At 32.6% G+C, this 57,671-nt stretch carries 61 protein-coding genes and 1 pseudogene (2 of these 62 cut by a window edge); 53 read left to right on the plus strand and 9 right to left on the minus strand.

The features are described from left to right. Window positions 1–131, plus strand: the end of a protein-coding gene (pyc, locus tag RAH41_RS16200; RefSeq protein ID WP_331223922.1) for a pyruvate carboxylase. The gene continues 3,319 nt to the left of window position 1, outside the view; only the last 131 of its 3,450 coding nucleotides appear in the window; its start codon lies beyond the left edge, outside the window; it ends in the stop codon at window positions 129–131. Between the two features lie 120 nt (window positions 132–251). Here pyc and RAH41_RS16205 read toward each other — a convergent pair whose 3' ends face one another. Continuing rightward, on the minus strand, window positions 252–1,187 hold the full coding sequence (locus RAH41_RS16205) for a heme A synthase (RefSeq protein WP_331223924.1): 936 nt from the start codon (window positions 1,185–1,187) through the stop codon (window positions 252–254). A gap of 378 nt (window positions 1,188–1,565) precedes the next feature. Between RAH41_RS16205 and cyoE the strand changes: the two genes are divergently transcribed. From cyoE to ctaF, 5 genes are all read left to right on the plus strand, one after another. Next, on the plus strand, window positions 1,566–2,486 hold the full coding sequence (cyoE, locus tag RAH41_RS16210) for a heme o synthase (RefSeq protein WP_331223926.1): 921 nt from the start codon (window positions 1,566–1,568) through the stop codon (window positions 2,484–2,486). A 95-nt stretch (window positions 2,487–2,581) separates the two neighbouring features. Then, complete coding sequence (coxB, locus tag RAH41_RS16215; protein WP_331223928.1) at window positions 2,582–3,622, plus strand: cytochrome c oxidase subunit II; 1,041 nt, start codon at window positions 2,582–2,584, stop codon at window positions 3,620–3,622. A gap of 31 nt (window positions 3,623–3,653) precedes the next feature. Next, window positions 3,654–5,510, plus strand: a complete 1,857-nt coding sequence (gene ctaD, locus RAH41_RS16220) for a cytochrome c oxidase subunit I (RefSeq protein ID WP_331223930.1) — start codon at window positions 3,654–3,656, stop codon at window positions 5,508–5,510. After that, the gene (locus tag RAH41_RS16225) at window positions 5,510–6,133 is read left to right on the plus strand and encodes a cytochrome (ubi)quinol oxidase subunit III (RefSeq protein ID WP_069035564.1); all 624 of its coding nucleotides are present in this window, start codon (window positions 5,510–5,512) and stop codon (window positions 6,131–6,133) included. The genes ctaD and RAH41_RS16225 overlap by 1 nt, the downstream gene beginning before the upstream one ends. A gap of 4 nt (window positions 6,134–6,137) precedes the next feature. Beyond that, window positions 6,138–6,476, plus strand: a complete 339-nt coding sequence (ctaF, locus tag RAH41_RS16230; RefSeq protein ID WP_331223932.1) for a cytochrome c oxidase subunit IVB — start codon at window positions 6,138–6,140, stop codon at window positions 6,474–6,476. Window positions 6,477–6,669: 193 nt separating this feature from the next. Here ctaF and RAH41_RS16235 read toward each other — a convergent pair whose 3' ends face one another. After that, window positions 6,670–7,191, minus strand: coding sequence for a hypothetical protein (locus RAH41_RS16235; protein WP_331223933.1), 522 nt, complete (start codon window positions 7,189–7,191; stop codon window positions 6,670–6,672). A gap of 245 nt (window positions 7,192–7,436) precedes the next feature. Between RAH41_RS16235 and RAH41_RS16240 the strand changes: the two genes are divergently transcribed. The 7 genes and pseudogenes from RAH41_RS16240 to RAH41_RS16270 all read left to right on the plus strand — a co-directional run bounded on the left by RAH41_RS16240 (window position 7,437) and on the right by RAH41_RS16270 (window position 15,192). After that, window positions 7,437–7,577 carry a hypothetical protein gene (locus RAH41_RS16240; RefSeq protein WP_331223934.1) on the plus strand — a complete coding sequence of 47 codons (141 nt, stop codon included), beginning with the start codon at window positions 7,437–7,439 and terminating at the stop codon, window positions 7,575–7,577. Between the two features lie 530 nt (window positions 7,578–8,107). Then, the gene (locus RAH41_RS16245; protein ID WP_331223936.1) at window positions 8,108–9,802 is read left to right on the plus strand and encodes a sigma-54 interaction domain-containing protein; all 1,695 of its coding nucleotides are present in this window, start codon (window positions 8,108–8,110) and stop codon (window positions 9,800–9,802) included. Window positions 9,803–10,176: 374 nt separating this feature from the next. Then, window positions 10,177–11,280: a Xaa-Pro peptidase family protein gene (locus RAH41_RS16250; protein ID WP_331223938.1), complete on the plus strand. Its 1,104-nt coding sequence runs from the start codon at window positions 10,177–10,179 to the stop codon at window positions 11,278–11,280. Beyond that, window positions 11,277–12,324: pseudogene (locus RAH41_RS16255) on the plus strand (M24 family metallopeptidase). The gene RAH41_RS16250 and the pseudogene RAH41_RS16255 overlap by 4 nt, the downstream one beginning before the upstream one ends. Window positions 12,325–12,394: 70 nt before the next feature. Further along, window positions 12,395–13,477, plus strand: a complete 1,083-nt coding sequence (eutH, locus tag RAH41_RS16260) for an ethanolamine utilization protein EutH (protein WP_331223939.1) — start codon at window positions 12,395–12,397, stop codon at window positions 13,475–13,477. Window positions 13,478–13,816: 339 nt separating this feature from the next. Continuing rightward, on the plus strand, window positions 13,817–14,716 hold the full coding sequence (gene ctaG, locus RAH41_RS16265; protein ID WP_331223941.1) for a cytochrome c oxidase assembly factor CtaG: 900 nt from the start codon (window positions 13,817–13,819) through the stop codon (window positions 14,714–14,716). Between the two features lie 11 nt (window positions 14,717–14,727). Next, window positions 14,728–15,192, plus strand: a complete 465-nt coding sequence (locus tag RAH41_RS16270; protein WP_331223942.1) for a DUF420 domain-containing protein — start codon at window positions 14,728–14,730, stop codon at window positions 15,190–15,192. A gap of 57 nt (window positions 15,193–15,249) precedes the next feature. Here the strand turns inward: RAH41_RS16270 and RAH41_RS16275 are convergent, their stop codons facing one another. Beyond that, window positions 15,250–15,621 carry a YugN family protein gene (locus RAH41_RS16275; RefSeq protein WP_129689234.1) on the minus strand — a complete coding sequence of 124 codons (372 nt, stop codon included), beginning with the start codon at window positions 15,619–15,621 and terminating at the stop codon, window positions 15,250–15,252. 176 nt (window positions 15,622–15,797) lie between these two features. On the opposite strand from RAH41_RS16275, the gene RAH41_RS16280 reads away from it, so the two are divergent. The 5 genes from RAH41_RS16280 (at window position 15,798) to RAH41_RS16300 (ending at window position 18,826) form a co-directional block, all read left to right on the plus strand. Beyond that, on the plus strand, window positions 15,798–16,841 hold the full coding sequence (locus tag RAH41_RS16280; protein ID WP_331223943.1) for a CAP domain-containing protein: 1,044 nt from the start codon (window positions 15,798–15,800) through the stop codon (window positions 16,839–16,841). A 116-nt stretch (window positions 16,842–16,957) separates the two neighbouring features. Beyond that, a complete protein-coding gene (ylbD, locus tag RAH41_RS16285) occupies window positions 16,958–17,368 on the plus strand; it encodes a YlbD family protein (RefSeq protein ID WP_331223945.1) in 411 nt (136 codons plus the stop codon). Between the two features lie 11 nt (window positions 17,369–17,379). After that, window positions 17,380–17,661 carry a YlbE-like family protein gene (locus tag RAH41_RS16290; RefSeq protein WP_331223947.1) on the plus strand — a complete coding sequence of 94 codons (282 nt, stop codon included), beginning with the start codon at window positions 17,380–17,382 and terminating at the stop codon, window positions 17,659–17,661. A gap of 75 nt (window positions 17,662–17,736) precedes the next feature. After that, window positions 17,737–18,309, plus strand: coding sequence for a histidine phosphatase family protein (locus RAH41_RS16295; RefSeq protein WP_331223949.1), 573 nt, complete (start codon window positions 17,737–17,739; stop codon window positions 18,307–18,309). A gap of 61 nt (window positions 18,310–18,370) precedes the next feature. Beyond that, window positions 18,371–18,826, plus strand: a complete 456-nt coding sequence (locus RAH41_RS16300) for a YlbF family regulator (protein WP_331223951.1) — start codon at window positions 18,371–18,373, stop codon at window positions 18,824–18,826. A gap of 53 nt (window positions 18,827–18,879) precedes the next feature. Here the strand turns inward: RAH41_RS16300 and RAH41_RS16305 are convergent, their stop codons facing one another. After that, window positions 18,880–19,197: a hypothetical protein gene (locus tag RAH41_RS16305; protein WP_331223952.1), complete on the minus strand. Its 318-nt coding sequence runs from the start codon at window positions 19,195–19,197 to the stop codon at window positions 18,880–18,882. Between the two features lie 100 nt (window positions 19,198–19,297). On the opposite strand from RAH41_RS16305, the gene RAH41_RS16310 reads away from it, so the two are divergent. Further along, window positions 19,298–19,570: a YlbG family protein gene (locus RAH41_RS16310; RefSeq protein ID WP_056468449.1), complete on the plus strand. Its 273-nt coding sequence runs from the start codon at window positions 19,298–19,300 to the stop codon at window positions 19,568–19,570. Window positions 19,571–19,743: 173 nt separating this feature from the next. On the opposite strand, the gene RAH41_RS16315 is transcribed toward RAH41_RS16310, so the two are convergent. Next, window positions 19,744–20,133, minus strand: a complete 390-nt coding sequence (locus RAH41_RS16315; RefSeq protein WP_056468446.1) for a DUF7147 family protein — start codon at window positions 20,131–20,133, stop codon at window positions 19,744–19,746. Window positions 20,134–20,485: 352 nt separating this feature from the next. On the opposite strand from RAH41_RS16315, the gene rsmD reads away from it, so the two are divergent. Both rsmD and coaD read left to right on the plus strand, forming a co-directional pair. After that, window positions 20,486–21,043, plus strand: a complete 558-nt coding sequence (gene rsmD / locus RAH41_RS16320) for a 16S rRNA (guanine(966)-N(2))-methyltransferase RsmD (RefSeq protein ID WP_091022079.1) — start codon at window positions 20,486–20,488, stop codon at window positions 21,041–21,043. A gap of 17 nt (window positions 21,044–21,060) precedes the next feature. Beyond that, a complete protein-coding gene (gene coaD, locus RAH41_RS16325) occupies window positions 21,061–21,552 on the plus strand; it encodes a pantetheine-phosphate adenylyltransferase (RefSeq protein WP_331223954.1) in 492 nt (163 codons plus the stop codon). 33 nt (window positions 21,553–21,585) lie between these two features. Here the strand turns inward: coaD and ylbJ are convergent, their stop codons facing one another. Then, the gene (ylbJ, locus tag RAH41_RS16330; RefSeq protein ID WP_331223956.1) at window positions 21,586–22,809 is read right to left on the minus strand and encodes a sporulation integral membrane protein YlbJ; all 1,224 of its coding nucleotides are present in this window, start codon (window positions 22,807–22,809) and stop codon (window positions 21,586–21,588) included. Between the two features lie 172 nt (window positions 22,810–22,981). Here ylbJ and RAH41_RS16335 point away from each other — a divergent pair, with 172 nt between their 5' ends. Together RAH41_RS16335 and RAH41_RS16340 are read left to right on the plus strand one after the other, a co-directional pair. Then, entirely contained in the window at window positions 22,982–23,788 is an 807-nt protein-coding gene (locus RAH41_RS16335; RefSeq protein WP_331223958.1) for a patatin-like phospholipase family protein, read from the plus strand. Next, a complete protein-coding gene (locus RAH41_RS16340; protein WP_331223960.1) occupies window positions 23,763–24,788 on the plus strand; it encodes a SepM family pheromone-processing serine protease in 1,026 nt (341 codons plus the stop codon). Before RAH41_RS16335 ends, RAH41_RS16340 begins: the two co-directional genes overlap by 26 nt. Window positions 24,789–24,898: 110 nt before the next feature. Here RAH41_RS16340 and RAH41_RS16345 read toward each other — a convergent pair whose 3' ends face one another. Beyond that, entirely contained in the window at window positions 24,899–26,170 is a 1,272-nt protein-coding gene (locus RAH41_RS16345) for a nucleotidyltransferase (protein ID WP_331224052.1), read from the minus strand. A 750-nt stretch (window positions 26,171–26,920) separates the two neighbouring features. Between RAH41_RS16345 and RAH41_RS16350 the strand changes: the two genes are divergently transcribed. From RAH41_RS16350 to RAH41_RS16365, 4 genes are all read left to right on the plus strand, one after another. Then, entirely contained in the window at window positions 26,921–27,436 is a 516-nt protein-coding gene (locus tag RAH41_RS16350; RefSeq protein WP_025672196.1) for a YceD family protein, read from the plus strand. Window positions 27,437–27,491: 55 nt separating this feature from the next. Further along, window positions 27,492–27,665, plus strand: a complete 174-nt coding sequence (gene rpmF / locus RAH41_RS16355; RefSeq protein WP_025672195.1) for a 50S ribosomal protein L32 — start codon at window positions 27,492–27,494, stop codon at window positions 27,663–27,665. Between the two features lie 174 nt (window positions 27,666–27,839). Beyond that, window positions 27,840–28,607, plus strand: a complete 768-nt coding sequence (locus RAH41_RS16360) for an enoyl-CoA hydratase/isomerase family protein (protein ID WP_331223962.1) — start codon at window positions 27,840–27,842, stop codon at window positions 28,605–28,607. A gap of 76 nt (window positions 28,608–28,683) precedes the next feature. Then, a complete protein-coding gene (locus RAH41_RS16365; protein ID WP_331223963.1) occupies window positions 28,684–29,265 on the plus strand; it encodes an RsfA family transcriptional regulator in 582 nt (193 codons plus the stop codon). 45 nt (window positions 29,266–29,310) lie between these two features. Here the strand turns inward: RAH41_RS16365 and RAH41_RS16370 are convergent, their stop codons facing one another. Next, a complete protein-coding gene (locus tag RAH41_RS16370; protein WP_331223965.1) occupies window positions 29,311–29,724 on the minus strand; it encodes a GNAT family N-acetyltransferase in 414 nt (137 codons plus the stop codon). A 147-nt stretch (window positions 29,725–29,871) separates the two neighbouring features. Here RAH41_RS16370 and RAH41_RS16375 point away from each other — a divergent pair, with 147 nt between their 5' ends. The 17 genes from RAH41_RS16375 (at window position 29,872) to ftsZ (ending at window position 50,040) form a co-directional block, all read left to right on the plus strand. After that, window positions 29,872–30,759 (plus strand): 2-dehydropantoate 2-reductase, encoded by an 888-nt coding sequence (locus RAH41_RS16375; RefSeq protein ID WP_331223967.1) that lies wholly within the window; start codon window positions 29,872–29,874, stop codon window positions 30,757–30,759. Window positions 30,760–30,765: 6 nt separating this feature from the next. Next, window positions 30,766–31,158 carry a DUF3397 family protein gene (locus tag RAH41_RS16380; protein ID WP_056471117.1) on the plus strand — a complete coding sequence of 131 codons (393 nt, stop codon included), beginning with the start codon at window positions 30,766–30,768 and terminating at the stop codon, window positions 31,156–31,158. Window positions 31,159–31,184: 26 nt separating this feature from the next. Continuing rightward, window positions 31,185–32,813: a bacillithiol biosynthesis cysteine-adding enzyme BshC gene (bshC, locus tag RAH41_RS16385; protein WP_331223970.1), complete on the plus strand. Its 1,629-nt coding sequence runs from the start codon at window positions 31,185–31,187 to the stop codon at window positions 32,811–32,813. Between the two features lie 195 nt (window positions 32,814–33,008). Further along, window positions 33,009–33,440, plus strand: coding sequence for a division/cell wall cluster transcriptional repressor MraZ (gene mraZ / locus RAH41_RS16390; protein ID WP_091022092.1), 432 nt, complete (start codon window positions 33,009–33,011; stop codon window positions 33,438–33,440). A 31-nt stretch (window positions 33,441–33,471) separates the two neighbouring features. Continuing rightward, a complete protein-coding gene (gene rsmH, locus RAH41_RS16395; protein WP_331223973.1) occupies window positions 33,472–34,404 on the plus strand; it encodes a 16S rRNA (cytosine(1402)-N(4))-methyltransferase RsmH in 933 nt (310 codons plus the stop codon). Between the two features lie 12 nt (window positions 34,405–34,416). Continuing rightward, window positions 34,417–34,782, plus strand: coding sequence for a cell division protein FtsL (gene ftsL / locus RAH41_RS16400; RefSeq protein ID WP_331223974.1), 366 nt, complete (start codon window positions 34,417–34,419; stop codon window positions 34,780–34,782). 11 nt (window positions 34,783–34,793) lie between these two features. Beyond that, complete coding sequence (locus RAH41_RS16405; protein WP_331223976.1) at window positions 34,794–36,986, plus strand: penicillin-binding protein; 2,193 nt, start codon at window positions 34,794–34,796, stop codon at window positions 36,984–36,986. Window positions 36,987–37,117: 131 nt separating this feature from the next. Continuing rightward, the gene (locus tag RAH41_RS16410; RefSeq protein ID WP_331223978.1) at window positions 37,118–39,070 is read left to right on the plus strand and encodes a stage V sporulation protein D; all 1,953 of its coding nucleotides are present in this window, start codon (window positions 37,118–37,120) and stop codon (window positions 39,068–39,070) included. Window positions 39,071–39,095: 25 nt separating this feature from the next. After that, entirely contained in the window at window positions 39,096–40,562 is a 1,467-nt protein-coding gene (locus RAH41_RS16415; RefSeq protein ID WP_331223980.1) for a UDP-N-acetylmuramoyl-L-alanyl-D-glutamate--2,6-diaminopimelate ligase, read from the plus strand. A 105-nt stretch (window positions 40,563–40,667) separates the two neighbouring features. Continuing rightward, on the plus strand, window positions 40,668–41,642 hold the full coding sequence (mraY, locus tag RAH41_RS16420; protein WP_025569060.1) for a phospho-N-acetylmuramoyl-pentapeptide-transferase: 975 nt from the start codon (window positions 40,668–40,670) through the stop codon (window positions 41,640–41,642). Beyond that, on the plus strand, window positions 41,643–42,995 hold the full coding sequence (gene murD / locus RAH41_RS16425) for a UDP-N-acetylmuramoyl-L-alanine--D-glutamate ligase (RefSeq protein WP_331223983.1): 1,353 nt from the start codon (window positions 41,643–41,645) through the stop codon (window positions 42,993–42,995). It abuts the gene before it with no gap. Between the two features lie 61 nt (window positions 42,996–43,056). Further along, window positions 43,057–44,130, plus strand: a complete 1,074-nt coding sequence (gene spoVE, locus RAH41_RS16430; protein WP_331224053.1) for a stage V sporulation protein E — start codon at window positions 43,057–43,059, stop codon at window positions 44,128–44,130. A gap of 225 nt (window positions 44,131–44,355) precedes the next feature. Next, a complete protein-coding gene (gene murG / locus RAH41_RS16435; RefSeq protein WP_331223984.1) occupies window positions 44,356–45,447 on the plus strand; it encodes an undecaprenyldiphospho-muramoylpentapeptide beta-N-acetylglucosaminyltransferase in 1,092 nt (363 codons plus the stop codon). A gap of 74 nt (window positions 45,448–45,521) precedes the next feature. After that, window positions 45,522–46,430 carry a UDP-N-acetylmuramate dehydrogenase gene (gene murB, locus RAH41_RS16440; RefSeq protein ID WP_331223985.1) on the plus strand — a complete coding sequence of 303 codons (909 nt, stop codon included), beginning with the start codon at window positions 45,522–45,524 and terminating at the stop codon, window positions 46,428–46,430. Window positions 46,431–46,600: 170 nt separating this feature from the next. Continuing rightward, window positions 46,601–47,356 carry a cell division protein FtsQ/DivIB gene (locus RAH41_RS16445; protein ID WP_331223986.1) on the plus strand — a complete coding sequence of 252 codons (756 nt, stop codon included), beginning with the start codon at window positions 46,601–46,603 and terminating at the stop codon, window positions 47,354–47,356. A 225-nt stretch (window positions 47,357–47,581) separates the two neighbouring features. Then, entirely contained in the window at window positions 47,582–48,862 is a 1,281-nt protein-coding gene (gene ftsA, locus RAH41_RS16450; protein WP_331223987.1) for a cell division protein FtsA, read from the plus strand. A gap of 35 nt (window positions 48,863–48,897) precedes the next feature. Continuing rightward, window positions 48,898–50,040, plus strand: coding sequence for a cell division protein FtsZ (ftsZ, locus tag RAH41_RS16455; protein WP_331223989.1), 1,143 nt, complete (start codon window positions 48,898–48,900; stop codon window positions 50,038–50,040). Between the two features lie 48 nt (window positions 50,041–50,088). Here ftsZ and RAH41_RS16460 read toward each other — a convergent pair whose 3' ends face one another. Next, window positions 50,089–50,757, minus strand: coding sequence for a class I SAM-dependent methyltransferase (locus tag RAH41_RS16460; protein WP_331223990.1), 669 nt, complete (start codon window positions 50,755–50,757; stop codon window positions 50,089–50,091). Between the two features lie 201 nt (window positions 50,758–50,958). Here RAH41_RS16460 and spoIIGA point away from each other — a divergent pair, with 201 nt between their 5' ends. The 9 genes from spoIIGA to RAH41_RS16505 form a co-directional block, all read left to right on the plus strand. Further along, window positions 50,959–51,864: a sigma-E processing peptidase SpoIIGA gene (gene spoIIGA / locus RAH41_RS16465; RefSeq protein ID WP_331224054.1), complete on the plus strand. Its 906-nt coding sequence runs from the start codon at window positions 50,959–50,961 to the stop codon at window positions 51,862–51,864. A gap of 10 nt (window positions 51,865–51,874) precedes the next feature. Continuing rightward, window positions 51,875–52,594, plus strand: coding sequence for an RNA polymerase sporulation sigma factor SigE (sigE, locus tag RAH41_RS16470; RefSeq protein WP_069035602.1), 720 nt, complete (start codon window positions 51,875–51,877; stop codon window positions 52,592–52,594). A gap of 268 nt (window positions 52,595–52,862) precedes the next feature. Continuing rightward, on the plus strand, window positions 52,863–53,642 hold the full coding sequence (gene sigG, locus RAH41_RS16475; RefSeq protein WP_056471070.1) for an RNA polymerase sporulation sigma factor SigG: 780 nt from the start codon (window positions 52,863–52,865) through the stop codon (window positions 53,640–53,642). Between the two features lie 496 nt (window positions 53,643–54,138). Next, entirely contained in the window at window positions 54,139–54,420 is a 282-nt protein-coding gene (locus tag RAH41_RS16480; RefSeq protein ID WP_069035603.1) for a YlmC/YmxH family sporulation protein, read from the plus strand. A 242-nt stretch (window positions 54,421–54,662) separates the two neighbouring features. After that, a complete protein-coding gene (pgeF, locus tag RAH41_RS16485; RefSeq protein WP_331223992.1) occupies window positions 54,663–55,487 on the plus strand; it encodes a peptidoglycan editing factor PgeF in 825 nt (274 codons plus the stop codon). 4 nt (window positions 55,488–55,491) lie between these two features. Continuing rightward, window positions 55,492–56,166, plus strand: coding sequence for a YggS family pyridoxal phosphate-dependent enzyme (locus tag RAH41_RS16490; protein ID WP_331223994.1), 675 nt, complete (start codon window positions 55,492–55,494; stop codon window positions 56,164–56,166). 5 nt (window positions 56,167–56,171) lie between these two features. Continuing rightward, window positions 56,172–56,666 carry a cell division protein SepF gene (locus RAH41_RS16495; protein ID WP_331223996.1) on the plus strand — a complete coding sequence of 165 codons (495 nt, stop codon included), beginning with the start codon at window positions 56,172–56,174 and terminating at the stop codon, window positions 56,664–56,666. Window positions 56,667–56,670: 4 nt separating this feature from the next. After that, entirely contained in the window at window positions 56,671–56,931 is a 261-nt protein-coding gene (locus RAH41_RS16500) for a YggT family protein (RefSeq protein ID WP_331223997.1), read from the plus strand. 69 nt (window positions 56,932–57,000) lie between these two features. Next, window positions 57,001–57,671 carry the 5' portion of an RNA-binding protein gene (locus RAH41_RS16505; protein WP_331223999.1) on the plus strand. The gene runs 103 nt beyond the window's last position, so the window shows 671 of its 774 coding nt (coding positions 1–671); it begins with the start codon at window positions 57,001–57,003; its stop codon lies beyond the right edge, outside the window.

Below are 57,671 nucleotides of genomic sequence, written 5' to 3' on the forward strand. Positions count from 1 at the left end.
CAATCACTGAAGCGATGAAAATGGAAACAACTGTCCAATCTCCATTTACAGGTGTAATTAGAGATATTTTAATTTCATCTGGAGAAAGTATTTCTACAGGTGATCTACTAATAGAACTAGATCAAAGATAAAAAAGTAAACTAAAAAAGCGAAGTTAGAGAAGCTTAAGTATAAGGGTGACTCTTCTTCGCTTTTAATTTTAAATGTAAAAAAGGTATTTCTTCTACAATTAAGTGGAAGAAATACCTTTTTTAAGAGATATTTTTATTTTGCTGTAACTCAGAATTTGTGCTTTTACTTCGAGTACAAACTAAACTTTGGAAACTAAATATTGCAAACAAGCAAGAGATTAAAATAGCATGTGTTAATGCAACATAAATATTTAGGTTTGTAATTACAATAACCGCTCCACAAATTACTTGAAGAGTAACAAGAATGAAAGAAACAAACCATCCTAAATAAATGCCACGTTCATTACGATAGTATTTATAGGCATGCACAAAAGCAATAATTATCCAAACGAATAAGATAAAAGCAGCGAATCGATGCCCCATTTGAATCCATTCATGAACTTGTGTAGGAATTCCATTGTTTGCTTTACTGCATAATGGCCAGCTAGGGCAAGCTAAGCTAGCATTTTCGTGGCGAACAAGAGCGCCAGTATAAACAACTAAGTATGAATAAATCCATAAACCGTAAGTATGAAATTTCATTCTTTTTCCGACATAAAAAGAATCTTTTTGATAATTGCGATCACGCTCAAAAATTAATAATGTTAACATGACTACGGCAGCAAAACAAATTAGAGAGATACCAAAATGAATAGCTTTTACAGCTGGGACTTGACCCCAAACTACTGCGGCTGCCCCGATTAATGCTTGAGCAATTAGAAAAATACAAGAAATGATTGCTAAAAACTTTGTTTCTCTTTTATGAGGAATGATAATCCAAGCAAGCACTGCTAATAATAAAACAAATATCCCAGCAAGGCCAGATGCTGCACGATGAGATAATTCAATGACAGTTTGAATCGTTAGATGATCAGGAATGATTTGCCCTTTACAAAGAGGCCAAGATCTTCCACAACCGAGTCCAGAATTAGTCTTTGTTACAAGTGCACCACCTAATAAAACAATTAAAAGAATGAATGAGGTAATTAATGATACCCCTTTTAAAACACGTAGCAAGTATATCCACCCACTTTTATAAAATAATAATAATTTTAAAATTTAATTATTAAAAAAATTATTCTGTAAATAATACTTCTATATCATATAAGATAACGACATAAAATTCAAAGGGAACCTTCATAATTAGACATAATATTTGTTTTTTCTTAACTTTGAATGTATTCATTTTTCAAATATAGAAATAATTAATTTTATAATTAAATAGTATTTAGTATTGAAAAGCTAGACTGTTTACGATAAAATTTTTTTGAAACGTACACAATTTGTTCATATATTTATCACAAAAATTTCATTAAATTTAGTTTAATAGAAGTATGTCTAAATTAAAAACTCATTATGAAAATGAAGTTTTGCAAAAAAAAGAGGAGGATTGACTTGGAACAATTAGCTGATAATGTTTCTAATAACGAAGAAACTAATAATCCTTCTAGTTCACTAAGGAAAGATTTACTTTCTTTAATGAAAATAGGGATCGTAAACTCAAATATACTGACAACTTTTACAGGTATCTGGTTAGCAATCCAAATAAATGGATTAGATATATTAGATTCTTTACCAAAAGCAATTATTACTGTAATTGGTTCATCACTTATTATTGCTGGATCATGTGTCATTAATAACTATATTGATCGTGATATTGATCCTTATATGGAGAGAACTAAAAACAGACCAACTGTAACTGGTAATATTAAACCAAGCGTTACAATTTCGATTGGAATTCTTTTGTTAATTGTGGGCTTTACATTTATGGCTTTCACAACTTTAATGGCTGTTGTATATGCATTTATTGGTGCATTTACATATATCGTACTATACACTCTTTGGACGAAACGTAATTACACGTTAAACACAGTAGTAGGTAGTATATCTGGTGCAGCACCCCCATTAATTGGATGGGCAGCAATCGATGCGAATTTGCATCCAATTGCTTGGATGCTGTTTTTAATCATGTTTATATGGCAACCACCTCATTTCTTAGCACTTGCGATGAGACGTTCTGAAGAATACAAAAGAGCGGGAATTCCAATGCTACCAGTGGTTTACGGATTTGAAATGACGAAACGTCAAGTGATGATCTGGGTATTATGTTTATTACCACTGCCATTTTACATGCAAGCTCTAGGTTTACCATTTATTATTTTTGCAACAATATTGAATATTGGATGGGTTATTTTAGGATTATATTGTTATAAACAAAAGGATGATCAAAAGTTCTCTAAACTGATGTTTATTTACTCCATTAACTATTTAACTCTTCTATTTATGTCAATGATTGTGTTTACAATTTCGTTTTAATTAGGGGTATTACGGGGGATTTTTTTATTGTTTGTTTAATCTTATTTTTAAATAAGAATGAAACACTTTAAATTGAAAGAGGGGGAAGTATACTTATGAAACATTGGCGATTAGTCTCGCTAATTTCCTTGATAGCAGTTATTTTGAGTGCATGTGGACATGCAAATCAATCTACACTGAATCCTCAAGGTGAAGTAGCAAAAATGCAATACGATCTTATGAAGCTAAGTACGTTGATCATGGTATTCGTTGTTGCTGTAGTAACAGTTCTTTTCCTTTACGTAATCGTGAAATACCGTCACCGTAAAGGTCAAGAGAATATTATTCCGAAGCAAGTAGAAGGTAATCATTTCTTAGAGCTTCTTTGGACAATTATTCCTGTTATTTTACTTATTGTTTTAGCAGTACCTACAGTATCACAAACGTTTAAGCTGTCAGATGAGAAGCAAATAGGAAAAGATGAAAAGAAAAAAGATGCAATTGTTATTAATGTAAATGCTCATCTTTTCTGGTGGGAATTTGAGTATCCAAAACAAAAATTCATTACTTCTCAAGACATGTATATCCCAGTTGGTAAAAAAGTTATCTTAAACCTAAAAGGTCAAGATATCAAACACTCATTCTGGGTACCATCATTAGCAGGTAAAATTGATACAAACGTTGAAGGCGAAAACAAAATGTGGCTTTCAGCGGATAAAGAAGGTACATATAATGGGTTCTGTGCAGAGTTTTGTGGTCCTTCACATTCATTAATGCAATTTAAAGTTAAAGTTGTAAGTCAAGCCGACTACGACAAGTGGTTAGCTGATATGAAGAATCAGAAAGGTCAAGCTGTTACAGCAGATGCACAAGAAGGTGAAAAAATCTTCAAACAAAGCTGTATTGGTTGTCATGCTGCAGATGCAAATGATACAAGACCACCAGCTGCACGACTTGCTCCAAACTTAGCTAACTTCGGTGATCGTGATATGGTTGCTGGTATTGCTAAAAATAATGAAGCAAACATCAAAAAATGGTTAACAAATCCGGAAGCTATGAAGCCAGGAAACCTTATGACAGGTAAATATGGTGAATTATCAGCTGATCAGATTGATGCATTAACTGCATACTTAACTAGCTTAAAAATTGCAAAATAAATAATGGATATGAAGCAAAGGGGGTAATACTGTGAGTTCTGTAGCGAAAAAGAAACCACTATTGTGGGACTACTTAACGACAGTCGACCATAAGAAAATTGCCATCCTGTATTTAATTGCAGGCGGATTCTTTTTCTTAGTTGGTGGGATGGAAGCGTTATTTATTCGTATACAATTAATTAAGCCAGACAACACGTTTTTAGTTGGTGATGCTTATAACCAAGTATTAACAATGCATGGTACAACAATGATTTTCTTAGCGGCGATGCCGATGATCTTTGCATTTTTTAACGCGGTAGTACCTTTACAAATTGGTGCTCGTGACGTAGCTTTCCCGTTTTTAAATTCATTAGGATTCTGGTTATTCTTCGTTGGTGGGGTTTTCTTAAACTTAAGTTGGTTCTTAGGTGGAGCGCCTGACGCAGGTTGGACTTCATATGCGACATTAGCTCTACATAGTAAATCACATGGTGTAGACTTCTACTTATTAGGTCTACAAATTTCAGGTATTGGTACATTAGCAGGTGGTATTAACTTCCTAGCAACGATTATTAACATGCGTGCTCCTGGGTTAACATACATGCGTATGCCACTATTTACTTGGACAGTATTTGTAACATCAGCACTTATTTTATTTGCGTTCCCGGCATTAACAATCGGGTTAGCGTTATTAATGTTTGACCGCCTATTTGGAACTGCATTCTTTGATGCATCTTTAGGTGGAAACTCAATGATCTTTGAACATTTATTCTGGATTTTCGGACATCCAGAGGTATACATTCTTATATTACCAGCGTTTGGTATCTTCTCAGATATCATTCCAGCATTCTCTAAGAAACGTTTATTCGGTTACTCTTCAATGGTATTCGCAACAGTTTTAATCGGTTTCTTAGGATTCATGGTATGGGCTCACCATATGTTTACAGACGGTCTTGGTGCAGTAGCAAATGCTATTTTCGCTGTTGCAACAATGGCAATTGCCGTACCGACAGGGGTTAAAATCTTTAACTGGTTATTAACAATGTGGGGCGGACAAATTCGTTTTACAACACCAATGCTTTGGTCGGTTGCTTTTATTCCATCATTCGTTTTAGGTGGGGTAACAGGTATTATGAACGCTGCGGCTCCTGCTGACTATCAATTCCATGATAGTTATTTCGTAGTAGCTCACTTCCACTACGTAATCGTAGGTGGGGTAGTATTTGGTCTTTTTGCTGGTGCACATTACTGGTGGCCAAAAATGTTTGGTAAAATCTTAAATGAAACATTAGGAAAAATTACATTCTTCTTATTCTTTATTGGTTTCCATTTAACATTCTTTATCCAACATTTCTTAGGTTTAATGGGTATGCCTCGTCGTTACTTTACATATTTACCTGGACAAGGCTTAGATACTGGAAACATGATCAGCTCAATCGGAGCAATGTTCATGGGTCTAGCTACAATCGTTATGTTAATCAATGTAGTTTATACAGCAATTAAAGGTAAGAAAGCTGCTGGAGATGCATGGGGTGTAGGTCGTACACTTGAGTGGTCAATTTCTTCTCCAGCACCAGAATATAACTTTGCTCAAATTCCATATGTACGTGGATTAGACGCTTTATGGGTAGAAAAAATTGAAGGAGACGGCAAAATGACACCTGCTGAACCACTAGGTGATATTCATATGCCAAACTCATCTATTTTACCGTTTGTTATGTCAGTGGGCTTATTTATTGCAGCATTTGGGGCATTGTATAATGACCAACTTAAGAACCACACTGCAGTGGGTGTATTAATTCTTGGCTTATTTATTACATTCGGTTCAATGTTCTTACGTTCTTGGATTGATGATCATGGATTCCATATCCATAAAGAAGACATAGCTGATGAGGGGGTTGAGGCATAATGGAAATGAATCAAAAATTTACAGCTGAAACGTTTCCTCATAACCCTGAAAAAGCTACAGAAGAAGGTAAAAATAAGTTCTTAGCATTCTGGCTATTTCTTGGTGGAGAAACTGTATTATTCGCATCATTATTTGGTACTTTCTTAGCTTTAAGAAACTCTACTGCTGGTGGAGCAAGTGCTGCGGAAATGTTCGAACCAAAATTAGTATTCATTGCTACAATGTTACTTTTAACATCTTCTTTAACAAGTGTTTATGCAATGTACCACATGAAAAACTTTGAACACAAAAAGATGATGTTATGGTTAGGGATTACAGTTTTATTAGGTCTAGGATTTTTATTATTAGAAATTTACGAATTTAGACACTATATGCATGAATATCATTTTACAATTAAGAGTAGTGCATTTGGTTCTTCATTCTATACATTAGTAGGTACGCATGGTGCCCACGTATTTGTTGGTTTACTATGGATTACTACTTTAATGCTTAGAAATGGTGGAAGAGGTTTAAATTTATACAACGCTCCGAAGTTTTATATTGCAAGTTTATACTGGCACTTCATTGACGTAGTATGGATTTTCATCTTTACAGTAGTATACTTAATGGGAATGGTGGGATAAGAAAATGGGTACAAATACTAACTCTCATCAAAGAAATCAAGTTGAAATAAAGTATCACAGACGTAAACATGCAGAAGAAATGAAACAACAATTAATTTCTTTCGCATTAATGATTGTTTTAACACTTGCATCATTTGGAGCAGTAATATACAGAGATAAAATGGATCCATACTTTACAGTACCATTTATCTTATTACTTGCTGTAGTACAACTAGTGTTCCAACTTTATTACTTCATGCACATGAAAAATAAAGGTCACAGCACACCAGCTTTCTTCCTATATTCAGGAGTTACAGTTGCTGTAATTACACTATTAACATTCTTAACATTAATTTGGTTATGATAAAAAAAGGAAGTGAATTTTATTCACTTCCTTTTTTTGGTTTGTTATGTAGATTGATGATATTTTGTGGGACTTACCGGCAGTTTAGTTAAAAGAGATACCTTTTATTGTAACGATAAAAAAGTTTTGCAGGGGTTTATAGAAAACGCCAAATTTAGATTTTTTACTTTTTTACGTTTTTAGTAAAGAGAACTTATTTAGATTGAGAAAGCACATAATGAAAGTATTTTTGTGGTGTACCATAGAGCTTTAGTTCTTGAATCAATTTTTCATCAGCTTCAGTAATCGTTCCTTTCTCTGCTCCAGTACCATCTTGGATTGATACAGGAATTAAATCTCCATTCTGGTAATCAAAGTTAATAATCTTTCCTATCCCCTCACCTGTAATGCTTAACGTAACTCCTTCATTTACCATAGCATAACCAACAATATCATACATTTTCTTAAACAATTCCTCTATCTGAGCTAATTCAAGAAATTCTTCTTCACCATCATTAAATACGGTATCCTTATCAAATTTTACCCAAATACCAACAGCTTCTTTTTCTGGAGCTCTATTTAAATCATCATATTCAATTTTTGTTAGCGTCCCAGAATGATAAATAGGTTCTTCTTCATTTATACAATAAATGTCACTTCTTTTAATAATCTCTACACGATCGCCTTCACTTACTGTTAAGTCCCTTTTTGTACCAAATCTATTGTAATAAATCAATTAAATTTCCTCCTAGTAAAATTCTTTAGACTTATAAATTATCCCCAAAATTATGAAAGAAATACTTATCGAGAATAACTATATTTTTTGATATTCTCTTTAATGGTCAATCAAGAATCCAATTCAACTATGGCCATTTTTATTGGTATAAGAAAGTTCAAAGGAAGAAAACGATAAAGCCGACATTATAAGAATGAGTACTTAACGGTTATGGTCGAAAGTAAAATGAACGGGATGTTTCAACGATGGATATGGAAATTCCTAAAGATGAAGATATTGAAATGGAAGAAAAAGTCGAGCTTACTGGAAGGATGGATAAATTAACAGAGCATATAATTTGGGGTGCACAAGGTTTCATGGATATTCCAATGCAAGGCAAAACGTAAAGAAAAAGATAATTAAGAAACCGATATTAATAAGTTGAATCCCTGAAATAAGAATGTTTGAGGGTTCCAAAGTTTGATATGCTAAAAATAGCTTTGAATATTATGGAGATTTTTTTATGGGTATAATTGTTTTTTTCTAATATCTCTATTTTTTTCATCCCACCTTAGTTAACGTGAATCAATATTGATAAATAATAAGTCTATACGTATCAAAGGGATTAATGATTTAGTTATTATTATTTAAATTTAAGCAATTTAACTTAATGCGTAAATTGAAAAATAATAATTTGAGAGCTAATTAATAGATCAACTCCTATTTCACTGTTTAGTTCAAAAATGTCGTTCTTTATTTCGGATTTGGAAAAATGGAAGGATCTCAATTCAACTGATTAACTTAGGGTATTAGGGATGCTACCATGCAATACAAATATATGGCTTCTATTAAGAACTCACAAAATAATAATCATGACATAATCTCTATGTAATGATAGAGTAATATGAAAAAGATTCAATTGGGCGGTGGTATTTTCATGAAACATCTTCTTCCAAGAATAGAAGATTTGTTGCAAACAAATTTTTCTTTGCACTCTGAAATGGATATTAATTGTGAAAGTGCGTATATATTTAAACAGCATCATAGTGAAGTCTGGATGTTAACAAGAAATGAGTATGTTCATTTTTATGTTAATAGCAAAAATACCAATGATTTTTATTGGAAAAAAGCGGGCATTTTCAATGAAAAAGATGCTTTTCAAGATTTGATTCAAGAAATACGAACATCAGATGTTGTAGTTATTACGGATGGGGAAGGTAAAATTAAAGGGTATATCACTTCTGCTGTATTAGCTTCCAAATTGTTTGAATCATATCAATATTTAGAGGCCTATTTTAAAACGATGATTGATACAATGGATGGTTCGGTCTCGATTGTAGATGAAACTGGAAAAACGGTGGTTTGGACACATGGTGCTGAAAGGATTTTTTCAATTTCTAAAGAAGAAATTATTGGGAATAAGATGGAGGAGTTTTTTCCAAAAGATATGTTATTAAATAAAGTTACAATGGAAACAGGTCAATCCTTTCGGCATAAGCAGCATAAACCACGTGAGGATCTTTTTGTCATGATTAATAGCAGTCCGATTTTTATCAATGACCGAATCGTAGGTGCAGTTGCTGCAGAAACCGACATTACAAGTCAAGTGTTAATGAATCAAGAACTTATGAATGCTTCCTCCAAAATTATTCAATTGCAGAATGAAGTTTCAAGACTACAATTGTCACATGATTCTTTTCAACAAATAAAAGGTTCGAGTCAATTGATGAAGGAAACAGTTTCATTATCAAGGAAAATGTCTGAAACAAATGCGAACATTTTATTACTTGGTGAAACTGGAGTTGGAAAAGAAGTCTTCGCAAAAGCTATACATTTTTATAAAAGATCATCTTCTCCATTTATTGCTGTAAACTGTGGTGCGATTACACCATCATTGTTTGAGAGTGAGTTTTTCGGCTATGAAAAAGGAGCATTTTCTGGTGCGGATGCAAAAGGTAAAAAAGGAAAACTAGAGTTGGCGCATGGAGGAACACTTTTTCTAGATGAAATTGGTGACTTACCGTTGGATATGCAAGTGAAATTACTCCGAGTATTGCAAGATAAAACGTATTACCGGGTTGGAGGTACAAGGCAATTAAAAGCTCAATGCCGAATCATTGCTGCTACCAATAAAGATTTAGAAGCAATGGTGGAAGCTAATACATTTCGAGAAGACCTTTATTATCGTCTTAACATTTTAACTATAACGATTCCCCCTTTGAGAGAACGAAAAGAAGACATAATGGAGCTTTTGCATCAATTTATATATGAGTTTTCATTGCTATATCATCGAACGATTCATTACGTTGATCCACAGGTAACTTCTGCCTTATTACAATACGATTGGCCTGGAAATGTGAGGGAGATGAGAAATGTTATTGAACGATTAGTATTATTGTCAGGGGAAGGAACGATCTCTGTCGAAGCCTTACCGCCAAAGCTATTACAATTTATATCGTTATCAACTGGTTACGATGACTCTTTACAAGATGATCTAAATGATTTTGAAAAAAATAAAATCATTGAAGCAATTCAAATAGAGAATGGCAATAAGCAGGCAGCAGCAAAAAAACTAGGAATATCACGAGCTACTTTATACAATAAAATGAAAAAATTAAAGATTGAGCTTTAAAAACTAAAAGCCTCAACGTTCAAAATTAGTCCAGAGGAGCGTAAGAAACTCTCCTGGACTGATTTAGAAGTTAGATATCAAAGGTTTTCTAAAGTTATACTTAGTTAGTAGTTAGGTAACTTTTCTTCCTGGATTACTCTTTCTTTTACCCGTATGCAAACTCTATACTTTTAAATAAACTCCTCTTATAGCACGTCCACTATTCTATCAATACTCTTCCGTCTAAATACTTAGACACTAAGAGCTTAGAAGTGTCTAAAAACATCTACACAATTTCCTGAACAAACCCCTAAATAAAAGATTAGAAAAATGGCACAGAACTTGCATTAATAATTCATGTTTAATTTAATCCAAACAATAAAGGGGAAATAATCATGAAAAATCGATTGCAAGAATTACAAACATTTTTACAAAAACAAAGTATACCAAGTGGATTGATCACATCGCGCCAAAATATTTTTTATTTATCAAATTTTGATTACAATCCACACGAACGATTTGTAGGTATTTTTATCTTCCCGAATGACGAACCCATTTTTATTACACCAGAAATGGAAGTTCAAATGATTAAGGAAGCAGGATGGAGCCATCCAATTTTAAGTTACACAGATTCCGATGATCCATGGGCACTTATTCGTCACGTTATTGAAATCAGAAACAAAATGAAACACTTTGCAGTGGAGAAACATGATATCTCCTATTTTTACATTGAAAATCTGCAACAGATTATTGGTGAAATAGAGTTTGCATCACTAGATTCTATACTAACTGAAATGCGACTAGTAAAAGATGCTGATGAAATTGAAATATTACGGGAAGCTGCCGCATTTGCTGATTACGGCGTACAAGTGGGAATTGAAGCGTTAAAAGAAGGAATCACAGAACTTGAAGTATTAGGGAGAATTGAATTTGAATTAAAGAAAAAAGGGATAAAAGAAATGTCATTCCCTCCAATTGTATTGTTTGGACAAAATGCAAGTAATCCACATGGAGCTTCAGGAGAGAATAAGTTAAAAAAAGGAGATACTGCCCTATTTGATTTAGGTGTGAAATATAAGGGATATTGTTCTGATATCACAAGAACTGTCATTTATGGTAATCCCAATAGTGAACTCGTTAAAATCTACAATACAGTTTTACAGGCCAATCTTGCTGGAGTGGAAGCGTCTCTTCCTGGAACAAGAATTGGTGACGTTGATCTCTCAGGAAGACGTGTCATTCAAGCAGCAGGCTACGGTGATTATTTTCCACATCGTATCGGTCATGGCCTTGGAATTGATATTCATGAAGCACCTTCCATAAATGATCTTAATGAGAGGGTATTGAAATCAGGAATGGTCATTACAATTGAACCTGGCATTTATCTTGATAGCCTTGGTGGTATTAGGATTGAAGATGATGTTGTGATTTCAGATAATGGCTGTGAAGTATTAACAAAGTTTCCAAAAGAATTAATGATTGTAGGTGTTGAGAGATAAGGAACAGAATCGAAAAAATACAGAAACAGCTTTTAGAAAACAATATCGATGCAATTTTAATTACAAAGAGTAAAAATATTAGCTATACGACAGGTTTTACAGGATCAGCAGGTATGGTGCTCATATTAAGAAATGCTGCTACTTTTATTACTGACTTCCGATATGCTAAAACAGGCTCAAAATGAAGTGAAAAACGCTAAGATTATCATCCATAACAGAAATATAGAAAAAGAAGTTGCGAGTGAAATCAACTGTCAAGGACTTAAGAAGGTCGCTGTTGAGGCAAATTCCATGACATTAAAAACGTTCTCAACGCTACAAGAGTATAGAAATGTTCAATGGATTCAATTGGAAAATATCGTTGAGAGGTTAGAGAAATCAAAGAAAAGATAGAATTAGAAATAATGAGAACGGCTACTAGAATAGCAGATAAAGCGTTTGAATATATTTTGAATGTTATTAAACCAGAGATTACGAAATTAGAAGTACGTAATGAGCTAGAATTCTACATGCGTAAACAAGGTGCAACCTCATCATCTTCTCATACCATTATTGCTTCTGGATAGAGAGCGGCCCTACGACATGGAGTAGCTTCCGAAAAATTGATCGAGCATGGCGATATGGTTACCCTTGATTTTGGGGCATTGTATAATGGCTATTGCTCTGATATTACGAGAACAATCGCCGTTGGAAGCTGCTCGGATGAGTTCCACAAAATATATCACATCGTATTAGAAGCTCTAATTAATTCTGGTGAAAAGGCGAAATCAATTGACGATTTGACAAGAGAGTATATTACTAAAAAAAGTCTTTGGAAATCGTTTCGGACATTCAAAAGGTCATGGGTTAGGTATGGAGGTTCACGAACCATTCCGACTTTCTGATAAAAGTGTAGAAGTAATTCAAACTGGTATGGTAGTTACCGTGGAACCAGGAATTTATATTCCAGGATGGGGTGGCTGCCGAATTGAAGATGATATTATCGTGACAGAGAGTGGTTATGAAATTATTACCCATTCTCCTAAGCACTTAATAATCTTATAAAAAATGTAGAACAGGTCATCCAAGGAATATTATAAAGATGACCTTTTTTTTGAATGGGGGAGTATTTGATATGAATGAAATCATCTTATATATTATGACAGGATTTATGGTCCTAGGAGCAATCGATTATTTGTTGGGTAATCAGTATGGAGTCGGACAAAAATTTAAGGAAGCTTTTCAGTCCATGGGAGCACTAGCCCTTTCAATGGTTGGCATGATCTCACTATCGCCTGTATTAGCAAAATGGCTAACACCAATTGTATCCCCTATCTACCAATTTCTTGGAGCAGATCCATCGATGTTTTCATCAACGTTTTTAGCTCTTGATATGGGCGGTTACTCATTAGCAAATGAAATGGCCCAGTCGAGTGATGCTGCTTTATTTTCTTGGGTGTTTTTAGGAACGATGATGGGACCAACTGTTGTTTTTACCATTCCAGTTGCTTTAAGCATCGTTCATAAAAATGACCATCCCTTTTTTGCTAAAGGAATTTTAATCGGGCTCATGACCATTCCAATTGGATGTTTAGCTGGAGGATTCGTAGCGGGATTTGGATTTATATGGATGTTGAAAAATCTTATTCCTTCTATTCTTATTTCTGTCCTGATTGGCATTGGGATGTTATCTGCTCAATCCGTGATGATCCGTGGTTTTAAATGGTTTGGAAAAGGAATTGAAATAATGATTATCATTGGCCTTGTCTCGATTATCATTGAAACTTTAACAGGTATCATTATTATTCCAGGTATGATGCCACTTTCAGAAGGGTTTGTAACAGTTGGAAAAATAACAATCATACTTGCCGGTGCATTTCCTTTTGTATTTGTGTTATTAAGAGTATTAAAGAAGCCTTTTGCACTACTTGGAAATAAACTAGGTGTAAATCAACAAGCATTAGGGGGATTCATTGCTTCGTTCGCCCACCACATTCCTATGTTTGTAACACTGCACGAGATGGATGACCGTGGGAAAGTCATAAATACAGCATTTGCCGTAAGTGGCGCATTTGTATTTGGGAGTCACCTTGGGTTTGTGGCGGGTGTGGAGAAGAATTTTGTCATTCCTTTAATTGTCGGTAAACTAACCGCTGGGTTTTTGGCTGCAGCAATAGCTTTGTTATTGACAAAACGTCAAAGAAGTAGATTTGAATGATAGAACTTTAATAGAAAAACAGGTTAAATGTGGCAAGAAGAATTAAGAATCATACCTTTGAAAAGTGTACACCCTTGGATTTTCGTTCAATAAATACTTATCATTTAAAAATGAATAAGGTTTTCAAATCGTATTTTAATTTGAATAAACCGTTAATACTGTTATATAATTTAGTAGTATAATAGTTTGGATAATTTCATTAAATATTATATGATAGAAGTAATGTTTAAATTTTTTTGTCTTTGGGAAGCTTTTGATTAAATTTACATAGTACAATATTAATTTAAACATTAGGTAAAGATAATAAGTGTGAATAGAATAATTAAAGGGTGTGCATTCATGATTAGCTTGGGGATGTTCGGGTTTAAAGCACTTTGGAGTCCATATTTATTGGTGTTTTTAGTTTTAGTCATTTTAGGTTATTTTTACATAATTAATAAATTTAAAGATAAAGACCAAGTTACTGAGACTAAACAAAAGGTTTATTTCGTGATTGGAATTTTGTTAGTTTACACCGCACAAGGCAGTCCAATCGATTTAATTGGCCATATAATTTTTAGTGCTCATATGACAGAAATGGCAGTATTATACTTAGTTGCACCGATCTTTCTTATAAATGGAATTCCAAATTGGTTATGGAGAATCATACTTAAACCAAAATTCGTTAATTCGTTTTTTACTTTTGCTACAAAACCATTAATTGCTTTACTTATTTTTAATGTAGTATTTTCGATTTATCATTATCCATTGGTATTTGATACTGTAAAAACGAATAATGTCTATCATTTCTTATTTACAAATATATTATTTTTCATGGCACTATTTATGTGGTTTCCTGTTATTAATAACTTACCTGAGAGACAAACACTTTCTGATATCCAAAAGATTGGTTATATGTTTGGAAATGGTATTTTATTAACACCAGCATGTGCACTTATTATTTTTGCAGGACATCCATTTTACGCGACTTATAATGATCCAGTGTTATGGAGTAAAGCGATGGAACTTTGCGTATCACCAGATTTATTAAAATCACTAAATATTTCAGGACCAGAAGTATTTAACTTTATGTCAGCAAGGGAAGATCAACAGGTTGGCGGAGTTATCATGAAAATTATCCAGGAAATAGTTTATGGATCTGTTATTGGTTATAATTTTTTCAAATGGGCTAAAAGAGAACAAAATGGAAATAAAATTGATCCAATCAGTAGTAATCCGTTATTGCTTAAAAAATCGTAGGGGTGGAAATTTTGAATTCGTTACCAATTTTACCAACAATAAGTACAAGCTTTATTGTAATTAGTGCCATATTAGTTGCCATAGGCTGGTATCTTATTGCAAAAAGAAATATAGAGGGACATAAGAAAGTTATGTTCTTTGCTGGAGTCTTTGCGCTCTCATTTTTCATTGTATACGCAACGAGAACAATCTTTATTGGAAATACTTCTTTTGGGGGACCAAAAAGTTTAAAGCTGTATTATCATATATTTTTATTTTTCCATATATTCTTAGCTACAACTGGCGGAGTATTTGGTCTAGTATCAATTATCTCAGGATTTAAAAACAAATTAAAACTGCACAAAAAAATTGGACCGATTACTAGTATTATTTGGTTTTTTACTGCAATTACAGGTGTAGTTGTTTATTGTTTATTATACGTTTTCTACAAAGGTGGAGAGACTACTTCAGTTATAAAAGCTGTTTTAGGATTTTAAGTAAAAAAAGAGTGAGTAAAAGAAGTTGTACTTCTTTTTACTCACTCTTTTTAATAATTATAGAATAATGAACTTGCTTACTAGAGAAATTTGCTCTTCAGCTTTTTTAAGTAACTCTTTACTTTTATTAACAATGCTTTCAGGGAAGTTTTCGCCTTCTCCGTATTCAACACCGTGAGGATAATAGTATTTACCTAAAAGTGGAGTAAGTAATTGGATTTTACCTTTACTTGACTCTACATGTCCTTCTACTGCAAAACCTTGAACGCGTAAGTAGTAAATTTCATTACGTTGTTCAAATTTATAATCGTAAGTTACTCTTTCGTAATCCCATTGACCAGCAAGGACAAAGCCTAATTCTTCCATGATTTCAGTTAATAAATTTACATTTAATACATGGTTTTCTAAATTTGTATTCTCAAATTTCATGTTATTACCCCCTAAATTACTTAGAAAAAATCCCTATTAATATAATATTATCTATGACAATAATTAGCAATGAAAAGCTGATAAATGTATTTTAACTAATTTATATATTTTTTTGAATAATTTGGCTACAATGGATATATAGACATAGAGTTAACAATTGGGAAGGGAAGATCTAAATGGAAAAGCTTATAAAACTTTTCTTTTTTACAATAAGTTTTATAACAGTTTTTATGTTCAGTCCACTAATTAAAGATTGGATCACCAATATTACATCATTTAAACAATATCAAAAGGTAGAAGAAGTGAGTATGCCAATGATCGAAAATGCAAGTACTGAAAAAGTTACATACTCCGTTTCTCAGTATATTGGTAAAAGTGAACAAGAAATTTTAAAAACCTTTGGTAAGCCGTCAAGAAAGGTTCCTTCTCAATATGACTACGTTTGGCTTGTTTATGATAAGGATGATACAAAGTACACTCAATTTGGTGTACTTAATGGCAAAGTTGTAACAATTTTCGTTGCAGGTAATAAAGTTGATATAACCCCATTTGTCATGGGGAGCCACTATGAAGAAACAATGGATAATGTAGCATTACATGATAAAATATCCTTTTCGATATTAAGTAATCAATATACTTTTAAATTATCGACAACTGATTTACACGAACGTCCACTTGTTTCATTAAATAATTGTTTTGCTCAACTTTATTTTGACCGTTTTACTGGAAGTTTATTAGGAGTTCGATATTTATCTCCAGAAACTTTAGTTAAGCAAAAACCGTACGAGCTAATTTATAGTGGAAATTTAATAAATGCTAAAAAATTAAATACATTGCAAGAAGCAATTGTTGATCGTGAAGAAGAGAGACAAATATTTAACTTAACGAATGTTTATCGTAAAAGAATGAATTTAAATACTTTAACATGGAATTCTAATGCTGCTAAAGTAGCTTTAGGACATAGTAAAGATATGGTTCAAAATAAATATTTCGATCATTATTCTAATTTATATGGTAGTCTAGCTGATCGTTTAAATGATGCGAATGTGCCATATAGAATTGCGGGCGAAAATATTTCTGCTAATTATGTAGATGGTATTGCATCTGTGTATGGATGGATTAATAGTAAAGGTCATCGTGTAAATATGTATAAGAAAGAATATACTACACTCGGAGTTGGCGCCTTTAATAAATATTACACCCAAAATTTTATAAAATAATGACAACATCAAGCAAAAGCGAAAGTTTGTGCTTGATTTTTTTTATTTCCATACAGGCACAAAATGATTCGAAATACATAATTTTGTAGTAAATGCTTTTAATTGGAGTGATATGAATGGGTAATGAAAATAATCGACCATCTATCGAACAATTTAGGCAATTCGTTATGGAACACCCAAAACTTCGTGAGGAAGTAAAAACGGGTAAAAAAACATGGCAACAATATTTTGAAGATTGGTATTACAAAGGTGAAGACCATGAAATGTGGGATGAATATAGAAATGATAATACAAAGTCTCAAAAGAAAACTGCCAAAACAGAACAATCAGAAGAAGGATATGTTGGAAAAGTCATATCTTTTGTAAAAAATTTAGATCCAGATCAAATTCAAGGCCATTTAACGAATGTAAACTCTACTTTAACGAATATTCAACAGCTTATTTCACAATTTAAATCTCCAGCTGCTTCAACTAATCAAAGAGAAGAAAAGCCAGCGTCACAACAATTTAATTTTAGACAGGATTGAGGAGATCTAAAGTGAGAAAAGATGTATTGGAATTTCTTCAGAGTGAAGAAGATTATTTGAAGTTTTTAAGACAGCAACCAAAATGGTATCGTAAACTTTCTAGAAATCCTGAGCTTACTGATGAGTTTAGACTGGCTTCCCTCGAGTTTTTTGGTAAAACTATTCCACAACGAGTTGATAAATTGTCAAATCAAGTTCAAATGGCATCATTTATGATTGACATGTTCTCTGTATTAAAGGATCAACAAAGTACTAGTAATGAATCCTCTGATACTGAAACCAAGGAAGATTAAAAAAGGATAATAATTTAATCTGTCATAGCTTTTTGCTACAATGAAGAAAGTAAGTTTTAAAAAGGAGTAGTAGTTATGACAGAAATTTGTTTAGTAAGACATGGACAAACTGATTGGAATTTTAACAATATAATCCAAGGAAGAGAAGATATTCCTTTAAATATTATAGGTCAACAACAGGCGAATGATAGTGCATTATTTTTAAGTAATCAAAAGTGGGATCGGATTATTACAAGTCCATTAGTTAGGGCGAAACAAACTGCACAGGCAATCGCAGAGTTTTCTAAAATTGACGAAATTATTGAGGATGAACGATTTCTAGAAAGAGAATTTGGTGAGGCGAGTGGAAAACTTGTTTCCGATGTTCATGAAAACATTTATAATAATAATGTAAGAGGAATGGAAACAAATGAAGAATTAATTGACCGAGCTTTTAGTGCATTAAAAGACATTGCCCAAAATTATGAAGGTAAGCGAATTGTAATTGTTGCACATTCTCATACGATTAAGGCAATTCTACATGCAATCGATCCTGAGAAAGTTAATTTTAGGACAAAATTAAAAAATGCTTGTGCAAATTTTATTGAACTTAAAGATGGTAAATGGAAGATAAATGAATTTAATATTTCCGATCACATAAAAGCTTAGGACAAGTTCTTTTATTTACGGAATTAAATGTGATATAGTTTATTCTTGGAGGTGTAAGGAAATGTATGCAACAATGGAAACCTTGCAACTTATAACAGTCTCAGAAGAACTTGCTTCAATGATCGTGCAATCGGATGTTGCAGATCAGTATCGAACTTCATATATTGCATTAAATAATGATAAAACTGCTCAAGAAATTATTAGCCGTTTTAAGAAGACGAAGGATTTATATGAGGATGTTCAGCGATTTGGAAAATATCATCCAGATTATAAAGAAATTCGTAAAAAAATGAGTGAAGTTAAAAGAGAACTTCAATTAAACGATACAATCGCTGCTTTCAAGCAAGCGGAAGATCAGGTCCAATTACTTTTAGATGAGACTAGCTATTTAATTGCTCAAGCTGTTTCTCCTTCTGTAAAAGTTCCAGCAGGTAATCCCTTCTTCGTAAATACAGGTGGAGGATGTAGTACTGGTGGATGTGGCACAGGTGGAAAGTGTGGATGTAAAACGAGGTAACAAATCATACTTGAAAGGCTCATTATTAATTAATGAGTCTTTTATTATAAAATTTATTTTCTAAATCTAGTACAGTTTAAACAATTATTTCCACAACAAAACATTTTTTTATTCGGAACGTAAAATCGATGTTTAAATACGAAATTATTATTTTCTTTACGAATAAATTCAACTCTGTAAATTAGTATAAACTGTTCAGTAATGGTTCTAGAGCAATCAATCAGTAGTTTTTTGATCGCTTCTTCCGTTTGTGGAGGGTCTGTCTGAATATATAGAAAACTAACACCACAAATTTGTTTGTTTGAAAATTGGTAAATTTGTTTATAATTTGAAATACAGTTAAAAAATAGCGCCCAAACATCATCTAACATAATTTTCAATCCTTTCTAAAAACTATTTAAGAAAGTTTCATTGCAAAAGAAATTTGGGATATGATATTCTATTTCTAACGGATTTTTAAAGGAGAAAGCTATGTTCGTGCAAAGACAAGGTATTATTATTTATTTACAATCATTAAAACAAGCAAAAATGTTACGTAAATTTGGAAATATTCACTTTGTCTCTAAACGTTTGAAATACGTAGTCCTATATTGCAATATGGATGATATAGATCGAACAATAGAGAGATTGAAAAAATTTCATTTTGTGAAACGAATTGAATTGTCATATAAACCTTTTATTAAGACTGAGTACGAAAATGCAAAACCAGACGAAGCAAAGGAATATGATTATCAAGTAGATTAAAAACGATTGAATGGATAATTAATTTAGAAGGGTATCCTATCTGAATTAAAAACCGTTCAATCGTTTTTCTTGTGGTATTGTTGATAAGTAGGGGATAGGTAAAAAACTATCCCTGATATTCTTTTTACTTTATAAGAAAGATTAGAAATAGTAAATCCTATTATCTGCTCAAGTTATTTCATTGGTGGAATTAAGTGATTTAAACGTAAAATTCCGATAATATATTGGTGGAATAAATCGTTTTCATGAAATGAGCTTGAGTGTCTAATTTGTAATGTGATGATTTCTTTGTTTAAAGTAGTAGCTAATTCTTCAAACAACACTTCACGTTTTGTAACTGAATCTTCTTTTAATGTAATTCCTTCTCTACAATAATATATTGGCTGGAATTCGCCAATAGAAGTAGGGCTTAAGATAACAGCAAAAGAACAGCAGTTTGAGCCTTTATTTTCAGATGTTAATTTAAGTAAAAATTTAACTCTATCTTTTTGTGATTTAGCAATTTCAAATAGTTCATATAAATCTGAATAACCTTCTCCAATTTCAATCATGCGTTGGATCATGAGTGTTCCCCCTTAAACCGTAAATACTTCAAAGTATGGTAATAAATGCAACATTTATTCTACAGGATAAAAGCATAAAAAAAAACCCCGCATTTGCAGGGCCCCTCTTATTAAAGTGTAATCACTTAAAAGAAGGCAAAGGGAGAGGAGAAACCGGAGGAAAACTTATGGGGAAACGTAAGTCTTCTCCGCGGTTGGCAACAACATCAACTGAGATGTTGTTAAAATTAATTATTTCCAAAGTGGATGATTTTATACATTAGTAGGAGAATATGGAAAGAAATGTTTTTGTTTTAGTGAAATTATGATAGGATATTTTCGTAAATTGAAATATATAGTAGGTGTAAATTAAATGAGAGTAGTGTCAGGAAAAAATAAAGGTTTAAGTTTAAAAGCAGTACCTGGTATGAGTACTAGACCGACAACCGATAAAGTAAAAGAAGCAATGTTTAATATAATTGGGCCTTACTTTGAAGGTGGTATTGTATTAGATTTATTCGGTGGTAGTGGTGGACTATCAATCGAGGCATTAAGTAGAGGGATTGAAAAAGCGATTATTGTAGATCGTGAAATGAAGGCGATTAAGACCATTAAAGAAAACTTAGCAACTTGTAATCTAACTGATTGTGCTGAAGTATATCGAAATGACGCTGAGAGAGCTGTTAAAGCGATTATTAAAAGAGAAATCCAATTTGATTTAATTATTTTAGATCCTCCTTATAAAAAGCAACAAATTGTATCATTAATTGAAACTTTTGATGAAAAAAATCTACTTGCTTCAGATGGAACAATTTTAGTAGAACATGCTACAGATGTCGAATTACCTGAAAAAATAGGGAAATTTGTACGAACAAAAGCAGAAAAATATGGAATTTGTGGCGTATCAGTGTATCATATTTGTATGGAGTAATTTTTAGGGGGTACAAGATGAAACGTATTGCTGTTTGTCCTGGAAGTTTTGATCCAATTACTTTAGGACATTTAGATATTATTAAACGTGGAGCAAGAGTGTTTGATGAAGTAATTGTTGTCGTATTAAATAACTCGGCCAAAAATTCATTATTCACTTTAGAAGAAAGAAAAGAATTAATTACGGAAGCTACTAGTGCAATTCCAAATGTACGAGTTGATTCATTTAGTGGCCTATTAATGGATTATGCGAAAAAGATTAACGCTTCTGCAATATTAAGGGGCCTAAGAGCAGTATCAGACTTTGAATATGAAATGCAAATTACAGCAATGAACAAAAAATTAGTAGATGAAATTGACACATTTTTTGTAATGACAAATAATCAATATTCATTCCTAAGTTCTTCAATTGTAAAAGAAGTCGCAAAATATGGCGGAAATGTAAAAGACTTAGTACCAGATTGTGTAAATAACGCATTAACAGAAAAATTTTTGAAACCTCAAGTTTAATTTAAACTGAGGTTTCTTTTTTTCATGAAAGGTTTAAGAAGATAACTTTTTTGTATACAGTTTATAAATTAAGATGATTACATAAATGTAGAGAGAAATTAATGTAATAAATGAACCTGTTGAAATCAATGATTCAAGGTTTAACTGTTTCTCTGTAATAATCTTTATAACAGGTAACGTACTATTAGTAGCATTTGAAGTTAACTGATTAAGATATAATGGCTTCCAAAAAATAATTGCCAAAATAGGTGCAATTCCAGATTGTAATAAACGACCGATTAAATAAGGTTTAATACTTAATTTCACTTCAGAAATAATACTTGCTACTTGGGCTTGTATTGAAAAACCACCAAAACCTAAAATAAAACTAGTTAAAGCCACTTGCTGCAATAATGTACTATTGCCTAGTTCACTGACTAATTTAGATCCTAACGTAATTTCAAATAATCCAGATAAAAATGGTGTAGATAAATTGTGATTAATCTTTAAATTTGAAAAGCAATATGCAATTATTTTTCCAGCATTAGAAATAAAGCCAATTTCAATTAAAAGCATATTAAGAACAGAAAAAACGATAATAAATCCACCAATCATTAATAATGTTTGAACAGAAGAAGCTATTGCATCCCCTAATATTTTTCCAATCGGTCTTCTTTCACTTAATCTTTTTTCATGCATAACTTTAAAAGCGTATTTAAAGCGGTTAGAATGGATTCTTTCTTTACGAGAGTAGTTAGGTTGGTTTCTTCCATAAAACCTCATAATAAGGCCTACAATAGCGTTAGAAAAATAATGACTGATTGCAAGTACGAGCCCAACTTTTGGGTTATGAAAAAAACCTACAGAAATTGCAACAAAAATAAATAATGGATTAGACGAATTTGTAAATGAATTAAGTCGTTCAGCTTCTAATTTTGTTAATTCCCCATCTTTATATAATTTTGCAGAAAGTTTTGCACCTGAAGGAAATCCAGAGGCCATCCCCATAGCCCAAACGAACGCGCCAACACCCGGAACTTTAAATAAAGGTCTCATAACGGGCTCTAAAAATACACCAATAAATTGAACAATTCCAAAGCAAATTAGAAGTTCACTTAAAATGAAAAAAGGAAGGAGAGAAGGAAATACGATTCCCCACCACATATTTAATCCTCTAATTGACCCTTTAAATGCTACCTCTGGATGCAAAATAATTGTTGATGTCAGAAATATGAGTAATAAAAAAATTAGTAAGGTAATGAAGTAATTTTTTTTCACATATAAACCTCCAAAGATAAACTTAAAAACAGATAGATTTTTGTCTAATTGTAGTAATACCAATGAGTAGGAAATAAGATAGTAATATATGTATAAAAAAAACTTGTACAATTAAATATACGTTGCTGGAATTCAATTTTAGACCAAAGAGTTTAATTGGAGGCGAAACAACTTGGAACCAAAAATTGGTTTAGCATTAGGCTCAGGAGGTGCACGAGGATTTGCACATGTTGGTGTAATTTCCGTTTTAAAAAAGCATAATATTCCTATAGATCTGATTGCAGGCAGTAGTATAGGTGCTTTAGTTGCTGTTTTATATGGTGCTGGTGCGGATGTAGACCGTCTATATAAAATTGCAAAAGTATTTCAATCTAAATACTATATTGACTATGTTGTTCCAAAAATGGGTTTGATCTCAGGGAACAGGGTTAAAGAGTTGATAAAAGTACTATCATTTGGTAGAAAGCTCGAAGAATTAGACTTGCCAGTGTCGGTAATCGCTACAGATTTATTAACAGGAGAAAAAATTGTATTTCAAAAGGGAGATATTGCTACTGCAGTCCGAGGGAGTATTTCAATACCGGGAATTTTTGTACCAGAAACATGGAATGGAAAACTTTTAGTTGATGGTGGAGTTATCGATCGTATCCCAGTTTCAGTTGTAAAAGAGATGGGAGCGGATTTTATTATTGGTGTAGATGCTTCACCAATACAAGTTAGTGGAGAAGTTTCGACTATTTATGATGTGATTATGCAAAGTATTGAAATAATGCAGCACGAGCTCGTTAGAAATAGAGAAATTGCTTCTAATGTTATGATAAGACCTAAATTAGACCATGTTAATTCTAGAAACTTTACTGACCTTGAGAATGTTATCAAAATAGGTGAAGAAGCTACAGAAAAATTAATACCTGAGATTCTTGAAAAGATTGAGCAATGGAAGGAGAAAAATAGTGATAAAAAGGATCAGAATTCTTAATGTACTATTAGTACTTGGTATTACACTCATTCTTTTATATTTCATTCCATTACCATACTATGTTACAAAACCTGGTTTAGCGGAGCCTTTAAGGCCATATGTAAAAGTTGAAGGTGCAAAAAAAGATAAAGGTGAATTTATGTTAACGACCGTAGCAATGGGTAAGGCAAATGTCTATTCATTTATTGGTACAAAAATTAATGACAATTACCATTTATACAAAATAGATGAAATAAAAGTTAAAGGTGAAAGTGATGAAGATTATCAGTTCCGCCAATTAAGATACATGGAAGAGTCAAAGCAAGCTGCGATTTTAAACGCATATAAGCAGGCTAAAAAATCTTATAAAGTGACGGAAAATGGAATAGTAGTCGTATCGGTTTTAAAGGATATGCCAGCCCATAACGTATTAATGCTTGGTGACATTATCACTAAAATCAACGGGAAAGAAATTCGTACGATTAATGATTTTACCAATACTGTAAAAAGTAAAAAGCCTGGTACAAAATTTAATTTAGAGGTAAGTAGAAAAGGAAAAATTAAATATTTAAATATTAAAACAAAGACTTTTAAAGACGAACCGAATCGTGCTGGAATTGGTGTTTCCATTGCAGAAAATTTAAATCTAACAACTAGTCCAAAAGTTAAAATAAATTCAGAAGAGATTGGTGGACCTTCAGCGGGACTGATGTTTGCTCTTGAAATTTATGATCAATTAAAAGACGAAAGTTTAGCAAAAGGTCATGAAATAGCTGGAACTGGAACAATTGATAAAAATGGAGTCGTTGGTCCGATTGGTGGTATATCTCAAAAAATAATTGCAGCGTCTGATTCGGGGGCGGAGATTTTCTTTGCACCAAATGAGAACGGTAAAAAGAATTCTAATTATAATGAAGCTGTAAAAAGTGCGAAAAAACATGACTTGAAAATGAAAATAATACCTATTGATACATATGACCAAGCAATCAATTATCTTGAAAAGTTAAAGACAAAAAAATAATTCGATTCCAATAGATATATATAAATGGCAGGATATAAGGGAGAAATCCCTAAACCTGCCATTTTTGAGTATATAAATAAAATATTGTTGAAATTACTTAAGGAAATTACTTAAGATCTACTAAATTGATTCCTTTTTTCATCATAAATAATTGGATACATTGAATATTCAGTTTTTATTAATTTTTGCTGATTGCTTAATGAAAGCATCGAAGCATATGCATGGGTTGCTTTCAAATCGGTTCTTAGTTCTTTTTGATTTTGTTGATTAATAGTTGTATATATCGGAATTTCAATCAATTTTTTTTTGCAATTTAAATAAGTTTTTCCCATTGAACTCATTCCAAGTAAACGAATATAAGGAACCCGATCTTTCTCTAATATTGCTGAAATTTCCCCTTTGGATGTATTTGTTAAGATATGCGTTAACAATCTTTGAATTCGAGTCCAAGTATATCTCTTTGTTTTTATTGAGGTCATTAACTCTTCAAAATTAAGACAGTTTAATACAGAATGTAATACTCTTCTTTCTAAACCTTCTACAGCTTCGTAAATTTCTTCAAGTTCTTCTTTAGTTGAAGTCATTAATTTATATTTCAAAAAAGGTAAATATTCATTCCAAGAATGAAGAGCACCATACTCATTTATGTATTCTTCAATTGAATCTTTCGTAAAGCTTGGAACAAAGTCAGAAATTGATTGATTGTCACTTTTTAGAATTTTTCTAATTGCCGTAGCACTAGCGATACTATGATGATTGGTTTCTTCATCATGATAATTTGCAGCTATTCGCTGAATCGTTCTACCTTCCATTCGACTATTAAAGTGTTCAATAGCCTCTAAATAATGTATTCCTAAAATATTATTTGGAAGTGAAACATCTAACTTTGATGACTCAAGATTTTTTTGTAATGCAGTACTATATGCAGCAGGATAACTTAGTCCTTCATCAAGAAAAGTACGTATACTTGTATTGATTGAAGAAGTAAGCTGCTTCTTTTGTGTGATTAACTCGTAAAATGTCTCAATTTTACCCTCTTCACTTCCAAAACAAACATAATCACATTTTAAAGAATCAAGAATAGAAATAGCTCCTTTGGCAAAGATGCTAGCGTGTTGAGTCGAATAGCTATAAGGTAATTCAATAACAAGATCTGCACCTGCTTGTAAAGCTAACTTTGTTCGTACATGCTTTGGAACGACAGCTGGCTCGCCTCTTTGTAAAAATTGACCACTCATTACCGCAATAACAACATCAGCATTTGTACTTTTTTTAGAACTAGTTAAGTGAAAAACATGACCATTATGTAATGGGTTATATTCTACTACTACTCCAACCGAACGCAGGGGAATGCACCTCCAATATTTACTTATTTCACGAATTTATACACTAAGAATACCAGTTTTGAGAAATAATTCGCAACCAAGTGTGAATTGTATTGAATTTTATTGTGGAAAATAATATATTAGATAGGTTACATAAAAGAAGCAAGGTCAAGGATTTAAGGGGAAAGCTAGTAACCCAATCTAAACTTTTAGTGGATTTCTCGTCTTATGCTTGTCGGGAAATCAGGAAAAAGAAATATTTGTGATGTCTAGTTCCACAAGCTAGCTCTTCGGTAATATTCCATTAATCTTCGAAGTGGAAAGAGCACCACTTCTTTTAGCTGAATGGAGATATTCAAAAAAGAAGCAGAAAAGATGTCTAGCTCCGGCTCCTAGCTCCTCGAGTCATAAGCCTATTTTCGTCTAAGATTAAAGTGCAAATCTTAGCCAAAAATCGTCTTATGCTTGTCGGGAAATCAGTCATAGAAGTATAGATGATGTCTAGTTCCACAAGCTAGCTCTTCGGTAATATTCCATTAATCTTCGAAGTGGAAAGAGCACCACTTCTTTTAGCTGAATGGAGATATTCAAAAAAGAAGCAGAAAAGATGCCTAGCTCCGGCTCCTAGCTCCTCGAGTCATAAGCCTATTTTCGTCTAAGATTAAAGTGCAAATCTTAGCCAAAAATCGTCTTATGCTTGTCGGAGCTGAACAGTCGCCTCCGCTTTTCGGAAGTGTAAAGAAAAAATATTGACAAGTGATTATAAAGAATATATAATTTTCATTGTTGCCTTGAGGTGGTTTATTTATGAAATGGTCAGTGCACCAGTTGCAGAAATTAAGACATAAAGGTTTAAATTTAGATGAGACAATTGATGTAAGTCAAATAAAGGAACGTAATACTGATATTCGAGAGGTTTCTCCAATTCGAGTTACTGGACGAGTTGATTTTGGAACGAACCGATATACGTTTCATTTAACAATAACTGGATATTTAATTTTACCTTGTGTAAGAACATTAGTTGATGTAAAATATCCTTTGTCGATTACCACAACAGAAACATTTTTTACAACATCTGAATGGAAAAGTGAAGATGAGAATTTTCACATCCTAGAGGGTGACGTGTTAGACTTAACCCCAGTGATTGAGGAATGTATCTTAGCCGAGATTCCAATGCAAGTTTATGCAGAGGATGTTGAGGGAAAAGAAACAGCTCCAACGTCAGGAACAGATTGGGAAGTTAGGGAACATGTCGAAGTAGAGCAAAAAATTGACCCTCGACTTGCTGGTTTAGCAAAATTTTTTGACAAACAAGATAATTGAGAAGTACCGGATAACCGGCTTCATAACAAACACTCACTTTAAGGAGGTGGGATCAATGGCAGTACCTGCAAGAAGAACGTCCAAAACTGTAAAAAGAAAGCGTCGTACGCATTTTAAATTAGCGGTACCTGGAATGGTTGAATGCCCAAACTGTAGTGAATTAACATTAGCACACCGCGTATGTAAATCATGCGGACACTACAAAGGAAAACAAGTACTTAGCAAATAAGCTAGTCTTTGAATGAGCACATAGGAAACTATGTGCTTTTCCTTTTGTCTTTATATGTATTTTGTCTATGATTCAATCGTCTAAAATCAGGCTTCCTCTAACTTCTGCCCAATTCAATTTCTGTATAGTATAATAAAAACTAATAGAAAATTAGGTAAAGAGAGAGGGATTCCAATGTCTGAAGTAATTACTTATCAAAGAGATGAAATAGATTATATATTTTTAAATAGGCCTAATTACGGGAATTGCATTGATGAAAATACTGTAGAAAAACTTTCTGAAATTATCCGAGAAATTCGAATGAAATCCCAAAGTAAACTAGTTGTATTAACTGGGGAAGGTATGAAATATTTTTGTACCGGAGGAGATTTAAACACAATTTTAAGGTTTAAAAATAATTTGAATGGATTGGAATCTTTTAATTTAAAAATGTGTGATGTGATTTATCAAATAGCTATGCTACCTCAAATTACAATCTGTTTTATTAATGGTTTTGCTTTAGGTGGCGGCTGCGAACTGGCAAGTGCATTCGATTTTAGATACGCGAGTCACAATGCAAAAATAGGATTTATTCAAGGAAGAATGGGAATTCCAACCTCATGGGGTGGAGGTACTATACTTCAAGAAAAAATGAGTCATCAAGATTGGATTACATTACTATCATCCTCTAATATTTACACCGCATTTCAAGCTAAGAAGATCGGCTTTATTCATGAACTATCAAAAGATTTAACAAGTTTACATAATGAAAGCTTTATTAGTTTAGCTAGAAGTATTCCAGCACAAATTCATCATCAAAATAAAAAAATACTTATTCGTAAATGGACCGAGCAAAATCTTAAGAGAAGAATGGAAGAAGAAGTTCTTTCTGCTATGCCACTTTGGTTTTCAGATGAACATATAAAAAATATCGAACAATTTACAAAAAAATTGGAAAAGTAATCTTCTACCTTCATTTTTTTGTGCATATGAATTAGTAAAATCTGCTTATTGCATAAGAAATTGGAGGGGATTGCAAATGGTTGCAAATCGCCAGGATGCATGGACAAAAGATGAAGATAACTACTTAGCTGAAGTAGTTTTAAAAACGATAAATGAAGGGTCAACTCAATTAATGGCATTTAAAGTAGTAGCAAAGAACTTATCAAGGACAGCTGCTGCTTGCGGTTACAGATGGAATTCATTTGTTAGAAAGTTCTACAAAGAAGAGATTGAAAAAGCAAAAAATAGTAGCAAAAAACAAGCTATTCCCTTAAATGAGGTAGAACCAACGAATGATTCAGTAATAATTACAAATGAGATTCACGAGGAGGTTACTACAGAAAAAGGACATTCTGAAATAACCTTTGAGTCAGTATATAAATTCCTTGAATATTTGAGATTAAAAGTTGAGGCCAGTGGACGAATTAAAGATATACAATCTTTAGAAAAAAAACTATTAAAATATAAACAAGAAAATGAACAATTAAAAATTGAAAAGCAACAATTAGTCGAAAAACTAAATGAGCTCCAAAGTGAATATGAACATTTATTTGATTTTTTAGATCAAAAAAGAAAAAAAGTAAATGTTAGTTCTAAAAATGACACAAAGGTAAAATAAGAAAAAACTCAACATCTCAAAAAAGGGGTGTTGAGTTTTTTGTCTTTATTTATTTTCAGGTCTCCAGATGACAAATTCAGAATCTGCTTCAATGAAGCCTTGTTTTTTCCAAAATTCATTTGAATTTGCTCTTGGTATAGTTTTAATTGTTTTCTTAAAGGATTTAGCGAAATTTACTAATTCTTTTCCGTATCCATTCTTTTGATAATAAGGTAGAACTTCCATTTTATTAATTTCAATTATTTCTTCATTATTTTCACTATGTGTATATAAGCTCATTCGGGCAATCAGTGCCTTTCCTAAGTATATACCATAGAAAGGAGATTGAAATTCGTTATCAATTAAATTTGATTCAAGATCTTCAAGCATTGATAACTCTTGTAAACCGTAACCGGAAAATTGCTGAAATTGTTCAAGTGTTTTAAAATTTATTTGTAAACGTTCTATCTTGATGTTCAAAAAAGCTCCCCCTTAAAAAGAATGTAAATTTTTAATATTTTAAATATAATTATATCGTACAATCAAATTTAAAAAAAGATAGATTCGGTGTAAATTTATTATCACAAAGATAAGAGTGGAAAAATAATTTTTCGATTGGAGAAATCAATGAAAATAGGCATAATTGGTGGTGGTGCCGTCGGTCTTCTAACAGCATCGTATTTGTATCAAAATAAACATAATGTTACATTGTTTACGAGAACAGAAGAACAGGCAAATCTTATAAATAACTTAGGTGTTATACTCTCAGTAGATGAAAAAAAGAAACAAATGTGTATAACAGCAAATAAATTATTACCAAAAATAAGCACGTTCGATCTATTAATTATTTGTGTTAAGCAATATCATTTAAAACAAATCGTTAACACGTTAAATCAATATGAGGGTGAGAATATATTATTCCTCCAGAATGGAATGTCTCATATTGAAATCGTTAAAAATTTACCTATTCCAAATTGCTTTATCGGGATAGTTGAACATGGTGCGTTAAAAACTTCTCCGAATGAAATCACACATACTGGTAAAGGAATTATTCGAATTGGACAAATTAAAGGAAAACTAGATGCTTTAAATTGGTTATCGAGTTTACATACAGCCGAGTTTCCAATCAAAAGCCAAGATGATTGGGAGTATATACTTAAACAAAAGTGTTTAATAAATTGTGTTATTAACCCTTTAACGTCTATATTGAACGTTCGAAATGGTGAATTAATTACTAATGAGTATTTTAAACCAATTTGTAAATTATTATTTAATGAGGTTGCAACTGTCCTAGATTTAAATAAAGAAAAAGAGTGGGATAAATTAGTAGAAATATGTGAGAAAACAAAAGAAAACTACTCATCAATGAATCGAGATTTATTTCATGGTAGACAAACAGAAATTGAAAGTATGCTAGGATTTGTTAAAAAATTGGCAATTAATAAAAAAATGAATGTACCAACAATTGAACTTGTGTACAATAGTATAAAAGGACTTGAGAAGAAAAAGGGGTAATTCTTTTTGGAAAAATTTTTCATTTTCTTTATTTCACTATTAATTGAATTTCCGATTTTTTCTACAATATTTATCTATATGTTTTTAAAATTATTTTTTAAAAATAACAAGCGTAAACTTTTGCTTTTTACGTTAGATTTATCTACAATTCTATATATTAGTTCATTTTATTTTGTTTTAAATATGATTTTTCCAACTGCAACAGGTTGGATACTAATTAATTTATTATTGGTTATCTTATTTATTAGTATTATTCTTCAATGGAAAGCAAAAAGAGATATTCGGTTTACTAAGCTACTAAAAGGTTTTTGGAGAATGTCATGTATTCTGTTTATTATTCTTCACTGTATTACCGTATTGGCTGGTTTGGTTTTAAAAATAACTGAGTACAATGCTTAATTGAAGAGCGAGAGAGGAAGTTCGTAATGCAAATTAGTAAAGTCCATTTAGACGGGCAAAATAAATTGCTGAATGATTTTGTAAATGGAAATGAAGTAATTTCTTCTTTCTTTGGTGAAAATCCATTAGTAAAGGAAGAAATGGAATATAGAATTAAAAATGTAATGGAGCGTTCTTATAATCGCACAGGATTAGTTAATGCGCTAGAGAAGTTTCATCATAAGCATCATGCAAGTAATAAATCATTAGAAAATGTGAAAAAATTACTTAATAAAGATTCATTTGTTGTAATTGGTGGACAGCAAGCTGGATTATTAACTGGCCCATTGTATTCTATACATAAAATTATTTCAATAATTCAATTGGCTAAGAAATATGAAAAGGATTATGGTCTAACAGTCGTCCCAGTATTTTGGATTGCCGGTGAAGATCATGATATAGATGAAATAAACCATATTCATACAATTGAGAACAATACCGTAAAAAAACAAACCTTTTATCAAAAAACGACCTATTCCCATGCTGCTTCTAGAACTGAATTAGATCAGCAGGAAATGAAAAAGTGGATTGATAAAATCGTTAAAACTTTTGATGAAACGAATTATTCGAAAGATTTACTTGAAGAACTATATTCGATGATTGGGCAATCTACAACTTACGTAGATTTTTTTGCGAAAATAATTTTTAAATTGTTCAAAAAAGAAGGACTTGTATTAATTGATGCTGATGATCCAAATGTCCGTGAGTTGGAATCATCCTTATTTAGTGAAATGGTTCAAAAACAAGAGAAAGTTAGAGGTGTTTTGAAAGATACGAAAAGCAGATTATTAAAATCTGGGTACCACGAAACACTTCAAATTTCTGAACAAAGCATTCACCTCTTTTACCATAGTAATGAAGGTAGACAATTACTTGAAGTATCTGAAAATGAAGATGTTTTTCAAACAAAAAATAAGAATTATCAATTCTCTAAACTTGAGTTGATCAAAATCGCAAAAGAACAGCCAGCTTTATTAAGTAATAATGTGGTTACAAGACCAGTTATGCAGGAGTATTTATTTCCTACATTAGCATTTGTCGGTGGTCCTGGTGAAATTGCTTATTGGGCTGAGTTAAAGGACATTTTTAATCTATTTAACCTTCAGATGCCACCTGTGTTTTTGAGACATATGTTTACTATTTTTGAAAGAAATATTGTTTCTGCATTAGAAGATTTTTCATTAGATATTAATGATGTGTTGAAAACTTCATTAGAAGAGAAGAAAGTTGAATGGATTAAAAAACAAGTGAAACTAGACTATAAAGAAGTGTTTAGTCATGCTAAAAAATCTTTAGAAGAATTGCATAAACCTCTTCAAGATGTAACGAAAAAAGTAACACCTAACTTAAAGGATTTTTCTATAAAGAATTTTGTAAAGATAGAAGAACAAATCCTACTATTAGAGCGAAAAATAGAAGAATCAATTTTAAAGCAAAATGAAGAGCAAATTGAAAAGTGGGATCGAATCATCTGTTCAATTTCTCCTAATGGGAAACCACAGGAACGAACACTAAATATTCTCTACTATATTAATAAATATGGTTTTGATTTTGTTCATGAACTTTGTGATTTAGAACTATCATGGGATTACGCTCATCAAATTGTAAAAATTTAAGCTAAATCATCAATATTGGCATTATTAATATGATTTTATTAGTAACAATCCTTTGAAATAAGCTGAATTTTATAATAAAAATGAAATCCTGCTGCACTGTTAGCAGGATTTTTTGTTTTTTTAAAGAATTTTTTAGAAAAGGTGGTAAGAAGTGGGGGAATGTGGTAAGTTTGTGTTAGAAAGTGGGGGAATAGGATGTTTATCGGTGAATATCAACATAATATCGATGTTAAAGGACGTCTTATTATACCTTCAAAATTTCGAGACAAGCTTGGTGAAAACTTCATTGTGACAAGAGGTTTGGATCAATGCTTATTTGGCTATTCATTGGCCGAATGGAGTGTAATTGAAGATAAACTGCGCACACTACCACTAACAAAGAAAGATGCGAGAGCATTTACCCGTTTTTTCTTCTCAGGGGCTATGGAATGTGAGATGGATAAGATGGGGAGAATTAATATAACACCTAATTTACGCAGTTATGCAAAATTAGAAAAAGAATGTGTAGTAGTTGGTGTTACAAATCGTATTGAGATTTGGGATTTGTCAACTTGGAATACATATATGAATGAATCAGAAGAGTCATTTGGTGAGTTAGCAGAAAACTTAATCGGATTTGACTTTTAAAAATTAACAATTTGAAAGTAGTGAAAGCATCATGTTTGAACATATAACGGTTTTATTAAAAGAAACTGTGGATTCTTTGGATATAAAAGAAGATGGCATTTATGTAGATTGTACACTTGGCGGTGGAGGTCATAGTGAATACTTACTATCTCAACTTTCATCAAAAGGTAGATTAATCGCTTTTGACCAAGATGAAACAGCAATTAGACATGCAAAAGAGCGATTAAATAAATATGAAAATCAATTAACAATTGCTAAAAGTAATTTTAAACATTTAAAAGAAGAACTCCATAATTTAGGAATTAATGAAGTAGATGGAATCTTATTTGACTTAGGTGTTTCTTCGCCTCAATTAGACGTTGCTGAACGTGGATTTAGTTTTCACCAAGACGCACCACTTGATATGCGTATGAATCAAGAACAAACATTATCAGCATATGAAGTCGTAAATGACTGGCCATATGAGCAGCTTGTAAAAATATTTTTCCGATATGGAGAAGAGAAATTCTCTAAACAAGTTGCAAGAAGGATAGAAGATTTAAGAGCTAAGAAACCGATCGAAACAACTTTTGAGTTAGTTGAAATCATTAAAGATGCAATACCTGCACCAGCAAGAAGAACAGGTGGACATCCTGCTAAAAGAATTTTTCAAGCTATTCGTATAGCTGTAAATGATGAACTAGGTGTATTTGAAGAAGCTCTAAAGGATGCAATTACCCTAATAAAACCAAAAGGAAGAATAAGTGTCATAACATTCCATTCATTAGAGGATCGCATTTGTAAAACAATTTTTAAAGAAGCTAGTTCACTTCCGCCGTTACCACCAGGTTTACCAATCATTCCAGATGAGTTTAAGCCGAAGTTAAAATTAGTGACAAGAAAGCCACTTTTACCAACAGATGAAGAAGTCGAATTTAATAAGCGCGCAAGATCTGCAAAGTTAAGGGTTGCAGAAAAATTATAAGGAGGGAAAAAAATGAGTAATTTGGCTAGAAAGCTACAACAAAAACAAGTTACTGATTTACAACAAAGACCTTCTAACAAGAAAAAACAAAAGAAAGTATCAAAAATTACACCTTTTGAGAAAATACTTTATTTAGTATTTATTTTTGCATGCTTCTTTATGGGGACAAAAATCATCAAAACTCAAGCGGAAATATATGATACTAATTTAAAAATTCAACATGTAAAAAATGAAATAGCAAATGAAAAACAGCATAACTCTGAGCTTAAAATGAAAATTGATGAATTAAGCACATATGAGCGTATATGGCAAAAAGCAAAAGAGTTAGGTTTAAATATTGATAGTAATAATGTAAAGTTTACCGACATTAGCAAGTAGGAGATTGTGATATGAGTAAGAAAAAAAATAAATACACAAATTATGGTATTCGTTGGTTTTTTATTGCTACTTTAGTCTTTTTTTTCTCACTTGTTGCTAGACTTTCTTATATTCAATTATCAAACACAGTAGAAGGTAAAAATTTAAAAGTTTATGCTGATGAGAATTACAATACATCTCAAAAAATACCTGCTAAAAGAGGAACAATCTATGACTCAAATGGAGTTCCACTAGCGGAAGAAGTAACAGCTTACACTGTGTCGGCCGTTTTAGATCCAAGTGCATCTAAAAACTCTAAAGTGAAAAGACATGTCGTAGACAAAGAAAAAACTGCAAGTGAATTAGCACCAATTTTAGGTATTGATGAATCGGATCTTTTAGCGAAGTTAGGTAAACCAAAATATCAAGTTGAATTAGGACCAGGTGGAAGAAATATTTCTCAAAGCACAAAAGAACAAATTGAGAAATTAAAGCTACCTGGTATTGTTTTTACCCCGTCACAGCAGCGATATTATCCAAATGGTATATTTGCTTCTCATACGTTAGGGTACACGAATGTAAATGATAATGGTGACCTGATTGGCGAAATGGGATTAGAAAAATCATTGAATAATGAGTTAACGGAAAAAGATGGAAAAAGAAGCTTTTTACGTGATCGAAAAGGTAATATTCTACCATATGTAAATGAGAAGGTTACTCCTCCACATAATGGTGATGATGTGTATTTAACAATAGATACAAAGATTCAAAGTTTACTAGAAGACGCAATGACTAGCGTTGAAAAAAAATATGAGCCAGAAAAGATTATGGCAATCGTTTCTGATCCAAAAACCGGTAAAATTGTTGCAATGAGTAATCGTCCTAGCTTCAATCCGAATCTTCATGACATTTCAAACTATACGAATGACCCGATTTCTTATGCAATTGAAGCAGGTTCTACGATGAAAATATTCACTTTAGCTGCTGCGATGAATGAAGGTGTATATAATGGAAATGAATATTTCCAATCAGGTCGATATAAAGTACCAGGTGGAGGCACTGTCCATGACGTAAATCGAAACGGATGGGGTTCAATTACTTTTGACGAAGGGATTCAAAGGTCTTCAAACGTAGGTATTTCGATTCTTCTTAATGAAAAATTAGGAGCAGATCGCTTTTTACAATACTATAAAAACTTTGGGTTTACACAAAAAACTAATATTAATCTTCCAGGTGAATCAAGTGGTAAATTAGTATTTAATTATCCACTTGAAAAAACAACAACTGCTTTTGGACAAGGATCTACAGTAACAGGAATTCAAATTGTTCAAGCTGCTAGTGCTATTGCTAACAATGGAAAAATGATGAAGCCGTATATTGTAGATAAAATTGTCGATCATGATACGAATAAAGTTATAAAAGACTATAAATCTCATGTTGTTGGTAATCCAATTTCAGAAGAAACAGCAAAAAGAGAGAGAGCGTTATTAGAGACGGTTATTACTGCGCCACATGGTACTGGGCATAACTATGCGATTGACGGTTACACTGTCGCTGGTAAGACTGGTACTGCCCAAGTTGTTGACGAACACGGAAAATACCTTAAAGGACGTGGTCAAAACCTCTTTTCATTTATCGGTATGGCACCTGCAGATAATCCAAAATTAGTCGTATATGTAGCGATGCTTCGTCCAAAACTTGAAGCGACTGAAATCGGTTCAGATGGTGTTTCTGAAATATTTAGAACAGTTACTAAGGGTGCTTTAGAGTATATGAAGGTTGAGCCTGTTGAAAATGCTAAAGTAGACAAATTAATTGATAAAGAAAGTATAGAAATTCCAAATTTGAAAGGTCTAACTTTAGATGAAGCAAAATCTTTAGCTATATCTGAGGGATTAAAACCTGTATTATTAGGAAATGGGTTAGAAGTTACTGGTCAATCAATTAAGTCAAAAACTCAAGTAGTCAGAGGTTCTACTATTTATCTTAAAACAAATGGAACAAATACAATGCCATCTATTATTGGTTGGTCAAAATCGGATGTTAACCGTTTAGGTAAATTATTTAAGTTAAATATCTCATCTAAGGGATCTGGATTTGTTACAAGTCAGAGTATTAAAGAAGATTCAGAGCTAAGGGATCACGACTATTTAACGATTGAATTAAATAAACCTAATGGAGCAACAGACGAAGAAAAAGATGTAAAAGTAGATGTACAAGAGTAAATAGCAGAAATAAGTTTAATTTAATAAAATTGACAATAGACCATTCTAGGATAATAAAAAGCTAGAAGGTCTATTGTATTTGGTACAAGCATATATTGAAACGAACATAATGTAGAGGAGTGTTCGTTTCGATGCGAGTATCTAATGTAACAGTTCGAAAACGATTATTTTTTGTATTCATTGGTGGTTTATTAATTTTTTCTATTATTGCAACGAGGCTTGGTTATGTACAATTTGCGATGGGTGATCTTTTAACTGAGCGAGCGAAAAATTCGTGGAGTCGAGACATTCCATTTGAACCAAAGCGTGGTGAAATTTTAGATCGTAATGGTGTTGCTCTTGCTACTAATAAAAGTGCTCCATCTGTATTAGTCGTTCCTAGGCAAATTAAAGATCCTAAGGAAGCGACTGAAAAACTTGCCCCAATTTTAAAAATCTCCGAAGTAAAACTTTATAAAATTTTAACAAAAAGATCTAGAATGGAACACATTCGAACAGAAGGTATAAAAATTACAAATGAGAAAGCTAAACAAATCCGAGATCTTAACATAGCTGGTGTATACATAGCAGAGGATTCTAAAAGATATTATCCATTTGGTGACTATCTTTCTCATGTTTTAGGTTTTGCTGGAATCGATAATCAGGGCTTAAACGGATTAGAACTATATTATGATAAGCAATTAAGTGGTGAAAAAGGTAGTGTACAGTTTTATTCCGATGCTAAGGGTCAAAGAATGCCCAATATTGCAGATGACTATATTCCGCCTATTAATGGTTTAAACTTAAAATTAACTGTAGATTCGCGAATACAAACAATTCTTGAACGAGAAATGAATAATGCAACTGCTCAATATAATCCTGATTCAATGATTGGAATTGCGATGAATCCAAATACGGGAGAAATACTTGCAATGAGCAGTCGTCCAAGCTTTAATCCTACTAATTTTAAAAATGTTTCGCCTGAAGTATATAATCGGAATTTACCTGTTTGGTCAAATTATGAACCAGGTTCAACGTTTAAGATTATTACACTAGCAGCTGCATTAAATGAGGGATTAGTAGATTTGAATAAAGAACATTTTTATGATGATGGGGCTGCTGAAGTAGCTGGAGCTCGTTTACGTTGCCATAAAAGAGGTGGACATGGTTCTCAGACTTTCTTAGAGGTAGTTCAAAATTCTTGTAACCCAGGATTTGTCGAATTAGGTAACCGACTAGGAGAAGATCGTTTATTTAAATATATTCGTAATTTTGGTTTTGGCAAAAAAACAGGAATCGATTTACAAGGTGAAGGATCTGGGATTTTATTCAGCATGGATAGAGTCGGTCCAGTTGAAGCAGCAACAACTGCTTTCGGTCAAGGGGTATCAGTTACACCAATTCAGCAAGTTGCAGCAGTGTCAGCTGCAATTAATGGTGGAATTCTATACCAACCTTATATAGCCAAAGAGTTTGTAGATCCCGTTACAAACGAAGTAGTAAGTCGAAAAACACCTATTTCAAAAAGACGAGTTATTTCGCCTGATACATCTAAAAAGGTACGATTAGCGCTAGAAAGTGTTGTTGCACAAGGTACTGGTAAAGGTGCATTTGTGGAAGGGTATCGAGTTGGAGGTAAAACTGGAACAGCACAAAAAGTAAAAAATGGACGATACGATGATAGTAGCTTTATCGTTTCGTTTGTAGGCTTTGCACCTGCTGATGATCCTCAAATAGTTGTTTATATTGCAGTTGATAACCCAAAAGGCACTGTTCAATTTGGGGGAGTTGTAGCTGCTCCGATAGTAGGGAATATTATTCGTGATAGTATGCAAGTTTTAGGCGTACCACCTAGAAAAAATCAAATCCCCAAAAAATTCGTATACGGTGATACACCAACATATGAAGTACCAAATTTAATTGGTTTGGAGAAAAAAGATTTGCAACCTTTGCTAGATACTTTTACTATTGAATATAGTGGCAGTGGAAATATTGTAGTTGACCAAGCACCAAAAGCAGGTGTTAAACTTAAAGAAGGTTCTAAAATTAGAATTTATTTAGGAACAAAAGAAGAAACTAAATCTAAAACGAAAGATAAAAAATGATTTAGGGAATACGAAAGGAATTACTATGAAACTTCATACTTTACTATCAAGATTAAAGCCTTTAGTGAATCTTCCAGCTGAAAATCCGGAAATCACAGGGGTTGAAATGGATTCAAGAAATGTAAAACCAGGTTATTTATTTATCTGTATTGAAGGGTATACAGTTGATGGCCACATGTACGTAAATCAAGCGATTGAAAAAGGTGCAGTAGCGATCCTTGCACAAAAACCAATTGAATCGAGTGTTCCAGTAGCATATGTGAAAGATACAAATCGTTCGATGGCTGTTGTTGGTAATGCCTTTTATGAAAACCCAACACAAAAACTAAATCTAGTTGGTATTACTGGTACGAATGGTAAAACCACTACTTCATATATTATTGAAGAGATTGTTAAACACAATAAGAAAAAAACAGGTGTCATTGGCACAATTGGTATGAAAATAGGAGAAGAGATTTTTGAAACAAAAAATACAACTCCTGATAGCTTAACTTTACAATCAATGTTTGCAAAAATGGTTGAAGCAAACGTGGATACAGCTGTTATGGAAGTTTCTTCACATGCATTACACTTAGGGCGTGTTCATGGCTGTGAATATGATATAGCTGTTTTTACAAATCTATCACAAGATCATTTAGATTATCATGGAACGATGGAAGAATATAAAAAAGCAAAAGGTTTATTATTCTCTCAATTAGGTAATAGCTTCTCAACCGAAAAACCTAAATTTGCAATCCTTAATTATGATGATACTGCATCTTTTGAATATATGAAGTATACACAAGCAAATCTAATAACGTATGGTTTAAGTCAAGAAGCTGACTTGTTTGCAGATGAAATTGAATTAACGAATGCTGGTACTAGATTCACATTACATTTCTTAAATAAACAATACGTAGTAGAAATGAATCTTATTGGAACGTTTAACGTATATAATGTGTTAGCAGCAATTGGTGCAGGAATCGCATTAAATATAGAAATGGAGACAATCCTAGACGCAGTCGGAACGATTGAAGGGGTACCAGGACGTTTCCAAGCCGTAAATGCTGGTCAAGATTTTACAGTTATTGTAGACTATGCACATACACCAGATAGTTTAGAAAATGTATTATATACAGTTAAGCAATTTGCAAAAAATGATATCTTTACGGTTGTTGGTTGTGGTGGAGATCGTGATCGAACAAAACGCCCACTAATGGGTAAGATTGCAGCGGATCTTTCAACAAAAGCAATCTTTACATCTGATAACCCAAGAACTGAAGACCCAACTTTAATTTTAGAAGACATGAAACGCGGTTTAGAGCATAATAATATTACGGTAATAGAAGATCGTAAAAAAGCTATAACATTTGCGATTCAAAATGCAAAAAAACATGATATTATTGTTATTGCAGGTAAAGGTCATGAGACATATCAGATTGTAGGAACAAATGTTTCGCATTTTGATGATGTTGAAGAAGCTAAAGAAGCTATTTTACAAAGAAGAGGATAGTATCCTCTTCTTTGTAATGTGAAAAACTGACTTCATAATTCTTTATAAAAGAATTACACTATTAAGTAAACAACAAAGAAGAGAACTTAGAAAGGAGGGCGTATAATGCTAGAACCGTCAATTTTAGTTGCTATGATTTCAGCATTTATCATTGCAGTCATTTTATCGCCTATTTTTATACCGTACTTAAGAAAACTTAAATTTGGACAGAGTATTCGAGACGAAGGTCCACAATCTCATAAAAAGAAATCTGGAACCCCAACTATGGGTGGGATTATCATATTAATTGCTTTAAGTTTATCTGCACTTTTAATTTCTATGTATTTTGATGTTTTATCAACACGTACATATGTATTATTATTTGTCACAATTTGTTTTGGAGTAATTGGATTTTTAGATGACTATATTAAGGTTGTTAAAAAAAGGAACCTAGGACTAACATCTAAACAAAAATTCATTTGCCAAGTTATTGTATCCATCATTGTCTTTTTTGCAATTCGTGCCATGGGTATCTCTACATCTATTTCGATACCAGGGACACATTATTCATTTGATTTAGGCTTTATCTATGTATTATTAATTATCTTTATGTTAGTTGGTACTTCAAATGCTGTAAATTTAACAGATGGATTAGATGGACTTGTGTCAGGTACAGCAGCAATCGCATTTGGTGCATATGCAGTACTTGCTTATAACCAACATCAGCTTGATGTGGCAATCTTTTCAATAGCAGTTGTAGGAGCTGTATTAGGTTTCTTAGTATTTAATGCACACCCTGCAAAGGTCTTTATGGGAGATACGGGCTCTTTAGCATTAGGTGGGGCGCTGGCTGCAATCGCAATTGTTACACACTTAGAAATTTTACTTGTGATTATTGGTGGTATTTTTGTAATTGAAACACTATCAGTAATGATTCAAGTTGCATCTTTTAAAGCAACTGGTAAAAGGGTATTTAAAATGAGTCCTTTGCATCATCATTATGAATTATCTGGATGGTCAGAATGGCGTGTTGTTGTAACATTTTGGTTTGTAGGATTACTTTTTGCATTATTAGGAATCTATATTGAGGTGTGGATGTAATTGAATAACATATCGAACTTTCAAAATAAAAATGTATTAGTATTAGGAATGGCAAAGAGCGGTTATGCAGCTAGTAGATTATTAAAAAAATTAGGTGCGACTGTAACTGTTAATGATCGAACTCCTTTAGAACAAAATGAAATCGCACAAAAGCTAAAAAGTGAAGGTTTTAACGTAGTTTGTGGTGAACATCCACTATCATTATTAGATGATCAGCCATTTTGTATCGTCAAAAATCCAGGAATACCATATACGAATCCATTATTATTAGAGGCTGTAAAGCGTAATATTCCGATCTATACGGAAATAGAGCTTGCATATTTAATAAGTGAAGCGCCGTTTATCGGAATTACAGGCTCAAATGGGAAAACGACAACGACAACTTTAGCATTAAATATGTTACAAGAAGGCAATAAAAACCCTCTTGTTGCAGGAAATATTGGTACTGTTGCATGTGAAGTAGCTGAAAATGCAAATGAAGATAATATTATAGTAACTGAACTTTCTTCATTTCAATTGATGGGAATCGAAAGTTTCCGACCAAAAATTTCATTAATCACAAATATTTTCGAAGCTCATTTAGACTATCATGGTACAAAAGATGAGTATATTAAGGCAAAAGCCAATATATTTAAAAATCAAACAGAAAATGATTTTGCTGTCGTTAATTTTGATGATGAGAATGTAATGGCAATGGCTTCTCAAATTAGAGCGAAAATTATTCCATTCTCTACAACTAAAATTATGCAAGATGGTGCATATGTTCAAAATGGCTATATTTATTTTAAAGAGAAAAAAGTTATTGAAATTGAAAAAATTGTCTTACCAGGTAAACATAATTTAGAAAATATATTAGCAGCAGTAGCAATTTCTAAACTTTTAGATGTTGAAAATGATGCCATTGAAAAGGTATTAACAACTTTCACTGGTGTAGAGCACCGACTTCAGTTTGTTACAGAAATAAATAAGAGAAAGTTTTATAATGATTCAAAAGCTACTAATATTTTAGCAACACAAAAAGCAATTTCATCTTTTCAAAAACCGGTCATTTTAATAGCTGGTGGATTAGATCGAGGAAATGGTTTTGACGATTTAATTCCTCATTTTAAAAATGTAAAAAAAATGGTCACTTATGGTCAAACAGCAGCAAAATTAATTGAATCAGCAGAAAAAGCAGGAATGAAAGCAGTAAAATCGGTAGATAATGTTGAAGATGCTGTAAATGAAGCATTCGCTCATTCAGAAGTTGGAGATATTATTTTATTGTCACCTGCTTGTGCAAGCTGGGATCAATTTAAGACTTTTGAAGAACGTGGTAATAAATTTATACAAGCAGTGCATAAGTTAATGTAAGGCTTGTTTAATTCAAAAGTTGAGGTGTATTTAAGTGCCAACAAAGAAAAATAGTCCTGACATGATTCTTGTTCTCGTTACGCTATCATTATTAACAGTAGGAATGATTATGGTTTACAGTGCTAGTGCAATTTGGGCATCATATAAGTTTCATGATTCGTTCTTTTTTGCTAAACGGCAATTATTATTTGCTGGAGTTGGAGTAGTTGGAATGTTTATTGTTTCAAATATTGACTACTGGCTTTTCAAAACACATGCAAAAAAAATATTAATCGCTTGTTTTATCTTGTTGGTACTTGTACTTGTACCAGGAGTTGGTCTAGTACGAGGTGGTGCACGAAGTTGGATTGGAATCGGTGCATTCTCGATTCAGCCCTCTGAGTTTATGAAACTTGGAATGATGGTATTTCTATCAAAATACTTAGCAGATAATCAAAAGAATATTACATCTTTTAAAAAGGGTCTTGTACCAACATTAGGTCTTGTGTTTTTGGCATTTGGTTTAATTATGCTTCAACCAGATTTAGGAACAGGTACAGTAATGGTAGGTACTTGTGTAATCATCATATTCGTAGCTGGAGCAAGAATTTCTCATTTTATGGGATTAGGTATTGTAGGAGTTGCAGGATTTGTTGCTCTAATAGCTTCTGCTCCATATCGAATAAAAAGGATTACATCATTTCTAGATCCATGGTCTGATCCATTAGGTACTGGATTCCAAATTATTCAATCATTATATGCAATTGGTCCTGGTGGATTATTTGGTTTAGGATTGGGACAAAGTAGACAAAAGTTTATGTATTTGCCTGAACCACAAACTGATTTCATCTTTGCTATTCTATCAGAAGAATTAGGATTTATTGGCGGAACGTTTGTCATCTTATTATTCTCTTTATTACTTTGGAGAGGGATCCGAATTGCTTTAAGTGCTCCTGATTTATTCGGTACTTTTTTAGCAGTAGGAATAGTATCAATGATTGCAATACAAGTAATGATTAATATTGGGGTTGTAATAGGCTTAATGCCTGTTACAGGGATTACATTACCATTTTTAAGCTATGGTGGTTCATCTCTAACATTAATGTTATTAGCCGTAGGTGTATTACTTAATATTAGTAGACATGCGCGTACATAAAAGGACCGACTCAAATTGAAACAAGTACAAATGTACTTGAATTTTTCAAAATGAGTCGGTCCTTTTTATGTATTAATACAATGTGTATTTGTCTATTTACTTTCCAATTGGTATGTTTTCTTTATTTTTACAGAAAAAACAATTAGAATGATAGTGATAAAATTGGTATAATAACTACTTAAACTGCTTAAAGTTATTTATGTATTGTAATTTAGGAGGATCTTTATGAAAATTTTAGTTAGTGGTGGGGGTACTGGTGGTCATATTTATCCAGCACTTGCGCTAATTAAAGAGTTAAAAAAACAAGATTCCAATGTAGAATGTTTATATGTTGGTACAGAAAATGGATTAGAAAAAGGGATTGTATCTAAAGCAAACATACCTTTTAAATCTATTGTGATTACAGGGTTCAAGAGAAGCATATCATTAGAGAATTTTAAAACAGTCTATCGATTCTTAAAGGGTGTATCAGATAGTAAGAAAATAATTCGTGAATTTAAGCCAGATGTAGTCGTTGGAACAGGTGGATATGTTTGTGGTCCTGTTGTTTACGCAGCAGCAAAACTAGGGATTCCGACAGTTATACATGAACAAAATAGTATACCTGGGCTAACAAATAAGTTCTTAAATCGTTATGTCACAAAAGTTGCCATTTGTTTTGAAGAGGTTGCTGACTATTTTAATAAAGAGAAAGTAGTATTTACTGGAAACCCGAGAGCTTCTGAAGTAATTGGAGAATCAAATCCAGCAGTATTAGAATCATTAGGATTAAAATCTGGTAAACGCACGGTACTTATTGTAGGTGGTTCGAGGGGAGCAAGACCGATTCATCAAGCCTTTTTAAAAAGTGTCAATCAATTAGGTGAAAAAGATTACCAGATGATTTATGTAACAGGCGAAGTACATTACGATTCTGTCATTGAGGAAATAAATAAAGTAGGTAACCCAGAAAATGTAGTGGTTAAGCCATTTCTACATAATATGCCGGAAGTATTAAGAGAAGTGGATTTAGTTGTATCAAGAGCAGGTGCAACTACATTAGCAGAATTAACTGCATTAGGAAAACCTAGTATTCTAATACCAAGCCCTTATGTAACGAATAATCATCAAGAAGTTAATGCCAGATCACTCGAGAAAAATGGTGCGGCTATTGTTATATTGGAAAAAAACTTTAATAGTGAATATTTAGTAACTGAAATTGAAAAAGTATTACTAAATCCTATTAAACTTGAAGAGATGAAAAATGCATCATTAAATATGGGTGTACCAGATGCTGCAAAAAAACTAGTAAATGTATTAGAGAAAATACGTAAATGAACTTGCACGAACAAGTTTGAAATAAAATAAAAATATAATAGAGGATACTATAAGCTAAAGGGGGAAAATAACGAATGTTTGAATCAAAATTAAAGGAAATATTAAATGACTCGAGTCTTCTAATAAATGAGCCTTTAGCAAATCATACGACAATGAAAATAGGAGGACCTGCTGAATATTTGGTCATCCCTAAAACTGTAAGCGAAATTAAAGAGATTATTAACCTTGCAAATGAACATGCTGTAAATGTGACTGTAATTGGTAGAGGATCGAATTTACTTGTATCGGATCAAGGTATTGAAGGTGTCGTAATTAAAATTAGTGATTGCTTAGATCATATCGAAGTAGAAGGTACAAAAGTAATTGTAGGTGCAGGATATTCAGTGATTCGTTTAGCTACTCAGCTAAGTAGAAAAGGATTATCTGGTCTAGAGTTTGCAAGTGGAATTCCTGGTAGTGTTGGTGGCGCTGTATATATGAATGCAGGTGCTCATCAATCCGATTTTTCAAATATTACTTCTAGAGCACATATTCTATTTCCTGATGGAACAATGGAATGGTTAACAAATGAAGAATTAGATTTTTCATATCGAACTTCAGTTTTACAACATAACCGTAAAGGATTTGTATTAGAAGTAGAACTTCAACTTCAAGAGGGATCAAAAGAGACTTCAACTGCTTTAATGCAAAAAAACAAAGATTATCGAAGAGAAACACAACCTTGGAACTATCCATGTGCTGGAAGTATTTTCCGTAATCCGTTACCACAGTATGCTGGTAATTTAATTGAACGTGCTGATTTAAAAGGATATCAAATTGGTGGTGCGAAGGTTTCTGAAATGCATGGTAACTTTATTGTAAATGCCGGAAATGCCACTTCAAAAGATGTATTAGACTTGATTGCATTTATTAAGAAAACTATATTAGAAAAATTTAATGTGCGACTTGAAACAGAAGTAGAAATTGTTGGGAAAAAAATGTAAGTTTCTTCTAAACTAACCATATTATATGCTATAATTTACATAGCATATGATGACCAAGATAGAATGGCATTCATTTGCTATTCTATTTTTTATTATTCTTAAATTACTTCTTAAGCAAAAGTAAATTAAAAAGGTATTTTTAGTTGAACATTGATAATGGAGGCATATTTATGCAGGAAAATAAGATTATTAGTTTAGAAGACCGTGTACCTGTTTTGCGTAATAAAAAACGTAAAAAAGCAAATATGCGATTACTGGTCACAATTCTTGTGTTTTTTTCTTTGCTTTTATGTGTATTGTATTTCCAAACATCAATTGGTTCAAAAATTCACTTAGTAATTAATGGAAACCAACTGTACTCTGATAAAGAAATTCAAAAATTAGCCGATGTTAGCGTTGATGATAGCTTTTTGACAATTAGGTCAAAAAGGGTAGTAGATCAGCTTGAAAGTCAAAACACAATTCAATCTGCAATTGTTCATAAAAGATTTCCTAATAAAGTAGAAATCGATGTAAAAGAATTTCAGCCTGTTGGACAAGGTTTATTTAGCGGGAAAAAGTATCTATTGTTAGAAAGCGGAGTCCTTATTAAAGAGAAAAGTTCACTAGGAAATACTACAGCACCTGATTTAATTGGTTGGAAACAAGGAGATGAGTTGCAGGAAATGGCTGCGGAATTAAAAAAAATGCCAAAAAGTATATTCCATTCAATTTCTGAAATAAATTATACTCCAAGTAAGGATGATCCTTTGTTAATAACGGTTTTTACGAATGAAGGGTATGAAGTAAGGACAACGATTCGAAAATTTTCAAATAAAATGTCAAATTACCCATTAATTTTAAAGTCAATACCTAAAGATCAAAAAGGCGTTATCCATTTAGAAGTCGGTGCGTATTTTTCTCCATATAGTACTGATATGAAATAGTCAATTTAACATTAGTAAACAGTACTTTCAAGTCTTTTTTAACTTTACATGTTAGTGTAGACTAATAGTTAAATAGAAAATAACGAAAAAAATTAAAAAGATTATGAAAAATCAAGCTTAAAAAAGAGGAAAAACCCCGTAAATGTTGAATAGTTGTCATATATGATATTTAAGAATGAATTGATGCTCGATTATAATAGATAGAGAGAAAAAGGAGGTGCCATCATGAACAGCAATGAGATCTATGTGAGTCTTGACGTTGGAACTTCAACAATTAAAGTAATCATAGGAGAACTAGTTAACGACACACTTAACATTATCGGTGTTGGTAATGTTAAATCTTCAGGCTTAAAACGTGGATCAATAGTTGATATAGATGAAACAGTCAAATCAATCAAAAAAGCAATTGATCAAGCAGAAAGAATGGTTGGCATTCATATTGACAAAGTAATTGTAGGTGTTAGTGCGAATCAAGTGCAATTGATTAGTACTAACGGCGTAGTAGCAGTTTCTAAAGAAAATAAAGAAATCGACAATGAAGATGTTTTAAGAGTAATGGATCAGGCTCAAGTAATTTCTATACCACCAGAAAGAGAAATTATCGATGTTGTTCCACATGAATACATTGTTGATGGCCTTTCTGAGGTAAAAGACCCAAGAGGAATGATTGGTGTACGATTGGAAATGGAAGGTACATTAATCACTGGTTCAAGAACACTAGTACATAATATACTTCGTTGTGTTGAAAGAGCGGGGTTAGAAGTAACGGATATATGTCTACAACCAATGGCTGCAAGTACGATAGGACTAAAGCAGGATGAGAAAAACTTAGGTGTAGCACTTGTTGATATCGGTGGAGGCTCAACTACAATTTCTCTTTTCAGAGAAGGGGTATTAATGGCAACTTCAGTCCTACCTGTTGGCGGAGACCATATTACAAAAGACATATCAATTGGACTGAAAACTTCAACAGAAGATGCAGAAAAAATTAAGGTGAAATTTGGACATGCTTTTTATGATACTGCATTACCTGAAGAAGTATTAAGTGTACCAATAATGGGTAGTGAACAACATCACCAATACAGCCAGCAAGAAATATCCGATATTATTGAGGCTAGATTAGAAGAAATCTTCATTATGGTTCAAAATGAGCTTGTCAGAATGAGGGGAAGCAATTTACCAGGTGGATTTGTTCTAACTGGTGGTACAGTAACAATGACTGGTGTAATCGATTTAGCTCAAAAGGTATTTAAAAATAATGTAAGGGTTGCAACACCAGATTATATTGGTGTAAGAGAACCTCAATACATTACTGGCGTAGGTCTAATCAAGTATGCTTTTTATAAATCAAAAATGCGTGGAAAAAAACTTAGCTCTAATATTGCATTCGAATCAAATGAACGAAAACCTGTAGCTGTTTCAAATTCAAATACAAAACCAAAACAGCAGGATGAAGAGCGCGTCATGAGTAAAGTTAAAAGCATTTTTAAATATTTATGGGATTAAATGTGTGATGAATTTGAATAGTAGGGGGATCAATCATGTTAGATTTTGATACAAATGTAGATGCATTAGCGAAGATAAAAGTAATTGGTGTAGGTGGCGGAGGAAATAACGCCGTTAACCGAATGATTGAACATGGAGTACAGGGTGTAGATTTTATTGCTGTGAATACTGATGCACAAGCTCTTAATCTTTCAAAAGCTGAAGTGAAAATGCAAATCGGTGGCAAACTTACTCGTGGTTTAGGGGCAGGAGCTAATCCAGAGGTTGGTAAAAAAGCAGCTGAAGAAAGTAGAGAACAATTACAAGAAGCTCTTAAAGGAGCAGACATGGTATTCGTAACTGCTGGAATGGGTGGAGGTACAGGAACAGGTGCAGCTCCAGTAATTGCACAAGTAGCAAAAGAATTAGGTGCATTAACTGTAGGTGTAGTTACACGTCCATTTACATTTGAAGGTAGAAAACGTTCAACTCAAGCGGCAACTGGAATCGCTGCAATGAAGGAAAGCGTTGATACTTTAATTGTTATTCCTAATGACCGATTATTAGAAATCGTTGATCGTAATACCCCAATGCTAGAAGCATTCCGCGAAGCAGATAATGTACTTCGTCAAGGGGTTCAAGGTATTTCTGATTTAATCGCTGTTCCGGGATTAATTAACCTTGACTTTGCAGATGTTAAGACAATTATGTCTAATAAAGGGTCTGCATTAATGGGTATCGGTGTTGCTGGTGGAGAAAACCGTGCGGCAGAAGCAGCCAAAAAAGCTATTTCTAGTCCATTATTAGAAACTTCAATTAATGGTGCGCAAGGTGTACTTATGAATATCACTGGTGGAACTAACTTAAGCTTATATGAAGTGCAAGAAGCAGCAGATATCGTATCAACTGCATGTGACGCAGAAGTAAATATGATTTTCGGTTCTGTAATCAATGAAAACTTAAAGGATGAAATTATTGTAACGGTTATAGCGACTGGATTTGAAGGTGTTATTACAGCACCACCTACTCCAAAACCAATGGCGAGACAATCAATATCAACACCTACTCAAGCTCCACAACCAACTATTAAACGAGAACCAATTCGCGAAGAAGCTCCGGTTGTAGAAACGACTAAAAATGTAACTAGTCTTGATGACTTAGATATTCCGGCGTTTTTACGTAATCGTAAAAGACGCTAATAAATGTAAAAAAACCAAGATAAGATAAATCTCTTATCTTGGTTTTTTTCATTCTTTTAAGTAGTGATTTTGTAAATTAGCTAAATCACTAAAGACAGGCTTGAACTTTTCGTTGTAGCCTTTAGGGAATAAAACACCTAAACCATGTGAGTGTGTAAATTCAAAAGATGGGAATTGCTGTTTAATCGTTTCCCAAAATTTGTAAACCCCAAAATCTTGTATACGTACTTCAGTATCATGGATTAGAACAATTCCTTCTTTAGATACTTTTGGTAGCCAAGTAGTATAATCATGGAACACAGCTTCAAAGGTATGAAAACCGTCAATATGAAGTATGTCGATCGTATTATCTTCGAAATTCTGAATTGCTTCGTCGAAAGACTTACGTAACATTTTAGCTTCTTTTTGATAATGGTTTTGAACAACTTCTTGTACCGTATCAAAAACTTCATTACTATACAATCCACTATGCAGATCTCCTTGCCAAGTATCAACTGCAAAACATTCACATGACAGGTTATGATCTTTCACACTTTGACAAAAACAGAAAAAAGAAAAGCCAAAGTGAGTACCTAATTCAACAATCTTTTTTGGTTTTACAAATTGAACTAAATCGTAAGCAAATTTTGCGTGACCTTTCCAGGCAGAGTGTTGTCTTATTGATGGTTTAGTTCCGTCAAACTCAAAAATGGGTGAATGAAATATCCAGTTATCCAAATCCTCACTCCTTATTGGGCAGATTTCATCGAAATAAAGTGCATGATTTTTATGAAATATTGACTTGTCCAATCCATATTTCGAAAATGCAATGTCGAAAAACTCTTCAATAAAGCTTCCTTTTTTTGACAGACTTCTTACCGTGCTCATCCTATACTTACATATAAATGAATATTCTATAGAGGATGGCGAACAAAATTGGTGATATATGGCGATCTTGTTTGGTTATTAAACTTGTTAATGGACTTCTTGATTATTCAGTTGACAGGCTTAATTCTAAAAAGAAATGTATCTATTTTGCGGTCATTGTTAGGGGCATTATTAGGTTCTATCGTTGTTTTAATGACGTTTACTCCTTATGCATATGTTTTTGGCTCACCATTTATGAAAATATTATTATCGTTTTTCATCGTATTTTTTGCATTTGGAAGGCAGCGGATTATCACTTTTTTACAACTATTAAGTATCTTCTATTTTTCAACATTCATTTTAGGTGGCGCGTTATTAGGCTTACATTATTTATTTGCTACTAATGAATCTAATTTAACGAAATCATCCTTTTATGGTGATCCTGTAAGCTGGTATTTTGTCATTGGAATGCTACCAATTGTCATATTTTACGCTAGAAAATCGATTAATCAAATCTCGTTTACAAAATGGAAATTGAATGAAATGTATGAAATGGAAATTGTGTGGCGGAACACTTCGATTAAAATTAGAGGGTTAATGGATAGTGGTAACTCTCTACATGAACCACTTTCTAGGAAACCAGTTATTATTTTAGACTGTTCCACTAGTGATTATGGATTGCCAATCGAATTAGTAAAGTTAGTTAGAAACTCTGAAAATACTTTACATAATACGGAAGCACTCGATGTCTTAAGTTTTTTTCAAGGAACTTATATACCTTATAAAAGTATTGGTCAAAGTAATCAATTCCTCGTTGCAATAAAACCTACTGTTGTTAAATTAAAAATTAATGGGAAATGGTATTCATCGAGTTCGGTTTTAGTTGGATTGAGTCATGTTACTTTGTCTTCAGACAATTTATATGAATGTATCCTTCATCCAAAAATGATGCAGGGAACAATTAATGAAATTGCATAGGAGGTAGAAAATGAATCGATTGTTCTTAAAACTAAAGTTAGGTTTGTATAAGCTATTAGTAAAGCTAGGTTTGAAAGCCGATGAGGTATACTACATTGGGGGAAGTGAAGCATTACCACCTCCTTTGACAAGGGAAGAAGAAGAAAAGCTCTTACAGAAATTACCGAATGGAGATTTAGGTGCTAGATCACTATTAATTGAGAGAAATCTACGATTAGTAGTTTATATTGCTAGAAAGTTTGAAAATACCGGCATTAATATTGAAGATCTAATTAGCATTGGTACGATTGGATTGATAAAAGCCGTTAATACCTTTAATCCTGAAAAGAAAATTAAATTGGCTACTTATGCTTCAAGATGTATCGAAAATGAAATACTGATGCATTTACGTAGAAATAATAAAAACCGTTCTGAAGTCTCATTCGATGAACCATTAAATATTGATTGGGATGGTAATGAATTATTACTTTCGGATGTATTAGGTACAGAAGACGATATTATAACGAAGGATTTAGAAGCCAATGTCGATAAATCATTATTAACCAAAGCATTAGATCAACTGAACGATCGTGAAAAACAAATAATGGAACTACGATTTGGTCTAGATGGAACCGAAGAAAAAACCCAAAAAGATGTAGCTGATATGCTTGGAATATCGCAATCTTATATATCCCGATTAGAAAAACGTATTATTAAAAGGCTTCGAAAAGAGTTTAATAAAATGGTTTAAATAGAAGAACCGATTAGATTTGATTTTTTCAAATACTAATCGGTTTTTTCTATATATAAGAGTATCCAACTAATATTAAAAATTTTTTTCATTAATCCTACATACTAAATTTCATTCATTCAGCATAGAAAATTCTAGATTTCACCCTATTTGCTAGGCTTTTTTACTCCTTAATTTATTATTTTTGTATATTTTATTTTGTGCATAAATTTTCCACCGAAGGAGATACTTACCTATAGTACAGCAACTCCAAGTAGGAGGGAACATCATGACACGAAACAAAGTAGAAATATGCGGTGTAGATACATCAAAGCTTCCAGTTTTAAAGAATGATGAGATGCGTAAGTTATTTCATGCAATGCAAAGCGGTGATCGAAGCGCAAGAGAAACAATTGTAAATGGTAATTTACGACTTGTTTTAAGTGTTATTCAGCGTTTCAATAATCGCGGAGAATTTGTGGATGACTTATTTCAAGTAGGCTGCATAGGCCTTATGAAGTCTATTGATAATTTTGATTTAAGCCAAAATGTAAAATTTTCGACGTATGCTGTACCTATGATTATTGGTGAAATAAGAAGATATTTAAGGGATAATAATCCAATAAGAGTGTCTAGATCATTAAGAGACATTGCTTATAAAGCATTACAAGTTAGAGAGCGATTATTAGCAGAGAATTCAAAAGAACCAACTCCTGTTCAAATCGCTGAAGTATTAGGCGTAACACATGAAGAAATCGTCTTTGCATTAGATGCAATTCAAGACCCAGTCTCGTTATTTGAACCGATATATAATGATGGCGGAGATCCAATCTTTGTAATGGATCAGCTAAGTGATGATAAAAACAAGGACGAGCAATGGGTTGAAGAACTAGCACTACGTGAAGGAATGAAACGACTAAACGATCGAGAAAAAATGATCATAAGCAAAAGATTTTTCCAAGGAAAAACACAAATGGAAGTCGCCGAAGAAATCGGAATTTCCCAAGCACAAGTATCCAGACTAGAAAAATCAGCAATAAAACAAATGAATAAAAATATACAGGGTTAGCCGAAAAGCAGAGTCGACTGTTCAGCTCCGACAAGCATAAGTCGATTTCCGGTAAAGGTTTGCTTTTTAACCTTTACCGGAAATTGGCTTATGACCTCGAGGAGCTAGGAGCCGGAGCTAGACATTATATTATTTCTTTTCCTATATAAAAAGTAATTCCCAAAAAAGAAAGTTGATTTTTACCTTTACCGGAAATTGGCTTATGGCCTCAAGGGGCTAGAAATCGTATATGGAGGCAAACTCCAATCAAGCTAACATTCCTGTATATTTATTAGCTAATTTTTATGAATGAAAGTAAAAAAACAAATAATGATACAAACTAAATAATCCAATAACTACTAAATAGTTAGTTAAACTGGAAGAATGAAAATACGATATTAATGTGTTAGACAATGGATGAGCATCGAGCAACCATGTCTAACACATTTTTATTTGAATTTTATCATGATGTTTGGCCCTTACTTCATATATTTTATAAAAAGGATGGTGAAGTTAAATGGCCAGAATTTCAGATTTTCAAGTTAAAGATGTTGTAAATGTTGCCGATGGAAAGAAATTAGGCAATATTGTTGATTTAGATATTGATCAATCAAATGGAAAAATTACTTCGATTATTTTAACAAAGCCAGGGAAGGGCTTAAATTTTTTTAGCAAAGAAGAGGAAATGACAATTTATTGGAATGACATTGTGAAAATAGGTGAAGATGTTATTTTAGTAAAATATCGTTCATCTGTGGATTTGGATGAAAATCAAGCAAGTCCAGTTAAATACACTTAAAAAACTCGTTGACTAAACGAGTTGCTAGACGATGAATGGGGCGTAGTTGTACTTTTACTTTATTCTTAAAATTGGCTATCACATCGAATATGATACTTTGTAGCTAATTTTTTTGAAAGTGAAAAAAATAAGTGTCTTTTGTCAAAAATAATCAAAAATGTGAAATCTATGGTAAAATATAGGAAACCATCAACTGGTTTACATATATATTTACTAAATTAGTTTCTGTGAGGTCTTATAATATGAAAGAGAGCTTCATTCAATCGACTGAAAGTACTTTTATGATTCAACCTTGGGAAGACTCATATAAACATTTAGTTGCAGGATTTACAACAAAAAATGATGGAGTTAGCCAAGGTTGTTTCACTTCTTTTAATCTTGGATTACATGTAAATGACTCGAAGGATATTGTCGTAGAGAATAGAGAACTCCTTGCGAGTAAATTAGAGTTTTCAAAGACGAAATGGGTTTGTTCAGAACAAGTTCATGGGAATAATGTCGTGAAAGTAACAAAAAAAGATTGCGGCAAAGGTGTTACTGATTACAAAACTAGCATCGAGACAACAGATGGTTTTTATACGAATGAGGAAAATATATTACTAACTTCCTGTTATGCAGATTGTGTTCCATTGTATTTCCTTGAACCAAAAAGTAAATTTATTGGTTTAGCTCATGCAGGTTGGAAAGGTACTGTTCAAAATATTGGCGGACGTTTAATCGAAAAATGGATTAAAGAAGAAAACTTACAACTTAAAAATATCCAAGTTGCAATCGGACCATCAATTGGTGATTGTTGTTATGAAGTGGATGATTTTGTGATGAATAAGCTAAATGAAGCTTTTGAACACAAGATTCCTAATAATATTTTAGCCTCTTTACAAAATGGGAAATTCAAATTGAATTTAAAAGAAGCAAACAAACAATTACTCATTAATTCGGGCGTTAGTGAAGAAAATATACTAATGACAAATTATTGTACAAGTTGTAACCCGAACTTATTTTTTTCTCACCGTAGAGATAGTGGAAAAACAGGAAGAATGATGAGTTATATTGGTTGGAGGAATTAGCATCATGACAGTCAAACAAAATTATGAACGTATTAGTGAACAAATTAATGCAGCTAAAGAAAGAGCAAATCGAAGTGATGAAGTCACTCTAATAGCTGTTACAAAACAAGTATCTACCGAAGTGGCTTTAGAAGTTTTAGCTGAAGGTATACAACAATTAGGGGAAAACCGTTTTGAAGGTCTAAAGGAAAAACAAGATCATATTAAAAGTGATGTTGTTTGGCATTTTATTGGTTCACTTCAAACTAGAAAAGTAAAAGACGTCATACATAGAATTGATTACTTACATTCTTTAGATCGACTATCCTTAGCAGAAGAGATACAAAAAAGAGCAACAGAACCATTAAAATGTTTCCTACAGGTCAATGTATCTGGAGAAGACTCAAAGCATGGCATACATCCAAATGATGTAATTGAGTTTGCTAGACAGCTTTCAGAATTTGATAAAGTACATGTGGTTGGGTTAATGACAATGGCACCATTTACAGAGGATGTTACAATCATTCGCAATAGTTTCAAAGGATTAAAGGAATTACAAGACAAAGTAAAAGATCTACAGATTGCAAATATTCCATGTTCTGAATTATCAATGGGGATGTCTAATGATTTTGAGATAGCAATAGAAGAAGGTGCTACATTTATAAGAATAGGTACTGATTTAGTAGGAAAGGGTAGGTAAAGAAGATGAGTATTATTGGGAAAGTAAGAAACTTTTTCGCAATGGAAGATGAGTATGAAGATGATTATGAATATGAAGAGCAACAACATCAGCAACAAAAACAATACCAACAACAGCAACAACAACAACAATTTTCTAAACATGTAAATGAAGAAATGAACCATGAGCGAAATGCATCAAAGCAAAAATTAGTAAGTATACCAGGAGGAGCTTCTTTGTCGTCAAAAGTTGTATTAGCGCAGCCGCGTGAATATGCAGAAGCACAAGATGTTGCAGACCATTTAAAATCAAAAAAAGCAGTTGTGATCAATTTACAACAAATGCAAATCGATCAAGCTAAACGCTTTGTTGATTTCTTAAGTGGTACAGTTTATGCAATAAGTGGAGATATAAAAAAAATTGGTACAAATACGTTTATTTGTACACCTGATAATATTGATATTTCTGGAACGATTACAGATATGTTATTTGAGGAAGAAAATTCCATTAAAAGGTGGTAATTAAATGGATATACTTTTTTATATTTTATACAAATTAATCCAATACTATAGATACGTCATCGTAATTCATATCATTTTATCTTGGTTCCCTCAAATAAGACAATCGGGCTTCGGTCGCTTAATTGGTAAGTTATCAGAACCATATTTAGAGCCGTTCCGTCGAATTGTTCCGTCAATCGGTATGTTTGATTTTTCACCAATTATTGCATTATTTGCTTTAGAATTTGCTGGATATGGAATAGCAAGTATTTCTCATTACTTTTAAAAAAGAGAATCTTACAGGTTCTCTTTTTTAATTAATAATGATAGTTTGATGAAAAAGAGGATTGCATCAATGAGTATTTATGATCATTATCGAAAAGAAGAACATGTTTTCGTAGATAAGGTTCTCAGCTGGAAGGAACAAGCAATTGAACGCTATTCGATTAAGTTGACAGATTTTCTAGATTTAAGAGAACAAATGATCATGCAATCAATTATCGGCAATCAAGGAGAGTGTTTTGTGGCTTTTTTTGGTGGTCGAAATGATTGTGAACGAAAGCGTGCAATTATTTATCCAAGTTATTATACACCAGTTGACGAGGACTTTTCTTTGGTAGCATTTGACTTAGTTTATGCAACTAAATTTCACACTTTATCTCATCGACAAGTATTGGGAACATTAATGTCTTTAGGAATCACAAGAGGAAAATTTGGTGATATTTTAATTAAAAATGATACTATCCAAGTAATTGTTGCCGATGAAATAGCAAGTTTTGTAGAAAGTAACTTAAATTCTGTAGGAAAATCGCCAATTAAGTTAAGTAGAATTTCATTTAAAGAATTGATTGAATCAGATGATGTTTGGCAAACTAATAATGGTACTGTATCATCACTAAGATTAGATGTTTTATTGAGTGAATTCTATAATATATCGAGGCAAAAAGCTCAAAGCTTAATTAAAGCCGAACACGTTAAAGTGAATCAGCGAGTTATTGATTCTACTTCGTTCCTATGTGAAGAAGG

Origin of the sequence: Gottfriedia acidiceleris (assembly GCF_036421055.1) — a bacterium.
In the GTDB taxonomy this organism is placed as follows: Bacteria; Bacillota; Bacilli; order Bacillales; family Bacillaceae_G; genus Gottfriedia; species Gottfriedia acidiceleris_C.

Excerpts from the sequence above, each read along its gene's own strand:
- RAH41_RS16300 (WP_331223951.1), top strand. The coding sequence starts at position 18,371 with ATGTATGCAACAATGGAAACCTTGCAACTTATAACAGTCTCAGAAGAA.
- RAH41_RS16350 (WP_025672196.1), top strand. The coding sequence starts at position 26,921 with ATGAAATGGTCAGTGCACCAGTTGCAGAAATTAAGACATAAAGGTTTA.
- RAH41_RS16480 (WP_069035603.1), top strand. The coding sequence starts at position 54,139 with ATGGCCAGAATTTCAGATTTTCAAGTTAAAGATGTTGTAAATGTTGCC.
- RAH41_RS16360 (WP_331223962.1), top strand. The coding sequence starts at position 27,840 with ATGTCTGAAGTAATTACTTATCAAAGAGATGAAATAGATTATATATTT.
- RAH41_RS16405 (WP_331223976.1), top strand. The coding sequence starts at position 34,794 with ATGAGTAAGAAAAAAAATAAATACACAAATTATGGTATTCGTTGGTTT.
- ctaF (WP_331223932.1), top strand. The coding sequence starts at position 6,138 with ATGGGTACAAATACTAACTCTCATCAAAGAAATCAAGTTGAAATAAAG.
- RAH41_RS16445 (WP_331223986.1), top strand. The coding sequence starts at position 46,601 with ATGCAGGAAAATAAGATTATTAGTTTAGAAGACCGTGTACCTGTTTTG.
- rsmD (WP_091022079.1), top strand. The coding sequence starts at position 20,486 with ATGAGAGTAGTGTCAGGAAAAAATAAAGGTTTAAGTTTAAAAGCAGTA.
- rpmF (WP_025672195.1), top strand. The coding sequence starts at position 27,492 with ATGGCAGTACCTGCAAGAAGAACGTCCAAAACTGTAAAAAGAAAGCGT.
- spoVE (WP_331224053.1), top strand. The coding sequence starts at position 43,057 with ATGATTCTTGTTCTCGTTACGCTATCATTATTAACAGTAGGAATGATT.
- bshC (WP_331223970.1), top strand. The coding sequence starts at position 31,185 with ATGCAAATTAGTAAAGTCCATTTAGACGGGCAAAATAAATTGCTGAAT.
- RAH41_RS16415 (WP_331223980.1), top strand. The coding sequence starts at position 39,096 with ATGAAACTTCATACTTTACTATCAAGATTAAAGCCTTTAGTGAATCTT.
- coxB (WP_331223928.1), top strand. The coding sequence starts at position 2,582 with ATGAAACATTGGCGATTAGTCTCGCTAATTTCCTTGATAGCAGTTATT.
- ftsZ (WP_331223989.1), top strand. The coding sequence starts at position 48,898 with ATGTTAGATTTTGATACAAATGTAGATGCATTAGCGAAGATAAAAGTA.
- eutH (WP_331223939.1), top strand. The coding sequence starts at position 12,395 with ATGAATGAAATCATCTTATATATTATGACAGGATTTATGGTCCTAGGA.
- ftsA (WP_331223987.1), top strand. The coding sequence starts at position 47,582 with ATGAACAGCAATGAGATCTATGTGAGTCTTGACGTTGGAACTTCAACA.
- RAH41_RS16365 (WP_331223963.1), top strand. The coding sequence starts at position 28,684 with ATGGTTGCAAATCGCCAGGATGCATGGACAAAAGATGAAGATAACTAC.
- ctaG (WP_331223941.1), top strand. The coding sequence starts at position 13,817 with ATGATTAGCTTGGGGATGTTCGGGTTTAAAGCACTTTGGAGTCCATAT.
- murB (WP_331223985.1), top strand. The coding sequence starts at position 45,522 with ATGTTTGAATCAAAATTAAAGGAAATATTAAATGACTCGAGTCTTCTA.
- rsmH (WP_331223973.1), top strand. The coding sequence starts at position 33,472 with ATGTTTGAACATATAACGGTTTTATTAAAAGAAACTGTGGATTCTTTG.
- sigG (WP_056471070.1), top strand. The coding sequence starts at position 52,863 with ATGACACGAAACAAAGTAGAAATATGCGGTGTAGATACATCAAAGCTT.
- murG (WP_331223984.1), top strand. The coding sequence starts at position 44,356 with ATGAAAATTTTAGTTAGTGGTGGGGGTACTGGTGGTCATATTTATCCA.
- sigE (WP_069035602.1), top strand. The coding sequence starts at position 51,875 with ATGAATCGATTGTTCTTAAAACTAAAGTTAGGTTTGTATAAGCTATTA.
- RAH41_RS16245 (WP_331223936.1), top strand. The coding sequence starts at position 8,108 with ATGAAACATCTTCTTCCAAGAATAGAAGATTTGTTGCAAACAAATTTT.
- coaD (WP_331223954.1), top strand. The coding sequence starts at position 21,061 with ATGAAACGTATTGCTGTTTGTCCTGGAAGTTTTGATCCAATTACTTTA.
- RAH41_RS16225 (WP_069035564.1), top strand. The coding sequence starts at position 5,510 with ATGGAAATGAATCAAAAATTTACAGCTGAAACGTTTCCTCATAACCCT.
- RAH41_RS16500 (WP_331223997.1), top strand. The coding sequence starts at position 56,671 with ATGGATATACTTTTTTATATTTTATACAAATTAATCCAATACTATAGA.
- RAH41_RS16240 (WP_331223934.1), top strand. The coding sequence starts at position 7,437 with ATGGATATGGAAATTCCTAAAGATGAAGATATTGAAATGGAAGAAAAA.
- RAH41_RS16410 (WP_331223978.1), top strand. The coding sequence starts at position 37,118 with ATGCGAGTATCTAATGTAACAGTTCGAAAACGATTATTTTTTGTATTC.
- mraY (WP_025569060.1), top strand. The coding sequence starts at position 40,668 with ATGCTAGAACCGTCAATTTTAGTTGCTATGATTTCAGCATTTATCATT.
- RAH41_RS16275 (WP_129689234.1), bottom strand. The coding sequence starts at position 15,621 with ATGAAATTTGAGAATACAAATTTAGAAAACCATGTATTAAATGTAAAT.
- RAH41_RS16295 (WP_331223949.1), top strand. The coding sequence starts at position 17,737 with ATGACAGAAATTTGTTTAGTAAGACATGGACAAACTGATTGGAATTTT.
- RAH41_RS16310 (WP_056468449.1), top strand. The coding sequence starts at position 19,298 with ATGTTCGTGCAAAGACAAGGTATTATTATTTATTTACAATCATTAAAA.
- RAH41_RS16280 (WP_331223943.1), top strand. The coding sequence starts at position 15,798 with ATGGAAAAGCTTATAAAACTTTTCTTTTTTACAATAAGTTTTATAACA.
- RAH41_RS16495 (WP_331223996.1), top strand. The coding sequence starts at position 56,172 with ATGAGTATTATTGGGAAAGTAAGAAACTTTTTCGCAATGGAAGATGAG.
- ftsL (WP_331223974.1), top strand. The coding sequence starts at position 34,417 with ATGAGTAATTTGGCTAGAAAGCTACAACAAAAACAAGTTACTGATTTA.
- mraZ (WP_091022092.1), top strand. The coding sequence starts at position 33,009 with ATGTTTATCGGTGAATATCAACATAATATCGATGTTAAAGGACGTCTT.
- ylbD (WP_331223945.1), top strand. The coding sequence starts at position 16,958 with ATGGGTAATGAAAATAATCGACCATCTATCGAACAATTTAGGCAATTC.
- RAH41_RS16305 (WP_331223952.1), bottom strand. The coding sequence starts at position 19,197 with ATGTTAGATGATGTTTGGGCGCTATTTTTTAACTGTATTTCAAATTAT.
- RAH41_RS16250 (WP_331223938.1), top strand. The coding sequence starts at position 10,177 with ATGAAAAATCGATTGCAAGAATTACAAACATTTTTACAAAAACAAAGT.
- RAH41_RS16375 (WP_331223967.1), top strand. The coding sequence starts at position 29,872 with ATGAAAATAGGCATAATTGGTGGTGGTGCCGTCGGTCTTCTAACAGCA.
- RAH41_RS16315 (WP_056468446.1), bottom strand. The coding sequence starts at position 20,133 with ATGATCCAACGCATGATTGAAATTGGAGAAGGTTATTCAGATTTATAT.
- RAH41_RS16490 (WP_331223994.1), top strand. The coding sequence starts at position 55,492 with ATGACAGTCAAACAAAATTATGAACGTATTAGTGAACAAATTAATGCA.
- pgeF (WP_331223992.1), top strand. The coding sequence starts at position 54,663 with ATGAAAGAGAGCTTCATTCAATCGACTGAAAGTACTTTTATGATTCAA.